This window comes from Vibrio rubrogenes, from assembly GCF_059641415.1.
The window spans coordinates 1-54,982 of sequence record NZ_JCARSY010000025.1 but is presented as its reverse complement, the minus strand read 5'-3'; the positions used below and the strand labels follow the sequence as shown (position 1 = coordinate 54,982).

Genomic DNA, 54,982 nt, shown 5'->3' with positions numbered 1-54,982 from the left:
TCGACAATGCTTTGATTGTCCTGTTGCTCACCGATTGGTGGGCAACATTGTTTATATCTCCTCCCTTTTTATTCTTATCCTCTCTTAGAATCCTGATTTCATTGCACTCAATAGGGTTGCGCTGCGATACCCGTCAGCATAGAAATATTTCTCTTCTGAACAGTCCCGTTCTCTCAATATTATGTCTTTGATTGATATATCGTTATGATTCACTTTTTATCATTGCTCTTTCGGTCACAAGATATTTTGCCGGTTCTCACCTAAGCTTTTATTGTCTCACTCGAATATAGTGAGTAATCAATGGATCAAGAGCTTTGTAAGCTGTTGTTGAAGATGGCAAATTTGGGGATTAACCAGTGAGCAGGGTGGAGCGATGATCGTGGTGTTGCGTCGAGGGTAAGGAGTCAATGATGAAAATACAATCTGCGTGCGTCGCTGTGACATTGATCATTGGCTTGATGACTGGATGTGCAATCCAACAACAGCAGCAGCCATCACCAATGATGGCGCAACTGTATGATGGCCGCCCGTTAACTAGCCTGCAAGTAACTGATGTGCCGAAAACGGAACAAGAAGCGATTGCACGTGGTGATGCCGCGATGCGTGCGCAGCATGAGGATTTAGCGCTGTTCGAATATATTCGCGCGCTGTCATTGCCATCGGAACAGCATCGGGATCAAACCCTTTATAAGATTGGGCGAATTCATCAGTTGCATCAACGTGAAGCGTTAGCAGACAAAGCCTATCAGATGGCATTGCGGGACAATCCCGATAACATCGATGTATTGCAACAACTGGGGGTGATTTACAGTAAAAAAGGGGCGTTTGATGTAGGAAAACGTTACTTTCTCCGGGCGATTGACGTTGATCAGGAGCGTTTGAATCACCCTGCCAACCTGAGCCAGACACGCAATCCTATCGAGTGGGTGGCGGCTTTAGAGCTTGATGAACACTCCCCGACGGATGCTTATATGGGACTGGGGATTATTTATGATATGGATTCTCAGCATGAGCTGGCTCAGGCGCTCTATAAAAAAGTGCTGCATATCCAGCCTCAATCGGGCAAATTACTGCTGAACATTGGTTATTCCTATTACATGAGTGGTGACTATCTTGAGGCAAAACGCGCTACGCTTGCTGCATTGGCACTCGAGCCGGATAACCGTAGAGCGCAGAACAATCTGGCGCTCATTTATCTTGGTCATGGTAAAATACAGCGAGCGCTGAATGTGTTGATGCAGCAGATGGAAAGTTATGAAGCGTTCAATCGTGTCGGCTATTTTCTTATGATTCAGGGCGACTCCGGTAAAGCCATTCCTTATCTGCAACAAGCAATTGATGAAAAACCGTCCTACTATCAAGCCGCCCATGAGAATCTTGAAAGAGCGGTCGCTGAAGTAAACGCTTTGGCTAATCAATAATTATCGAATGGCCGGCCAGTCACATCACGACTCAAGCCCTTTCTGAATCAAAAACTGATAAGGGATTTGCTCGATTTGCGCCGCTAACAGCTGATGATCCATAAACCGACAGAAACTGGGAATATCACGTGTTGTCGAGGGGTCATCTGCAATCACCAGTAACTTCTCACCGTCTTTCATCGAACGAATGGTTTTTCTGACCATCATGACAGGTTCGGGACACCGTAATCCTTCTGCCTCTAATATGTAGTCGGCTAATGATTTATCAATGGTCATGGCAGGTAGCTTTGTTAGTCATTTGGATGTCAAATAATACTGGCGAAGAAAAAATATTCAATAACCTCTTGGCAAATGAAACTTTTTGTTTTAATTTATTTAACATGTTTGCAACATTTATGTCGGGGAGCAAGGAATGCTGAACAATATCGACAGACTGACTATCTATGCTCTGATGGGATTTATCTCTTTTGGAGTATTGGTGATGAGTACATCGGCGTCGGAACAAGCCTCTCTCATGCCGGTATGGGGAGTTATTGCTGCAATGATAGGGCTTTGGCTGGAAATCTATCAATACGACACATCCAAGCATTGATTGAAAAGTAATTCTAAAAACAATGCAATATTTCCGACACTATCCCATTTTTCTTGGGCTTCCCCGCAGTAATGCGGGATTTTTTTCTTCAATTTTAAGATTTAATAGTCATGGACAATGGCATACAAACATTTCACTGGGAGATCATCGTGTCGGTTGTCAGTGTAGCCTCTACTCTATAGGTATAGGCAGAGAAAGTTAATCGCTGCCCGAACAGAGTTACATTTTGAACAACTGTATATATAATGATAACAATTATCATTAAGCTTTGTGCCGCCTTCGCTAACTAAGTGGTATTGACAAGGTTTCTGGAAGAGCAACTGTGTGAAAAGTATCTCAATTCAAAATGTGACTACATTTGAGCACCTTGAGCTGGACTCTGATACCCATAGTTGGGTGCGTTCTGTTAACCATTGCTTTGCCGAAGATACCGTTGTAGAAACGATGTACACTCCGGGGCTTTATATAACGGTGTTGGGCCAATGTCATTACAGTTCATTAAGCAATGATTCAGAGCAACCGGATAATTTCAATTATCATTACTCTGTGGCTTTAGCCGACCAGTCGTGCCTTAGCCGGGTTCTCTTTCCAGCCAACGCGATTTGGCAAACATTCTCAATCATGATTCCTTTCGATCAGCTTCCTGCATTTGGAATTACCGACCTGAATGAGCCGGCTACTCATTTTCGACCTGAAGCAAGGCTTTCCGTGTTAGGGGCCATATCGGGTGATATATTGCGCTGCTGTGAGTCTGTCTGGCAATGTGATCTGAAAGGTCTTGAAAGGCAGCTATTTATCAAAGCAAAAGCACTTGAGGTGTTGGCATTGTTTCTCCACAAGCGCAGAGAGTCTGGCCTGAATCCATTATCATCCCGACTCTCTATATTGAATGATGTACTTTGCCATATCGAGAATCATTTAGATCATGACTGGACGTTATCTTCGGTGGCGAGTTTAGCTCGAAGCAATCAAACCTATATCAAGCAGGATGTTAAAGATTTATTAGGTATGAGCTTTCGCAAATGGTTGAACAAAAAGAGACTGAATGCTGCTGTTGATTTGTTATCGAGTGATGTTCCTATCAGCCAAATTGCGACTGATATTGGCTATAAGAGTCAGGCACACTTCGCGACGCTGTTCAAAAATGAAATTGGCATGACACCGAGTGAATACCGTCAATCGTTACAACTCAGTAATAAAATTGGCGGTTTTTGAAAGGAATGTGACCTCATTCGAAAGCGCTCTACAGTACAACTATTATAAAATCCTCCCCATGCAAATGATATTACTTATGAAACTCATTCTCATTCGTTAGGTTGTATCATCGTCTAAAGTTATACATCAACAGCTTTGTAGTGAGTGTAGAGCTGTTGATGCAGTGGATGTCAGATTAAAAAAACAATGAAAAGCATAAAACGCCCGTGGATAATGCTAGCCAGCATTTACATTACTCAATATATCGGTATTGCATTCATACTTTCGGCTGCTGTGGCGATTTTACGGCAACAAGGGATTGAGTTAGACAAATTAGCACTTCTGAATCTTGTGGCTTTACCTATGGTTGGTAAAATTTTTTATGCTCCAATTATTGATAAGTACCGTCTCTTATTTCAGGGGAAATACCGAAGTTGGTTAATTTTCTCTAATGCCGGAATGGTTCTACTCTTGTTGATTATCGGAAATATGGATATTTCACAACAGTTTACCGGGATTTTGCTCATCATTGGGTTGTATGTTTTATTTATGAGCATACAAGATGTTTCCGTTGATGGATTATCCTGTAAACTGTTCTCCCCTGAAGAACGAAAGTTTGCCAGTAGTGTACAATTTTCTGGCAATCTGTTGGGGAATATTATTGGTGGTGGAATTTTACTTGTTTTTTATCCTTGGCTGGCATGGCAAGGTTCTTTCCTGGTTCTATCGGGGTTGACAATTATCGCTTTATTACAAGTCTGTTTATATCAGGAGTCAGAATATAAAAAAACAGAAGACGATATAAGTAATTATCAAAAAATTAATGGTCACCTTATTCAAGACATTCAACAGTTTTTTTTCAAGCATAAGTATTGGTTTATCATCTTAGCACTTTACCCATTATCATCAACTTGGGGTTTTGCGTTGCTCAATTCTATTCTTGTTGATAGTGATTGGCAGCTACCCGAGATAGGGTTCTCAATTAAAATTTTCGGTTCTCTTGTCGGGCTTGTTTCTGCGATCTTAGCAGCACCTTTGATCACGAAAGCCGGGAAAAAGAATGCGCTGATGATCGTGTTATGTTTACAAATTCTTGCTTTGTTTCTTATGGTGTTACCTGCACTTGGATATACCGATAAAATAACGGTATACCTCGTCATTACCGTCCATTTCGTCAGTTTTCCGGCGTTACTCGTCATTTCTGCAACTATTTTTATGGACAACGCATCTATAACATCACATAAGGCGACTTTCTTTACCTTACAGATCAGTGTTGCATCTTTAATTGGCTTTTTCTATTCATGGGCAAGTATGGCTATCGCAAAATATATTGGCTATGTTGCGACAATCATTATGGGCTCATTGATTGCTGTTTTCTTTATTAGTTTTATTTGGTTGTTGCTCTCTAAAATAAATATTGAATATTCGATCAAATTAAAAGAAAAACATGGTTGATTTTTAATATTTATTTTAATTCTGATTGCTGAGTTTGCTCAGTAAATTATGGTATTTTTTGAGTTATTAAACCTTATTTTTATTTGTATATAAAAATATATTAGGAAAGGAAGTCCCTCATCATGAATAAATATTGCAGTGATATTCGAACCCGTTCATCAAATCATAAATGCTTACTCGCTATTGGACTTGCCGGTATCGGTGGGGTTCCTTTTTCGTCAATAGCGAGTCCGGAAACAGACGTGATGGACGTGTATGTCGTAACGGGCGAGAAAATAGATAAAAATATTAAGAATGTCACGACGGGCGTCACCGTCATTTCAGAAGAACAGTTGGAATCGGGGCAATACAATAAAGCGAAAGAAACCGCTGTTCTTGCACCTAATGTTATTGCCAGCTCGTTCAGCAATATTTCGATACGAGGCATTTCCGGTGGCGGTGCTGCTACAGGCGGGCTTGCCTATTTAACCGGGGCTCGTGCTCGTGTTGTGACCGTAGTTGATGGGGTTACCCAAGACTATTCTGGGTATAACTTTAACCCGGTAACCCTTTGGGATGTTGAGCAATTAGAGGTGTTGAGAGGTCCTCAATCTACGGCTCAAGGCTCCAGTGCCATTGGTGGTGCTTTGGTAGTCAATACGAAAGATCCGACGTATTTCAGCGAAGCTGCGTTTCGTAGTGGGGTGGAGAACTATGAGAATGGCAACTTGAAATATAATCTAGGGGTGATGTCATCGGGAGCCATCGTCGAGGATCAAGTCGCTTACCGTGTAGTTATTGATGGCAGTCGCGGCAAAGGGTGGCTCAATTACGACACCAATGGTTTTGATACACCTAATTTAAGCAAATCTGATAGCCTCAACCTGAGAGGGAAATTACGCTGGGACCCTACGAATATCCCTGCTTTAACTGCTAAACTGACGCTCAATTACAGTGAAAATGATGGCGAACATGCGAACTTTGCGAGTAACACTGCTAATGGAATTGACTCTAAAACGTTTCGGTTAAATGGTAATAATGAAGTCCGGATTCAAGACTCTCATGCTGATTCGGTTGCCGCTGATATTGATTATCAAGTGAATGACGGATTAACAAACTCACTGCATCTCAGTCGTACAAGCTCAGATATACATGATGACGCGTATTCAACGGGTAATACGTACGACATTAATAATGAAAGTTATGCATTAGAAAATCGATTGCTGTTCAATGACCGTGACTCGAATCTGACCGGAGTTATTGGTCTGTTTGTTGCTAAGAAAGATGCGTCCCTCTCGACGTCTAATTTCAATATCTCAACAGAATATGAGACCACAACCAGTGCCATTTATGGCGAAGGGACTTACTCGTTGTCGGATAAGTTCAGAGTTGTTGCCGGGCTACGGATTGAGAATGAAGACTCTGATAAAACCAGTGCAACACGTTTTTCTGGTGGAAATAGTAAACAGAATGATAGCGAAACCTACTACTTACCCAAACTGAGTTTCATGCATGATGTCCTGGAATCAACGACCATTGCAGCGACCGTCAGCAGAGGGTATAGCCCGTCAGGCGTAGGCATTAGTTTCTTTGGTGACGAATATAGCTACAACAGCGAAACGGTATCGTCATATGAACTCAGCAGTAAAAGTATCATTGCCGGCGGAACATTATTAAACGTAAACCTTTTCTATAACGACTATAAGGATTACCAAGCAGGAACAAGTCTTTTCACTATCGAAAACGTAGCTAAGTCGCATACATATGGGCTAGAAATCGAGGGAGTGACCCGGATTGGCGATAACTTGGAACTGAGAAGCTCGGTTGGCTTGTTAGAGAGCCGCATTGATCATGACGGAGCGTATCAGGGTAATGAACTCACTGATGCGCCAAACACAAATATCAGCCTTGGTTTTACCCAATATCTGGGTGAGCGATGGGCCTTTGGTGCAGATGCTGTCTATGTTGGTGAATACTACTCTGACCTTGAAAATACGGATGACTCGACCGCTGGCGATTATACCCTGTTGAATGTGCGCGCCAGTTATACTGTCGGGGAACTCACGTTCAACGCTTATGTGACAAATCTAACTGACGAAGATGCGGTTTATTACCGTACAGGTGCGCTTGCTTCGATGACTCAATCTCGCACTGTGGGGATGAGTGCTACCTATCGCATGTAACACCGAATCAATGATTATTCGAGATAGCAGAGGCTCACGACCCGAGTCTCTGCTTCTAATATTCAACCAGCAGAAAAGCAAGTACATCACTATGAATTCTTATACACCGATAAGAGATGTGGACGATAAAATCGACATCATCGATCACGTCAATCAAGATCACACAGAAGAGTTACTGGCTATCGTCAGAAGCCATACCTTTGACCGGGAACTAGAATCGGCAAAGATTGTAGATATCTTTGAAGAAGGGATTCAAATTGAAGTGGACTTCAAAACGGAGGCTAAGCAAGTGGTCTTTGTGCCTTTTGAGATTGAAGGAAGCTTAGAAGATAAAATTCTCTATTTAGCCTATGCCAGTATCGTGAAACAGGGGAAGGATTTTTCAGGGACCGGTAAGAAATTTTTTGAAGTCATCAACAAGCATCATGTCACCGAAAATATTATTCGCTTAACGGTTAGTAGCGATATGCCGTTGCCTGAATATTATCCGGGGTACGCCTATGCTTTTGTTTTGAAAGTTATGCAAAAGAAGATGGCTGAAGAGACGAGCAAAAGCGAAAAAAAATCTTGGCTGAAAAACATCTTTGATCATCTGTTTATCTGGCTGATGAAAAATCTCTCGAAGAAGAATCGTGAGAAGTTGTTATATAACACGAACAAATATATTCGACTCTATACACTGAGAAAATCGTGGAAAAGTCATGATTCTGTGCCATTTTGTGACAGAGGCGAGATTGATATTTACACGCATGGTACAAGTCAGGGGAGTCTGTGGGCGAAACAGTTGCGTGTCGGTGATGTCATTATGTGTCGCTCAGAAACACCGGATAAGCACCCTCATCTCTCTTGTGGTCAGGCGCTGATGATTGCCGATGAGACGGCTTATCCGGCGTTAGCCGGGATACTTGAGTTTTGGCAGAACCCAACGCCTCCCATTGTGGTTGTGATCAGTGCCAAAGAAGCCGAGCAACACTATTTTACTGAGATATCCTTCCCGCAGGGGACGCAAGTACACCGAGTGGTTTGCACGGAAAGTCAGCAAGGTGAGGCTGTGCTGGCTATATTAAAGACATTAAAAAATATTGATGTGGTTTGGGCAGCTTTTGAATCTTCTGCGGCCAAAGCCGTTCGCCATTATCTTCGTAATGAGCGCAAGGTGAGCGGAAAGAATAATCATACCAAAGCATATTGGAACCTAAAGTCCAAACAAACAAGCGCATCAGAATTATAGCGTTTGTTGGCAATGCCTGATCAATCATGCCAGCCAATGAAATGGCTGGCATGACGAGGACGGAGTGCCGATGATTCCAGACTCTCAGGCTAAGACAAAAAGAACCGATAGGTTGGATTGTCGGTCTCGTCTTTGTACTGATAACCCAATTCAACAAGGTGGGCCGAAAAGCGGGTCAAATCATCATCATTGAGTTCAAATGCACAGAGAACACGCCCGTAGTCAGCACCATGATTACGATAGTTGAACAGGCTGATATTCCAGTGGGTACCGAGTGTACTGAGGAATTTCAGCAGCGCTCCGGGATATTCCGGAAACTCGAATGCGTATAACCGTTCTTTAAGTGGCTTAGACGGTTTACCGCCAATCATATAACGAATGTGCAGTTTGGCGATTTCGTCATCCGATAAATCGATAACCGGATAGCCGGCTTTACGCAGATCCTGAATGATGCTGTTGAGTTCTTCCGGGCCTCCGGCGAGACGAATCCCGACGAAAACATTGGCCAGTGAGTCATCATTGTAGCGATAGTTAAATTCCGTGACAGCCCGGCCGCCGATAATCTGGCAGAATTCGAAAAATGCACCTTTGCGCTCAGGGATGGTAACGGCAAGCAGACCTTCTCGTTTTTCACCCAGTTCACATCGCTCTGAAACATAGCGCAAGCCGTGGAAGTTCGTATTGGCACCGGAAAGCACCGAGCCTAACTGTTTGCCGGCCAGTTGGTATTGCTCTGTGTATTTTTTCAAACCGGCCAGCGCCAGCGCACCGGATGGTTCAGCAATTGCGCGGGTATCTTCAAAGATATCTTTCACAGCGGCACAGATTTCGTCACTGGACACGGAGATGTGACCGTCCAGATATTGCTGACACAAACGGAACGTTTCATCACCGATACGTTTGACCGCAACTCCGTCGGCAAACATGCTGACTTGATCAAGCACAACCGGTTCACCGGCATCGAGTGCGGCTTTTAAACAACCGGATTCTTCCGGCTCAACGGCGATCACTTTGATTTCTGGCATCAGTTGTTTGATCAGCACGGCGATTCCCGCAGCCAGCCCCCCGCCACCGACCGGGACGAAGATGTAATCCAAATGACCGTTTTGTTGCAGCATTTCCATGCCAATGGTGCCTTGCCCGGCAATGACAAGCGGGTGATCGAACGGTGGTACAAAGGTATAATGATGCACTGTGGCAAGTCGTTCGGCTTCGGTTTTGGCTTCATCGAAGTTATTGCCGAATAACACTACCTCTCCTCCAAATCCGCGTACCGCATCGACTTTAATGTCTGGCGTGGTTTTCGGCATCACAATCGTTGTTTTGACGCCAAGCTTACTCCCGGATAAAGCCAGTCCCTGAGCATGGTTCCCGGCGGATGCTGTAATGATTCCTGCTTGGCGCTGCTCTTCGCTCAGGTTCGTGATCATGTTGTAAGCACCGCGCAGTTTAAACGAATGGACCGGCTGGCGATCTTCTCGTTTGAGCTGAACCCGGTTATTGAGTCTGGCAGAGAGCCGCGGCATATCTTGGAGCGGTGTGACGATTGCAACGTCGTAGACCGGGGCTCGTAAAATTTGGCGCAGATAATCTGCGCCGGTTTGGCTGGTGAATGTCATCGACTAGTCTCCTAGCTTTGATTTATCTCTCACCGCACCTTTGTCAGCACTGGTTGCCATGCTGGCATAGGCTTTCAGCGCAAAAGAGACTTCGCGTTGACGGTTGGCCGGTTTCCAGCCGAGTTGATCTTGTTCTGCACGACGGCTTGCCAGCTCATCCGCTGACACAACCAGTTCAATGGTGCGTCCGGGAATATCAATATCAATGATGTCACCGTTTTTAATCAGCCCGATAGCGCCGCCATTGGCGGCTTCCGGAGAAGCGTGACCGATGGACAGACCGGATGTACCACCGGAGAAGCGGCCGTCGGTCAGCAGGGCACATGATTTACCCAGTCCCATCGATTTCAGATACGTTGTCGGATAGAGCATTTCTTGCATGCCGGGGCCGCCTTTCGGCCCTTCATAGCGGATAACGACCACTTCACCTGCCTTCACTTTACCGCCAAGAATGCCTTCAACAGCATCTTCCTGACTTTCAAACACAATGGCCGGGCCACGGAATTTCAGATTGCTTTCATCGACGCCCGCGGTTTTGACGATACAACCATCCAATGCGATGTTGCCGGTCAAGACGGCAAGACCACCATCCTGACTGAAAGCATGGGCTTTGGTGCGGATACAGCCGTCTTCACGGTCATCATCCAGCGTCTCCCAGTAACAATTCTGTGAGAAGGCTTGTGTGGTTCGGATCCCTGCGGGACCGGCACGGTAGAACGCTTTCACGTCGGCAGAGTCAGTCTGCATAATGTCATATTGCGCCAGCTGCTCTTGCAGGCTGAGGCCGAGTACCGTTCTGGTTTCGGTATTGAGCAGACCGGAGCGGTTGAGTTCGCCAAGGATCCCCATCACACCGCCAGCCCGGTGGACATCTTCCATATGGTACTTTTGCGTCGACGGGGCCACTTTACACAAGTGCGGAACCCGACGTGACATGCGGTCGATATCTTCCATGGTGAAGTCCACTTCACCTTCTTGTGCTGCCGCCAGCAGGTGCAGAACTGTATTGGTTGAACCGCCCATGGCGATATCCAGTGCCATCGCATTTTCAAATGCAGATTTGTTGGCAATGTTACGCGGCAAAGCCGAGGCATCATCCTGCTCGTAATAGCGTTTGGTCAGTTCGACGATACGCTGACCGGCTTTGAGGAATAATGCTTTACGATCCGCATGGGTGGCGAGCAGAGAGCCATTGCCCGGTTGTGACAGCCCCAAAGCTTCGGTCAGACAGTTCATTGAGTTGGCAGTAAACATACCGGAACACGAGCCGCATGTCGGACAAGCGGAACGTTCGACCTGTTCGCTCTGTTCGTCAGATACATTTGGATCTGCCCCTTGAATCATCGCATCAACGAGATCGAGTTTGATCAGTTGATCTGAGAGTTTGGTTTTTCCCGCTTCCATCGGACCACCGGAGACAAATATTACCGGGATATTCAGGCGCAGCGAGGCCATTAGCATTCCGGGGGTGATTTTGTCGCAGTTTGAGATACAGACCATGGCGTCGGCACAGTGAGCATTGACCATGTATTCAACGGAGTCGGCAATCAGCTCTCGTGAAGGCAGTGAGTAGAGCATTCCACCGTGGCCCATCGCGATACCGTCATCGACGGCAATAGTATTAAATTCTTTGGCAATACCACCGGCTTCTTCAATTTCACGAGCGACCATCTGACCTAAGTCTTTGAGGTGAACATGACCCGGTACAAATTGGGTGAATGAGTTGACAACGGCAATGATCGGCTTACCAAAATCATCTTCTTTGACACCGGTTGCACGCCATAAAGCGCGTGCCCCTGCCATATTACGACCATGTGTTGTTGTTGCTGAACGATACTTCGGCATTGTGTTGTCCTTTACTTAATTCTTTTGGGTTAGGCTTTGTCTTGAGGATTGACGTAATCTAACCAACCCCATTTATCTTCAGTGGTTCCGTTAAACAGTCCGAAAAAGGCATCCTGAATCACTTTGGTGATCGGGCCGCGTTTTCCTGAACCGACGCTAATACGATCAACACTACGTACCGGTACGATTTCCGCTGCGGTGCCGGTCATGAAAATTTCGTCTGCCAGATAAAGTGACTCGCGGGTGATATTGGCTTCGCGCACGGTATAGCCAAGATCTTTCGCCAGAATCATAATTGTATCCCGGGTGATCCCCGGAAGAATCGAGCTGGTGGTAGGTGGCGTGAGCAGTTCACCATCTTTGATGACAAAAATGTTCTCGCCGGCCCCTTCGGACAGATAGCCGTCCACACTCAGGGCAATCCCTTCGTCATAACCGTGACGACGGGCTTCACCACCAACCAGCAGTGAAGACAGGTAGTTACCACCCGCTTTTGCACCGGTCGGAACGGTATTGGGGGCTGCGCGGTTCCAACTGGAAATCATGGCATCAACGCCATTTTCCAATGCTTCTTCGCCAAGATATGCTCCCCATGGGAAAGCCGCGATAATCAAATCCAGTTCAGTACCATTCGGCGGACAGACGCCCAGACCGACGTTACCGACGAAAGCTAATGGACGGATATAAGCGGAAGTGAGTTTATTTGTGCGTAAGGTTTCTCGGGTTGCTTCCATAATTTCTTCAACAGAATACGGGATCGGGAAGCGATAGATTTTGGCAGAGTTGACTAAACGTTGTGCGTGTTCCTGATGGCGGAACACAATCGGGCCTTTGGGGGTGTCATAGCAGCGAACGCCTTCGAATACAGATGTCCCGTAGTGCATTGCGTGCGTCAGAACATGAACCTGAGCATTTGCCCATGGCATCATCTCCCCGTTGAACCATATAAAATCCGCAGTATTAGTAGCCATTATTTCTTCCTTATGCACAAATTTTTTGTTGTAAGTTGTTGTTTGGTAGTTCGTTATTACTGATTTGAATGACGTCAACGGTACGCACATCCCACAATTTTTCGATTTGATTGATGAGTGTCGTGATCGGCCGATCGCTATCGACGATAATTTCGACGCTGGCAACTTTACTCTCATGATTTTGGGTTGCTGCAACCTGTTTGATAATGAACCCACGGTGGCGGATGACACGCAGAACACGCTCTAACAGAACCGGCTTATCATCAGCTTTGATGTCGAGTAGATATCTTTCCATTTCTGGTGTCTCCTATGTATTTTCCAGCATGTCATTGTTTGATGCACCGGGTGGCACCAGTGGCCAGACATTTTCTTCTTCATCAATCGCCACATGCAGTAGGTAAGCAGTTTTGCTGGCCAGCATTTCTTGTAAAGCCGGTTCAACTTCTTCTTTCTTGGTAATTGTTTTGCCCGGGATATCGAAAGCGCGCGCCAGCATGATGAAATCCGGATTATCGTCCAGAATCGTTTCACTGTGGCGACCATCGAAAAACAGAGATTGCCATTGACGAACCATTCCCAGACGCTGGTTGTTCAACAAGACGATTTTGACCGGAATCTGGCGACGTTTTAAAGTGCCTAACTCCTGAATATTCATCATAAACGAACCATCACCGGTAATCAGGATCGATTGATCGTCGGGACGAGCCACGGCCGCCCCCATCGCGGCCGGTAAACCAAATCCCATGGTGCCGAGACCCGCTGATGAAATAAAGTTTTGCGGTGCTCTTGGCTGAATGTGCTGGGCCGCCCACATTTGATGTTGACCGACATCTGTGGAGACAATCGAGTTGTCAGGCATCATATCGGATAACTGTTTCAGCAGCAGCGGTGCATAAATCAGTTCACCGGGATGGTCATAACGCCATTTGAATCCACTGCGCAAGCTCTCACTATGGTGAACCCAGGCGCTAATGTCATGCGAAAGTTCCAGTTGCGGCAGAATCGTATTGATGTCGCCCCGCAGTGCTGCATTGGCACGTCGGAGTTTATTGAACTCTGCGGCATCGATATCAATATGAATCACTTTCGCATGAGGGGCGAAGGTATCGAGTTTTCCGGTCACCCGGTCATCAAAACGAGCCCCGACCGTAATCAGGAGATCACATTCCTGAACGACTAAATTGGCAGCTTTGGTGCCATGCATGCCCAACATGCCCAGATAGTGCGGGTCGTGTCGTTCAACCGAGCCCAATCCCTTGAGGGTACTGACAGAAGGCATGGGGTTGAGTCGTAAAAACTCTCGTACCGTTTCAGTTGCGTGAGCGAGCTGAACACCGCCACCGACATAAAAAACCGGGCGTTGGCTTTCATTGAGCATCGCTTGTGCTTTAGTGAGTTCGTCCGAGTCGACTTGAGGCATGGCAGGGGGAGTAAATGGGGTGAGCGTTGTGACCGGGGATTGGGCCAGCTGAACGTCTTTTGCAATATCAACGATCACTGGCCCGGGGCGTCCCGTTTTGGCAACTTCAAAGGCCTCCGCCAAGGTCGGTGCCAGCTCATTGATGTCGGTCACCAGATAACTGTGTTTGGTACAAGACAGCGACATGCCGATGACATCCATCTCCTGAAATGCATCGGTGCCGATGTGAGAACTGGCGACTTGTCCGGTAATGGCGACCAGCGGAACCGAATCAAGGAAAGCATCTGCCAGGCCTGTGACGAGGTTTGTGGCTCCCGGGCCTGATGTCGCCATGCATACGGCAACTTCTTGTGTTGATCTTGCCATCCCGATGGCTGCCATGGCCGCGCCTTGTTCGTGACGACATAAAATATGTTCGACACCACCGTCATACAGAGCATCGTAGATGGGCATGATTGCACCGCCCGGATAACCAAATATGGTCTTGATGCCTTGTTGTTTCAGGGCTGCTACAACGAGTTGAGCTCCGGTCATCGTGACCCTCCCGTACATTCATTGTTCTTGTTGCTTCGTGTTGTGTTGTGTGAGCACTTCATGTGCGACTCCCGTTATACCGCTTTATCGACTGGGTCGGTGCGCGTTTTATTATTGTACAGACTAAAAAAAAACCCCCGGACTTTTCAGTGCGGGGGTTTTTTTCATCTTGCTGCTATCTTTCGTCCAGTAGCCCCCGCGCGGAATCAATAATGACCACGACTAGAATTAGGCTAATTAGAGAATGTAAACGGACGATTAGATGCATCATGAATAGAAATCTTATTTTTAGTTAATGTTCCAAGATTGATGAAAATCTCGACATACCTAGTGTGTAACATACAATTCTGTTACATGACAAGGAAAATATCATTCTTTTTTCATATTCTTTTATTTTCCGCTTACGTTATACCTACCCCAGTACATTCAGCGTATCACTGATTGATACCATGAATATTTATAAATCAATCACAAGGGAATTATATGGGGTTAGCAATTATTCATAGTCGGGCGAGTGTCGGTGTCGAAGCACCATTGGTGACCGTGGAAGTTCATATTAGTAATGGGATGCCGGGATTTACACTGGTGGGCTTACCGGAAACCACCGTCAAAGAATCACGGGATCGGGTTCGGAGTGCGATTATCCACTCCCGGTTTGAATTTCCTCCCAAACGTATCACTGTGCTATGAAAGATAAACAGGAATAATTACAACTAAAGATGCGTTACTAAGTCTCAATTTGATATACTGCTGGGCTGATTTATGTAATACTGTTTTTATATACAGGTCCAGATGGTTGAAGTTTATGAAAGTGCCCCATGTCATTCCGTATCAAGGAAGTAAAAGAAAACTTGCAGATGCTATTCTCCAACATGTAGAGGGAATAGATATTGATACGCTTTACGAACCATTTTCTGGATCTGGTGCGATAACGTTAGCCGCTGCTGCGAAAGGGGTTGCTAATCAGTATGTGCTAAATGATAAGTATGCTCCAATAATGGATTTATGGGATCTAATCATTAACTCACCAGAGTTGGCGGCTGATAGATATGAAGCTGTTTGGGAGGGGCAAATACCAAGTAGCGGTGATGTAGAGCCAATATCTTATTCTTACGAGCATTTTATGGAGATAAGAGCACAATTTAACAGAGATAATGACCCTGTTAAGTTTCTATATCTTTTAGCTCGTTGTGTAAAAAATGCCATTAGATTTAATTCCAATGGTGATTTTAATCAATCACCGGATAAAAGAAGAAAGGGCACAGCACCAGACAAAATGAGAGCCAACATTTTTGGAGCATCTAAAGTATTGCAAGGCAAAAGTAGTATCTTTAGTGAAGACTTTAAAACCGTTACTTCCAAGGCAACACGTAATGATCTGATTTATATGGATCCACCTTGGCAAGGAACAAGTACAAAAAAAGACACAAGATATGCATTTATCCTACAAATTGATGAGTTGATAGGTGAGCTTGAAGAGCTGAACAAGCGAGATGTGCCTTATTTATTATCTTTTGACGGTGTTTGCGGTGATAAATCATATGGTAAAGATCTTCCACAGCATCTAAATCTTAGAAAGACGATGTTAGACGCAGGAAGATCTTCACAAGCAATACTATTAGGAAGAGAAGATAAAACTTTGGAATCTTTATATCTATCTCCTGCATTAGTAGAAAAAGTTAAAGCTACTAACCTTTTAGTCGCTGTATAATTAAATCTTGAATAGTTGTTCCAGTTCTCTTACTTTCTTCGTTTAAGTGGTCGTAGATAGCTGCATCTTGACCACTAAAGCCAAGGTTCAAGACTCTAATCGCTCTTGTAGCTGCGTGAGTATAGTTTTCTGGATATGCCCAATAACAAGAGCCACAAACAGACTGATCTTTTAATCCTCTGAGGTTTGGGCATTGTTCACACTCCCAGGATTTTTGTCTTTGAGCTGCTCCGCTTAAAAGCATAAATCGGTCTGGTGAGTTTTCCTCAGCGACATCATCCCCTGCAACTTCGTAAGGAATACGATGATCTATCTGTAAATATCTGCCCTCAAATGCAATCCCTGATACTGCACATCTTTCTCCGTACATTTCAATCAGTTTGTTTTTTAAACCTTTAGAGAAAGTTTGTCTTCCTGCTAACTTGTGCCCCTCTATTTTGCTCGGATCACCAAAGCGATATGCTCCGATTTTTCTACCTTGTTTATCTAATACTTTGAATGTTTCAAGAGGTATTCCGTTTTCTCTTACATCTCGGGCTGCTCTGGGTGGATGATCATAGCCATAAATATCTTTTAGCTCCTCTGTAGAGATAGAACCGTGAGCAATTATATGGTCAATTACGGTTTTGGCACGTTTAGCTGTGACTTTTTGAGCTAATGCCAAGATTTTTGGATCTATTTTTGTCATATGCAACATCCTCAAAAAGGATGTAGCCTATCAGACTTTGGTCATAATTTGGACCAAAAATAAACAATGAAAATGATAATCAAAATCATCAATCAAAGTTGGAAAAATCAAGACTTTGGATCAACTCTTTTGTCTTTATATCACCAACTTTTATTTTGAAGATTTTCCTTACTTTATCGTATCCCATTACAGTTAAAAATCCGTGTCGTTCTAATGTTTCTAAAGCTGTTTTTATAGCTTTATGCTTTAATTTATTGCTCTTTTCATCAATGTTTAATATTTTTGAAATGTGAGAAATATGAAGATAATTTGCATAACGACCCATACTTAGAATATATATTGCGATTTTTTGAGAGTTTATCTTTAATCCTTTTAGTAAAGAAACGTTTAAGAAAAATGTATCATCATTTTTGTCATATATATCAGTTCTAATATTATAAATTAACAACTCTTTTTCTTTGTCTAAATGATATTTATCGAAAATATCATTATGCATTTCATTAAGAAAAATCATTAAGTCATATTTAGACTCTCCTCTAATATTTTTGTATTTTTTTTGAAGCTCTTTTATTTCTATATTTATTTCTTGTTTCTCCGTTATTTTTGTTATCTCATTGTTTAATAATATTGAAAATAAGTAAAAATCTCTCGGTTTATCAAATAACTTTAAGAAATCTACATTTCTTATTGCTTTTTGATTTAGTAATATAATTAGCTTGTCCTTACTAATTTTTGGTAATTTAGGAAGCTCTGTATATTTTATCATAATATCCTCTTTGCACAGTTGAGTTATTTATTTACCATAAAAACTTTAAAAGTAAATACTTGTGTTTTAAATATTTCGCACTTCGTGCGTTTTTCAGAGATGGCACGAAGTGCCATTATGTTTTGGTAAAATAAGAAATTATTTTAAATAAATATTTAATAATATATTAGAGAGATTGTTTTTTTTGCTTTTTTGCTTTAGTTAACTGCTTATTTGTTGTTGTTTTTAATATGAGGTGACAGTTGTGGAATATTATTGGCACACTTAAGTGACAATATAGGAACAGTAATGGAATTATAAAGGAACAATTGTGTGAAAACGTGGTTTTGGTAAAAAGTACTATCTGTTGACAATATTATAATGTGTGTTTAACTATGATTAGTTAACAAGTATATACAAAATGGTTTTTGTATACTCACTATACAAACTTTGTTTGTGTTCGCCCTGCGGGAATGAAAAATAAAAGATTTTATAATAAAAAATAAGGACATTAAAAATGGAATTAAAAACAATATTAAGATTTGAGAAAATAAAAAGCTTTAACAATTTAAACTTGTCAAATGCTCACGTGTATAGATACTTAGAAACACCTAATGCTAATCAAAAAATAACGAATAAAACATTAATTGGCTCTGGTAATATCGTTAAAGACGTAAGACAAAAGTTTGAAAAAAGCAATATAAAGCCAAGAAAAAACGCAGTTATTTGTATTGAGGCTTTATTAAGTCTATCACCTGATTTTTTTCAAAGTAATGCAAATATTAAAGATTTTGCTCTAAGTGCTCGTAAATGGCTAATGAGTGAGTTTGGCGATAACCTTGTATCTGCTGTGTTGCATCTTGACGAAAAGACTCCACATATACATGCTCATATTGTCCCAATGACTAATGATGGTAGATTGTCAGCTCGTGAACTTTTTAATAAAAGAACATTACCTGATTATCAAAAATCTTACTTGAATAAAATGAAAATGATTGAACCTAAATTAAAATACAATCAGGGTTCTAAGGCAGAACATACGAAAATTAAAGATTATTATTCAATGATTAACAAGGAAATAGAAAATAACAAAGAATTGAAAAGCAAAATTTTAAAATTAGAAAATGAACTCGAAGAAAGAGATGATAAAATATTCTCTATGGTTAATAGGGCAAAAAAGTTAGAAAAGTCAATAAAAGAACAAGATAATGAAATGTTTAAGCTGAAAAGGGTTATTGAACAACTAAAAGACAAAATTAAAGAACTCTCTAATCCAACTAAACCTGATAATGAAATTGAAAGTGAGTATGAATATCAACACCTTTTTCCGGAATTAAATCCAAATAATTTCCCTGATGAGATAAATAAAAGAAAAGATAAAAAAAGAAATAGATTAAGGAGATAGATTTCTTAATCTATTTCTTATTTTTTATTCAAGAGAGTAATCTTTTTCCGATGTGTCAACGCCCCAAAAATTAGCAGCCCTTAATATTTCTATAAATCTTCCATCCATCTTACCACTTTTATATGCATTAATTATTTCTTCTTTTAACTCAAAGAACTCTTCAAAACCGTCGACAGGGTTTATGCTTTCTTTCTTTTCAATTTTACTGTTTTGGAGAAGGAAATGAACAACCTGTCCATTTAAATATAAAGCAGTGCACGATTTTGAATCACTTGAAATAACAAATCCAGCAAAATTTTCATTAACAAATCTTTTTCCTTTTATTATTGAAATAGGGTCTGTCTTGTCAAAATGGTTTAATTTATTATCACTTGAAAGTCTTGCTATGTTAGCTTTAAAATCTGCAACTCTGGTATCATTGAGCCTGATCTTTTTACGTTGTTTGGAACTCTCTTTTAGATATGTTTCATAATCTAAACTACCATTGTCGTTCATATTCTCTAAGGTGTTTATATTTTTTTCAATTTCTCTTGTTTTAGAGGATATATCACTTATTTGTTGTTTTATTTTTTTTATTTCTTCACTATTGTCTTTCTTTGTTTTAGTTATCATTCCAAACATATTTGGAGTAGAAGAAAGAAAATCATCATATTTTATAGATTTACTCTTACAGCCTAAGATACGCCGTCCTTGACACTTTAACATATAGTATAAAGTGCGCCCTTTTTTTGTAATCTTATCATCAGTCTCGAAATAATATTTTTGCCCGCAACCAGAACAGAATATTTTCCCAGTAAATATATTAATAGATTTTCTACCAGAATATTTGGTGGTTTTTTTTGTTGTTGTCATTGATTGAACAACATCCCAATCATCAATAGATATAATTTGAGGATAGTAGTTTTTAAATACTTCACCGGTCTTCTTTATATGAAGATCTCCGAGGACACAGCGATTTTTGAGGAGGTGATTAATTTTGGCAGAGCTCCAAGAGTTGGTAAAATTCTTATGTCGCCTCTTTGCTACCTGTTCAATGCCTTTGTCATTGAATATTCTCGCAATATCACCCATTGAAGTTCCTGCAATATACATTTTAAAAACACGTTGAACAATTTTTGCCTTATCATTAACAACAAAATCTTTTTTTTGTTTTGTTCCTTTATTATCTATCCATCCAGGAAGTATACCTACATACTGTATAGGCTCGCCATTATTTAACTTGTCAATTCTCCTATCAAAGCTCTTCAAAATACGTTCTGACTTTACTGCACTTTCTTTATTCGCTTGTACCATTAGCATAGAAGAATAGAGAACACTCATTAAGTCATTAAGGCTTTCCTTTGTGTAGATCATCTTATCCATCAATGTAATTACATTAATGTTTGCTCTTAGAATAGTTCTCAACACATCGGAAGCATCATCTAAGCTCTGGCGAGATAGTCTATCAATCTGCTCAACACACAAATACGCTGAACCATCAGTCTCTATAACCCCAGAGTCTATAGCGTCAAAAAAATCCCCTAACGAGCCCTTTTTGATATGGTCAGCTTTGTATGCCGATAGCCCTAAATCCCTCAGTTCAAGGCTATCATTTACTGTATAACCGTTCTCCTTTGCATACTTCAAGATATCGCCAAGCTGTCGATGATATGAGCTACCGCCAGATTGTTGCTCACTACTGAATCGGACGTAGGGATATAGTATTTTCTGCATTGTTTCATTCCTTAGATTAGGCAAATCTTAATATCATTTATTCCTGTTAATCATACACTAAACCACGGTCAATCTGGCGCCGGCCGATTTACCGAAAGAAGGCGGGCGGTTTGACCTGCCTATCGCTTTGGGCATTCTGGCGGCATCAGATCAAATCATCTCGGACCATCTGGCCAACTATGAGTTTTTAGGGGAGTTGGCTTTATCCGGTCAGTTGCGAACAGTGAAAGGGGTATTACCCGCAGCCTTGGCTGCCGGGCTGGCTGACCGTGCTTTGGTTGTGCCGCATGAAAATGGCGATCAGGCAGCTTTGGTCGGGCAAAATCAGCATTATTCTGCCGGGAGTTTGCAAGAAGTATGTCAGGCTTTGTGTGGCGATTTGTCACTGGGGTTGTATCAGTCTCAGCCCGAGATTAAGCAACCGACGCCTTCGCGGGATTTGCAGGATATTATTGGCCAGCAACAGGGCAAGCGTGCTTTAGAAATTGCAGCGGCCGGTCATCATAATTTACTGTTTCTCGGGCCTCCGGGGACGGGGAAAACGATGCTTGCCTCCCGGCTGTGTGACTTACTGCCTGAGATGAGCAATGAAGAAGCGATGGAAACGGCAGCGGTTGCATCGCTGACTCAGCAGGATATTCATCAGTACAACTGGAAACAGCGGCCATTTCGTGCTCCGCATCATTCCAGTTCGATGGCCGCTTTGGTCGGGGGCGGTTCGATTCCGCGTCCCGTGACAATTACATCGTAAAAGTGTACTAATAACCTCAAATATCGATATTTCAACAATGTATTTGTGTTCTGAGTAACATCAATATTGTGTAATGGATTGAACTATACATCATTAGCGAGGAATGGTTTTTCTCATGTCTGTGCGTCAAATTCCTAAGAATTATCGAAATGTTACTGGGAGAGCTTCATCTCAAAAAACTAAGGCGGGATTTTTCGAATCTACCTTAGAAAGAGATCTGTTAACTCTCTTTGAATTTGATAAGAACGTGATTTCCTTTGATGTTCAGCCAGTGTCTATTCAGTGGATTGATTCTGAGAGGAAGCATCGAACCTATATACCGGACGTCCTAGTCCAGTATAGAAGTGGCTTTTGTCCGTTTTCACCGCGGGATACTATTCTTTGTGAAGTGAAATACCGGGATGATATCAGGAAAAATTGGGAGGTTCTGAAACCTAAATTTCGGGCGGCTATCCGGTATGCGAATAAAATGGGGTGGCGCTTTAAACTGATGACTGAAAGAGAGATCAGAACCATTTATATGGAAAATGCCCGTTTTTTACTGCCCTACCTACACCGAGAATCCGATGAACAGTATGCAGAGTTGCTGGTTAAGCATTTAAGAAGTATGTCCTTCTGTACGATTGAAGAACTGATTAAAGCAATATTCTTTGATAAATGGTCTCAGGCCGAGTTGATCCCCACGCTATGGAATATGATTGCAGCAGGAGAAATACGGACAGATCTGAACATTCCGCTTACTATGTCAGCAAGTATTTGGTTAGAGGGATAAAAGATAGCAATGGGACGTCGTTCAAATCTTAATAATGCACCAACTCTGAGTAGAGGTAGTTCAGTTTTTTATGGAGGATACCAATTCTTCATATTACAAATCATAGATTTGGGTCATGTGCTTGCAGAGAAGGCAGAATCCGGAGAAATAAAAAAGATTAGGATTTCTGAGTTGCATTTTGAGCCCGATTCAAAAAGGGGGAAGAGCCCAGCGATTGATGCGATGCCAGATAAGGATTGGCAGATTGCCCAAAGTCGTTTGGAGATCATCCAGCCATTGATCGGTAAGTTTGACAGGACGAAAGCTGACGTTGAAAGCGTTGCAGAGCAACATGGGTTCCATATAAATACGTTGTATAAATGGCTTCGGCTTTATGAAGCGGACAATCTTCTCACAAGTCTTACACCTAATCGACGTTCCGATCGCGGAACTACGAAATTGACCCCTGAAGTTGAAGCGATTATCTCTTCCTGTATAGAAGAGGAATACCTGACTAAACAGAAAAAATCTGTTGTTACTGTTTATACTGAGGTTGAACGGTTATGTCGAAATGCAGATTTACCAGCCCCTCATATTAATACCGTGCGTAAGCGTATTGACAGTATCTCGAGAAAACTCCGGATTAGTCGACGGTTTGGTGCTCAGAAAGCTCATCGTGAGCTACACATGAACGAAGGTGAATTTCCTCATGCGGATTTTCCCTTGTCTGTTGTCCAGATAGATCACACCCCTCTGGACATTATTATTGTTGATGATGAGTACCGTCTGCCTTTGGACCGACCATGGATAACAATGGCTATTGATGTCTATAGCCGTATGGTTATGGGTTTTTATATATCTTTTGATTCCCCATCAGCTACCAATGTCGGTTCTTGTCTAGCTCATGCAATTTTGACTAAAGATACCTGGCTTGCTGAGCATGACATAGATGCTGAGTGGCCTTGTTGGGGGCTGCCAAGGACTGTCCATGCTGACAATGCCAAAGAGTTTCGTGGAAAAATGCTCCAAAAAGCATGTGACTTGTACAATATTAATCTGGAGTGGCGTCCGGTTGCCCGTCCCCATTTTGGCGGGCATATAGAACGGTTACTGGGCACATTCGCTAAAAAAATTCATGCACTGCCGGGAACAACATTTTCAAACCCTCAGGAAAGAGGAGAATATGATTCAAGTAAAGAATCTATCTTCACTCTGAAAGAGTTTGAGTTCTGGTTCGCGAACCAGATCCAGATTTACCATCATGATTTCCATTCAAATATTGGTTGTAGTCCGATCTCAAAATATGAAGAAGGTATATTGGGCAGCAAAACAACTAAAGGGGTGGGTTTGCCTGCAAGAGTTAAGGATGAACATGCATTACGCCTGAACTTTTTGCCATATGTTGAGAGAACAATTCAGTCTTACGGCATACAAATCGACAAGATTAACTATTACCACGATGTTTTACGTGTTTGGGTTAACGCAACTGTTGATGGAAAAAGTAAGTTGAAGCGTACTTTCATTTTTCGAAGGGATCCCCGGGATGTCAGTGTTGTCTGGTTTTTTGATCCCCAGTTAGAAACATACTTTCCTATCCCATACAGAAACAACTCTTTTCCTGCCGCCAGTCTCTGGGAAGTCCGTGCAGCTAATAAGAAACTTAAAGATGATGGGATGCAGACAATAAACGAAGATGTCATTTTCGAGTCGATTGAAAAAATGCGTGAAATTGAAAAATCAGCTGCTGAAAAAACGAAGAAAGCCAGAAAATCACATCAACGTAGGAAGACACACGAACAAAGAGCTTTGACTGGTCAAATCAAATTGAGTGGAGTGGTTCCTCCAACATCGGATCCCTGCTTGGTGGATGATGAGCTTATTCTTCCCTTTGATGATATTGATGAGGTGATAGGCCATGAGTGATACAGGAATAAATGAATATGCTCATTTGGGTTCCGTAGCAAAAGAATATGTTCAATGCAGTGTAAAACAGAGAATTAACTATATACGTTCTCCACATTGGATTGGATATCCAAAGGCAAAGGATGTTCTGGCAAAATTAGATGATTTGCTGACCTATCCCAAGCGTCACCGGATGCCAAACCTTTTAATTGTTGGAGAAAGTAATTCGGGAAAGACAATGATTGCGGAGCGTTTTGTCAAGATGCACCCAGCATATGAGAGGGAAGATAACGAAGGAATTGTTATTCCGGTATTGGCGATACAAGCACCGCCTGTACCAAGTGAATCCAGACTCTATAGTAACATTCTGGATAAGATGTTTGCACCTTATCGTCCTTCTGATTCTACAGAGAAGAAACAATTTCAGGTGATTCGACTCATTCAGGCATGTAATGTTCAGATGCTGATTATTGATGAGATTCACTCCATTCTTGCAGGGAATCTGGAAAAACAGAGAGTTTTTCTGAGTGTATTGCGTAACTTAGGGAATGAACTAAAGATACCTATTGTTGGATTAGGTATTAAAGACGCTCTTCGGGCAATGAAGACCGATCCTCAGTTAGATAACCGCTTTAAACCCATTTTGTTACCTCGGTGGGAGTATACAACTGATTACCGACGGTTATTGGCCAGTTTTGAAAGCGTTTTACCCTTGAAAAGGGCATCTAACTTATCGAAGAAAACTATTGCACTCAAGTTGCTCAGTATGAGTGAGGGCCTGCTAGGTGAGCTCTCTGAGATTATTTCTGAAGCGGCAATTAAGGCAATAGAAACAGAAAAAGAGTGTATTGATTTGGATATTCTGAACTCTCTTGAGTGGTTATCACCGACTTTAAGGCGAAGTGTATAGATGAATATCTGGCCAGTTCACCCAAGCCCAATGCCAGATGAAATCTTTTCCTCATGGCTGACTCGTGTTGCTATGGGGAATGGACAGAAACTATCTACAATCATTCGGTTGGTTTCAGGGTGTTCTATGCCATATAAATATCTGGACAGTTCTTTTCCATCAACAGAATTAAATGGGCTCAGTGAGAAGCTGAATGTTCCAGAGGATACTATCTATAGGACAACATTGGCTAGTTACGCAGGTTTCCTATACGAGCGATCATCATACAGATCTCGAAGACAGAGTTGTATTCTTAACGCCGGTGAAACCAGAAATCATTTGTACTACCAACAATATTGTCCTCTCTGTTTAAGAAATAACATCCCATATTATCGGAAGAGCTGGCGTGTTTCGTTTGTGACGGTTTGCCCGACTCACAGTACGAAACTTCTTGATAGGTGTTGTCAGTGTGCTTCACCCATTATGGTCACTGGTAATGATATCAAGGAGAAATATTTGCAATATAGAGGGAATTTTACAGATTGTCATGTGTGTGGATATGATTTAAGAACGTTCCCTTCTGATCCCGCGGATATTCATGTTATTCATGAAACTAATTGGTACTTATCAATTTTAAAAAATGGCTTTGTTCAATTACAAAAAGATAAAGATTTTTGGATTTATTCATTCTCATTTTTTAGTCTTCTAAGATTAATGATGAAGATGACCATTAATGAGTGGAGTAAAAAAGGAAATATTAAATGTGAGTCAGTTGATCCTGATTCCTTTCCCATAGAGATTAGATATAGAGCGGTTCAATTTTTGGTTGGAATGTTTCAAGATTGGCCATATAGATTTGTGGAATACTGCAGGTCTTGGGGGATCCAGTATCACAAAATTAAGACTATCGAAAAAATATGTAGGAGGGTCCCCTTTTGGATTGAATCAGATGTTCAACCAAGACTATATGCTCCTAATGTGGAGCCTAGTGAGGAGAGTGTTTTGGCTGCCATAGATTTAATGAAAATTAAAAAGCAAAGAGTGAATATCTCTAGTGTGAATAAATTTATGGGATATGTCGATGCTATTACAGTGCGTAGAATTGTAAAAACAATGAGTCTATAGAGAAGATTAATTATTTCATTAAACAGGAATTTTATATGTATCCATATGAACCATACGAAGGTGATGACCAAGATGACATTGATATCACTTTTGATGATATTTTAGGTATGAGCTTGGAGGGTGTTAGTTTTCTGGAAAGAGATGAGTTACAGATACTTGCGCAGAAATTTGTGGCGCTTGAGATGAAAGTTGGTAATTTACCAACACGATTAGACCATTCTGATCGATGTGATCTGAATGATTATCTCCAGTTAGGGCTGAACAACGAGACTAAATATTCAAGTTTGTTAAAGGAAATTGACTATTTATTGTATGTTGCTAAAATTTTTGTTGCTTTGATAAGAACAGAGAAAAAAGCGATGAAAGCCCTTGCTCTTGATGATCCTGGTGCTTATGCAAAGATGTTATCTTATCGTAGGAAATATACAAGTCCTTATTATTCTTTTGGTCAATATAATAAAAATGATCTATCTACTTTCTTGACTGAAAATAAAGAGAGTAATAGAGACCATTCTCACTGGTTCCATATTTGTGAATCACGGGTACTAGAAAATAACTATTCTAGAGTGAGTGTTCACTTGGAACAGATGTCTATTGATGAAAATATTTTTAAGTAGTCTTTACTTAGTCCATTTTTGTGTTGGGAATTTAAGTACCAGTACACATTATCTTCGGCTCTTGTTAAAGCAACATAACCTAAGCAAAGAGCTTCATTGTGCTGGGCATTATCATATGTTGTAGGCATATCGGTCCATAGATAAATAGCATTCTTTAGGGGGTTCCAGTTATCGTAATATATATCACCTAATAAGAAAATTGATTTTGACTGAAGCCCTTTGCTTACATGAATAGTCATCGGCTGGATAACTTCATTTTTTTTCAGATTATTATACAAAATATCCCATTTTGGGCATCCAGTATTGTTAAGAAGTTTATGATATCTAGAAATTATATATATAGGCTTTTCTTTTGATGCATTGATTCTATTTACTTCTTCATGAAGTTTTTCTGCAAGGTGTTCATAATTTATTTTTGTCTCATAAGTGCCAGTTTTTATTTCTTCTATGATCATGAATTTTGAATTTTTTGATTCTTCATCTTTACGCGCTGATTTGAATATTTTATCACAATTTAATCTTTTTAAATATATACGAGATATTTCTATAATATTATTTAGGCTGCGATAGTTTATATATAGCCGGACTATGCTGAATTTTCCATATATAGGAAAATATAAATCAGGATTCATGATAAAATGACGGGATCCTCCTCGCCATGAATATATAGATTGATTTTCGTCACCCACAAACATGATTGTTCCTTTTGCCATTTTTTTCGTATATATTTTTTTTATATTATTTATAAAGTTGATAATGTTAGGGGAAATGTCTTGGAATTCATCTATTAGTAAATGCTCTGACCATTTTAAATTTATTTCTGGATTACATTGACTTAGGTCACAATGCTTAGATGAACTGAAATTGTGAAATATTTGTTCAAAGGTAATGAGGTTTTTACTTTCTAAGTGTTCTTCTAACTTCTTATTGAAAATTATGGCTGCTTCTAAAAAAGTTATATCATTCTCTAATAACTCTGAAAAATAATTTTGTTCACATATGGTTTCTATACTATATTTTGTTATTTTTTTTCCAAGAGAGTATATAAAGCTTGATAAGCTATAGAAGTGCTCATATACAGGTTTAAAGTTCTTATCTCCAGGATTTTTATTGATGGATTCCCCAATATTTGCATATGTGAAGTATGGAGCTGAAGGGATTCCATTCATTGTATTGTTTCTATCAATTAGATCTTGAAGATCCTGTTGAGAGTGTACCCATAAATAATCTGGTCTAGCTATGGATAGAATAAAATATCTACGATAATTCATTCGGTTGTATATAGAGTATCTTTTCATTTTATCTGATTTTAAGTATTGATCTCTATAGTTATTAATATCTTTGCTTATAAATATTTTTAAATTTAGATTAGGTAGATTAATATGGTATTTTAGATTTGTTCCCCCAACTTTTATATAACCTTTTTCTTCATGGCAAATTAAATTATTCATATAAAAGTTTCTATTTTCTTCAATCCAATCATTAAATGAAGTATCAGACAGTTCATTTTCGAAGATATCATAATATTTATTGTCTGAATCTTTCTTTACTGATTTTCTCCAGAAAGAATATACATAAAGTTTATCAATTGTTTTTTTAAATTTATCATCTTCTAAATATAAATTATTATATACCTTATTCATTTCTTCAGATAATTTGGGAATAGAGTCGTCGCATTCATAAGATTGCTTTATTTCGTCCTCAGACATCATTGTAAAGTCATCAATATCTAATAATTCACCATTATCTAATTCTAACTTGGGAGTAAAGTTGCCGTGTATCAATTTTCGTCCATCTCCAAATTTTTTATGGAGCATATAGGCCAATGAATGAAATGTTTTTACAACAGAGCGGCCTACCTGTTCATCTATTGGATTATATTTTGGAGGTAATGCATTGATAATGTGGACTAATTTCTCTATAAACTCTTTTCTGGATGCTCGTGTAAATGTTGTTACTGTAATCTTATTGAGTGGTATATCGAGAGCTTTGTATAAGAAAGCTACGCGACAAGCAAGAACAGTTGATTTGCCAGATCCCGCTCCCGCTTGGACACACGTCGCTGGGTTTTCACTGAAGAGCATTTGAATTTGTTCTTCATTTGGTGTTATTCCTATTCTGTGTAATTCAGATAGGAAATTCGATTTCTGAGTTGATGAAAAATTGTATCTTTTCTTCTGAACAATAGGTTCGATGGACGGTTCTTCTTTATATGGTGAGGGAATATTGTAACTAGAGCAATGTTTTTCTATGTTTTCTCGTTCTTGGATATTGGTTTGTTTAAGGTTCTTAATATCATTACTTGCTTTTTCATGTTTAGCTAGAAGGTCGTTAAAAGCATACTTATAGGACTCAAGTTTCTTCCTATATAGAGCGTGAATGTTTGAAATTTCGCTTTGATGAGTGGACTCTTTTTGGGAGAGTTTTCTATTATTTCCCTGCTCTGCTGTATCTAACAAATCGAGACTTAGCTCTTTCAATAAGTCATAGTCTTTTTTCTTTACTCTCCCAAACCATCCTATTTTTATGCTTGGTAGTCGCTCTAATAGTTTTTTCTTATATGTTTTCTGGGATTCGTTTATGGAAGACATATCAGCTAAATTTAAATCCTATATATTTTTCAATAATGGCTATCTGTCGCTCAACATATTGCCCGTTTTCTACTGAAAGATTAGAAGAATGTTTGAGAGAATAGCTCTCCGCATACGGTTCTATCATCTCATGCTTCCAAGTTCCTCTATTCTCTGCACAGTTTTCAATGAGAGATGATAACAGAGATCTAGAAAGAGTATTAGAACCATGGCATATAGCCAAAAATAATGAAGCAGAATCTAACTCTATCCATCCTTCCTCAACTGAGGCCGTTCGACGCTCTATATCTATAAGATAAATTGTTGAGTTACTTGAAATGGTTAAATTTGCAATGATGGCCCTGCGATGTTTTTTCTGCTCAGCAAGGTTGAATCCTTTGATGTAATTAATGTACTGCCATGTGGATTTTCTTCTTGTATCAGTCCACGTGTCTGGAAAATACGAGTAGACAGAAGAGGGGGCACCCAAACCTGAAAAAACCTGAATGAACTCGGAATGAGTTATGTATGGTGAACTTTTTAGGACTGACAATAATTTTAGGAATAGTTCTAGCCGACATATCCGATTCTTAAAAATGTGTCTGTTTTCGTATTCACTTGGAGGTAAGCAAAAATCAACCGGAGGGATAGCACCATTTGATGAACCATCACCAGTATTTCCTGCTCCGACATTTTTTTCGTTGGGAGGTCCGGAAGCGTTATTTTTATGGTTTTTGTGTGGGTCTTGTCTCTGTTTCTCCACATTTTTTGTCACTAAGTCAGAAAATTCTGTTCCCCTGCGTTTTTCAAGTAAAAGCTCTTCCATTTTATTGGTTGGCTCTTCCTGAGGCTGTAGCTCCAATTGGTTATCTTTTTTTACACGAGGTTTTGGTTTCCCACTTTTTGATTGACCTTCCACGGGCCTGGTTCCAGGGGAATAGGGATCCTTGTCTCCAGGATTGTCCCTAAAATGCTTTAGATTTGTGAATGGGTAGGCCGCAGAACAACCAAGTATGTCATATACGATAAATGTTTTATTCTGAGCTTTTTCTGGATGGCACCATTTACCATACACATTTAGGTTGGTTGTTTGGTTCTCAAAAGGAAAACCAGCTTTAGGGCGTATAGGTTGTCCTGTGTTCTTTTGTATGGACATATTGGGACTAATGTTGCTAATGACAGTGCTTGCCTTCTTATCAAAAGCTAAACGTGCAACCTGAGACGCTGCACTATCATGTGTTTTAGCCTTCAGCATGATAAAAGCCTCACCAGAGTCATTAATATATGATTTTGCTGGGTCATAAATAGAATCGAGTTGAAGTCCGAATTTAAATATCTGTTGAAAGACATATTGAGACTCGGAAAAGTATGCCTGTAGAATGACATAGTGTGGAATTGCAATCCTGTTTCCATCCGGCAGGTTTATGATTTCGCAATATGTATGGGTCGCAGGTTTGTGATAAGGGTGATAAGCGAATGGGATTATATGGTTCCCTTTTGTATCCTTGGCTCCTGACTGGAGAGTTGCTGTAGTTTGGATATCTATGGTTGTTGATTGAAAGCACTCTCTCATTTCCATTGAATGCTTCAACTTCAGCCTTCTCCCTTTATGCCAAACATCACCTAGTCGTACGATCATAAGATAGCTAATAGGTATACATACTCTGTTTGGCTGAGAAAAATTTGTTGATGTTTTGTAATTGAGACTGGAGCTATTCGGCTTTGACTTGAAAGCTGATAGATATACATCTACAAGTGGCTCACTAAAACGTTGACCGTATTGGTTGAAGTAGTGCAAGTATCCAAACCAGTCAACCCGCCAGTAGTTATTATCATGATTAGTTAACTCATTTATATTAAAGTCAGTAGGTGTTGTCACGGTAACTCTCTTAACTACAGATAGAAAGTAGAGGCACAGCACTATACTGTGCCTGTTAGATTTAACTGTTTGGTAATGAACGCCAATGAGAGCAGACACTTTCCCACTTGCCGTATCGGAATCTGGGGTAGCTGACCACATGGACGACTTTGGGTTTGTTGGACTTATCCATACAATCCTCCTAATCAGAGATTATGGAGGGACCTCTATTGTAATCAGAGCTGACACACGCTAATATCTTTAGAAGTAATCTTGATATAGCGGTAGGCTGAGACCTCCGGCATAAACCTGAAAGTAAAAATTGTGGTGATTTTTACTTTTCAACTCTGAAATAGACTTTTGTTAGTAGCGAAAGTCTATTTTTCCTTCCTGACTCCTTTAAATGGTGTTTTGTCGGATGTTTTCACATCCATGAATCTGCCAGTGTTTGTATCTCTTTTCACCCAATGTCCACTAGGTGTCTGGGTTTGAGAGCGTTCTCTTACTGCTCCGTTTCTATGGTTATCTCCGGTTTTTCCGTTTGTTGCCATGGATCTTTCCTCTTTTGTGATGTAAGTTACTACTTAACGTATAGGTTGTGTTAACCTATACGGCACAGGTTAGATTTTTCTATACGACCTGTCAATATATATCTAACAAAAAGTTTGCTTTATATGTGTAGTTTGTATATATATACAGTAATTCTGTTTGATATATACATACGATTTGGTTTGGTATAACATGCCGCCAATTTTTTTATGGAGATTTACACATGACCTTAGCTGAGAGATTGACGGAGTTACGAGTGAGTAAGAAAGCGTCTCTACAAGCTGTCGCAGACGCTGTCGGTGTATCGAAACCTCATATTTGGGAACTCGAAAAAGGTAAGACTAAGAATCCATCATTGGAATTATTGAAAAAACTTGCACTATACTATGGCATCACTCTTGATTCGTTAGTAGGACTTGATTCTGGAGAGAATACTAGTGCTCACGTTTTATTTCGAGATTTTAAGTTGGATATAGATAATTTATCGGAAGAAGATAGACAGACCATTAAAAATGCTTTAGAAATGGCAGAGGCTCTAATTAAGCAAAGAAAAAGTACATAAAACTAATGATTAATATAGATCGACTAGCATTGGCTGATTTTTTTACTCCTGAAGAACTTGTAAATGAAATATTCCGTCAGTGCCCCGATCTACGTATTCCTATTCCTGTCAAAGATATAGCTAAGGCATGTGGTATTATTGATATAGTGGAACTGGGTTTGTCAGAGAATTCTCGTCTTGAAGGGATGTTAGTATCTGATTCTGTTAAAGAATATGGTATAATTTTTCATAAGAAGCATACTGATATCAGTGGGCGAGAACGATTTTCTATAGCTCATGAACTTGGGCATCATCTTTTACAACATCATAGTCCAAATAACTTTTGTATTGATAATTTTACCAGTTATTATCAGAAAGAATTTGAAGTAGAAGCTAATGCATTTTCTGAATTATTATTGATGCCAGAGTCAATAGTGTTGTCCGATTTAAATTCTAAAGATGTTTCTTTGAACCTATTTAATGAAATCTCCTCAAGATTGGATGTTAGTTTTTCTGCAATGGCTAATCGGTGCTGTAAATTACTTAGTTTACCAATGGCTATAGTCCATGCAAAGGATAATGTGTGTTCGTACTGTTGGGCTAATTGGGATGCTTTAGCTTCTTGGAAACTGAAGTATTTGAAAGAGCAGGCTCTTCCTCTGGAAAGCTTAATTGTAAATGAACGTACACTTCAAAATGAGATCACGGATAAACAGGTTGTATCTTCAAACGCCTGGTTTGAAGAATCTGAAGGGTATTCCTTGCCAGAAAGAGTATTAGAGCAAACGTATTACCAAGACAATGGTTATAGTGTTACATTGGTTTTGGTATGCTCTTGATGTTATTTAATTAATCTTTGATATTCTTTTCTGAGTATAATCGTGGATTTAGTATGTGAGTTCCAGTCTCAGGACATAAGAAGATTAGAGATGTTCGTCTATGAAACCTGTTTTCAACCACTCCTGGCTTATAAATGAAGCCGAAGCCTTAAAACTACAACAGGCACTATCAGCCAAAGTAATCAAGGTAGATAGATTCAATCATATTGAGCTAATTGCCGGAACTGATGTGGCCTATCAGAAGGAAAGCAACAAGTTAGTCGCAGCTGTTGTTGTTCTCGATGCGAACACTTTGGATATTGTAGAAACCGTCATCGTAGAGGATACAGAGCAGTTCCCTTATATCCCGGGACTGTTCTCTTTTCGGGAACTCCCACCACTAGTTAAAGCTTTTGCTCAGTTAAAAAATACACCTGATCTGGTTGTCTGTGATGGGCAAGGTTATGCTCATCCTCGCCGATTTGGATTAGCCTGTCATTTGGGCGTTATTTTCGATATACCAACCATTGGGTGTGGTAAGACTAGATTGCTTGGGGAACATGAGGAACTACATGAAAAAAGAGGAGCAATGGCTCCTCTGATGAATAACAATGAAATTATTGGTAATGTCTTGCGGACACAGGATGGTATCAATCCTGTTTATATCTCTGTAGGCCACCGAATCTCTTTAGAAACTGCTTGTGACTGGATTTTAAAACTTTCCCCTAAATACCGGCTGCCCGAAACAACAAGGCAGGCCGATCAATTAGTGAAAGCAAGTTTAAAAAAATAATCACCAATCTGCGTACATTTCTCGATGTCGTTTTAGAAGATTTGCCTGCACGGATTCAGGATCTAACTCTCTGGATTCAACCAAATCACCACTTTCATTCCACTCTTGGTAACCGAGCTCGATTCCAAGCTCATATTCAGCTTTGATTTTTATACAGCCATTATCAAACCAGGTTGTACTTTCACCATGTCGAAGTCCTCTTTTGCAAGAAAACTCTTCTTTAATCTGCCCTGAAGGATACCAGCGCTTCGTTGTACCAGTAGCAAAGCCATTTTTATACTCAGCTTCGCTTAAAAGTTTACCTTCAGCTCCAGGTTCATAACTCACTCCAGTAAAGGGATGGCCTTCATATAGACAAAGATCACCATCTAGCTCTAGTTCATCATCATCAATTCTAATCATGGCTTCACAATACTCTTTTTGGTGTAATGCATAACTTCTGGAAAATACTGTGTTCCATTTGTCAAGAAATCACAATGTGGACAACGGGGAACAGGAAGTCCTCTTAATGGAACTGGTGCTTTTTTAGCAGAGATTGTATATATCATAAAATCATCCAGCGCTGCACCTTCTCTGGCTAACATCGCTTGATTTAGAGCATACACTTCAGCATGCGTTCCAGCTCCAAGAGTCTTTTCGTAACCATTCAGAATATCTGATGGCATGTCCTTCAAGCGATTTGCCAATAGTGGGTCCAGTTTTGAAGGAATTGATTCGTGGTTTATATCAAAGAAAAACTGTCCTGTTTTTGTATCAAATACACCCGCGACAACAGGCCCCATTTCATTTTTAGACATTCCCGTCCTAAGCAATCGATTGTATTCTTCAGTCGTTGCTCCCCGTAAGTTAATACGTTGGTTGATCTGTTCTGATGTCAACGTACCATATTTTGCTCGTAGCTCTTCCAGCCGCCCCTTCTGTAACACTTTCTGACCAGCACAAAGCCCTTTACGCATCATCAGTCCCAGCGGGTCAATCCACCCGATCGGGTTTGGGGCATACTGGTAGTTGTTCAGCCCGCCCGCTAAACCTATGGGGTCAACGGTGATAAAGCGTCCGGTGTTCGGGCTATAGTAACGGTGCCGGTTGTAATGTAAACCCGTTTCTTCATCATAATACTGCCCCTGAAAACGCAGCGGGCTGGTAATTTCTGCTTTGCGCTGGTAGGCAACATTACCGTAACTGTGATAATCCACCGACCATGCCACTTGCCCGGTTGCATCGGTGATTTCCAGCGGCGTCCCAATCTGGTCGAGGTGATAAAAGTACGGTGTCGCGTTAGCTGCACCTTCGCCGATAATCAGTGCCAGCGGTTTAAAACTACCGTATTCGTATAGATAGGTCTGATAATGACTGTCGCCTGATTCTGCCAGCAGCTTGTCGCCCTGCCACAGGAATTCGGTGGTTCTCTGGTGTCCGGTTTTGTCCGTGACCGCTTTTTGAATCCGTCTGCCGAAAGCATCGTATTGGTATTGCGCAATAGTGCCGTCGTGCTTTTCAACCCGGGTCAGGCGGTGCTGACCGTCGTATTCATAGCGGGTGATAAGCGACTGATTCGTGCCTCGGGCTTCCTGAACGAGATTACCGAACTCATCATACTGATAGTGACAGTCACCCTGAAACAGCAGCCTGTTGCCTTCTACATTACTCAGCCGGTCCTGTATCAGGTTGCCTGCCGGGTCATGGGCAAACGTCTCGCTGACACTGCCGCGCACCGACGTCAGACGGTCCAGCGGGTCATACTGATATTGAGTCAGGCCGCGCAGGTTATCTTCCACCTGTGTCAGGTTACCCGAGCGGTTATACTGATAACGGCGGAACAAGGTCTGTTGCTGCGCCTGACTGACCCGGTGCTCGCTCAGGCGGCCCATATCGTCATACTGGAAGTGACAGGTCAGCGCGCCCTGTGTCCGGCTGCTTTCCAGACCACTCACCTGATACTGGTGTTGGGTCAGGCAATGCCCGTTCAGGCTGACCTGATGCAGACGCCCATGCTGAAACTCATAGTCAATCTGCTGGCCGTCCGGCAACAGGTGCGCTGTCAGATGCCCCATCGCATCATAGCGGTAACCGGCACTCGCCCAGCCCTGATGTTCGACCATCAACCGGCCCAGCACATCATATTCATACGCCAGCGGCCACTGGCCGTCATCAACACCGGTGAGGTTACCCAGCAAATCGTAGCTGTAACTGATTGTTGATTCATCCGGCAGGATTTTCTCTATCAGTTTGCCCTGCTCGTTATACGCATAACGGGTAATCAGCTCAGTGCCTTCACTACCGATTTCAGTCTTCGCGGTCAGTTGGGTATGGCTGTCATATTCATACACGAACTGACGACCATCGAATGTCACTTCCCGCTGCACATGACCGGTCGGCATGTAGTCAATCTGATAGCGTTCGCCACGCTCGTTGATAATCTCACTGACAAAATGGAACGGGTTGTCATAACGGTACTGAACCGTACTGCCGTCCGGATTGGTCTTCTTCGTCACCAGATGGAGCGGGAACTCATAGTCATAGGTCGTGACTCTGCCCTGCTCATCGGTAAACTTGGTCACCTTGTTGTAAGCGTTGTATTCGTAGAAACGGGTCTGTCCGCCGGGAAGTACCTGTTTGGTCAGGCGTCCGCTGCGGTCATAAGACAGTTCTGTAACCCCCTGACTGTCATGGCGCAGGCGCAGTCGCCCCAGAATATCGTAGCGGTAGCGAATCACTTCACCCTGCGGTGTGGTTTCATCCACCAGATGACCGTTGCGGTTCCAGGTCAGTTTGTGCTCACCACCGTCCGGATAGATGATTTTCTCAATCAGGCCGTGGTCATTGTAGTCATAATTTGTAGTGTGACCGAGCGGGTCGGTCTGCTCTGTGATATGGCCCAGATGGTCATGTCGGTACTGCCATATCGCTTTATCCTGCTGCACTTTGCTCAGCAGGCCATTACGATAAGAAAAATGGGTGATTAAGCCATTGGGCTCGATTTTAGCAACCAGCTCTCCGGCATCGTTATACACCAATTCGGTGACATTGCCGAGCGCATCGGTTTCTTTGGTCAGACGGCCTTTATCATCGTATTCCTTGAGGTATTCACCGCCGCTGCCGTCTACTTCTTTCACCAGCCGGGCGTTTTCATCATGCTGATACACCTGCTGCGTGCCGTCGCTGTTGGTCAGCGTCACCGTGCCCGCATCTTCATCCCATTCATAACGGGTATCCACCTGAGTCAGGTTACTGTACTGGCGGGTTGCCCGGACCTGCTTGCCTTCGCCCTGCCATTCCCAGCGGAATACTGCGCCACCGGCCAGCTCACGCGACTGAATCACATGCTGTTCATCGTAGGTATACTGCTCGGTTTCACCACTGGCATTGGTTGCGCTAATCAGTTGTGACAGACCGTTATAGCCATAGCTCACCTGCGTCTGGACAAACTGCCATTCTTCCTGCTCAGCCAGATAAGCATACAAATCCACCCGGCTAATCAGGTCATGTTCATAAACCAGTTCAAACTTCAGGTTGGTCTCGGTGGCAACCCGGACCGGACGATGCTGACGGTCATAAGCGATGCTCAGCGTATGGTCGTAAACATCCTTGATAGTGGTCAGTCTGCCGCTGGCACCACTCATTTTAAAGGAATAAAAATGCCCCCCGGCAGCAATCACAATCTGCTCATCACTGCCAAGAAAAGCAGCCGAGCCTGCCATCCGGTTGGTAATGGCCGGAAGCTGCTTTGTCGGTCTGGGGAAACGGGTCAGTTTACCTTCACCGTCCCGCCAGATGATTTCATCCCCATCAAGGGTCAGTTGATGAGAAAGCGAGTGCGACCAGCCATAACCCAGCCCGACATTGGTTTCTACAGCACCGGTCCGGTAGAGTCGTTGCCACTCAAACGGCAGCAGACCAATTAGGTGACCTTCGGTCAGCTCAAGCAGCTCCTCACCGGTTGCCATGGAAATGGGGTCATTGTCACAGACAGTTGTCTTGTTACCTTGTGTTGAAAGGCCGGATTCGTTTTTTGCCACCTTGCTGCTATCCAGCAGATCGTCTCTGTCCATGTGAAGTTTACTGGTAGGTCGGTTACTGGCTTCAAACTCAAGTTTGCCATTGCGATAGACACTTTTGCCGCCCTTGTTCATGGCGATACGCTTGAATTTCTCACAGGCCTTGTTAATCAGTTTCTTGGCAAAGGCAAAGATTTCCTCAATCACTTTCAGCAGCGGTTCGATAACTTTTTTAATCGCCACCCCGGCAGTTTTTACCGCTCGGTAAACCGCATAAGCCACGCCAGAAGCCGGTGTGGCAATAAAGGTGACAATTACGCCACCAAGCAGCCCCAGCAGCACACCAGCCAGTGCATTACCCCCCATTTCAGCCAGCTTATTCAGCATTCCCGTCAGCGGCACCATCGAGATATAAGCCATCATCGCCCGTACAAACAGATATAACGCCGCTTCATCTGAGGCAAACAATAATGCTTTTCCCAGCATATCCGGGGCACTACTGGCAGCATTTTTAATGGCATTAATAATATCCGCTGCACCATCAACCATATCTTTCAGAGCTTTCTTCGGGTCTTTGAGCATGTCATAAATTTCGCCAATCCCGTCCCACAGCTCTTTCAGTGCCTTCCAGATACCATCAGCAAAATGGCTAATCACCGATAAAACCGACTGGGCAGCACTATTGGAAAAATAACTATCCCACTCTGGTTTGAATGAATTCCATTTGCCGGTCAGCCAGTCAACCAAATCTTCGCTGAGCTCATCATAATGAGCAAACAAGCTATCCATCTCCGCCGGAGTCGGTTTATTGTTAATCACCACTTCATAATATTTGCCCGGCGTCAGCCCGGTTACGGTAGCTTTTCCTTGTGCATCAAGGGTAACAGTCTGGGTTTCACTCCCGTCTTCGGCTTTGATAATCGCATCAATACCGCCCAGCGGAACATTATAGATAGACTGGAACATACTCTCGATTTCCAGCTTGCCGCTAAGCGGGCAGCTCACTTTAGTGGCATAGTTACCGTCATCTTTACCGACCGTCGTACTCTCGCCACTGACTTTGAGCTTCTTGTCCATTGAAAAGAGCGAAGGCAAATCCAACGCAGCACTGCCCTTATCCGCAACCTGAAAATACCATTTCTTCGTATGTTCCCGATATTCGGTCAACAGACCGGGAAAGGCTTCCAACTGATGATTGATATAGTTATAAAATTCCTGTTTTTCGTTCATGAAAGCATCCCCAACCGTTGTTGTTCTTGTTCTATATATTCAATGAAAGCCGAAAGATAACCGTCTTTTTCACCCTGATAGCGGGCGACAAAGCGTTCTATCTTTTGAAGCAGGACCGATTCGGGATAGGCCTCATAAAGTGACTGCTGATATTCGCTCAGCCCCTGAAGCCGGTTGTTGACCAGGACGCTTGGGTCTTCGCTCAGCGCATCCACCACCGTCTGTGGCACATTCCACCACGGGAACTCCCGCTCCCTGAAATCCTCGGCCGCAGTGGGGCTGGGGTTGTCGATTCGGGTAGTGGCGCTCAGCCAGCAACAGGTTGGCCCCATCAGGGCAGCGCGCTGCTCGTCGTCGCAGAAGCTGGCAACGTCCAGGCCGAACCTTGGGTCATAGAAGCGGAAAAACACATGCTCGCCAGACGGCATCCACACCTGCGTCAGGCTGCGAAAATGGGCCTGAACCACCTCAAACGAGGCTTCGGAGCCAACCAGCATGCCCCAGTCGTCGCTCGACTCGTTTTCAATCCACTCGATAAACGGATGTACCGGGGAAACCGGGCCGATTTGTGGCATCACTTCGCGCCACTCGGCATAGGGGGTACCCAGCCAGATGCTCTGGGCATTCTCGCCGCCGTTCATGTAAAACCAGTGCTCCGGCTGGCCGTCGCTGGTGCCGTTTAAAATCACGTACCAGTTTAAATCTTGGGTGAGTTGCTTGTTTAGATAAGACATTAGGTAACTCCTTTCAACATGCTTATCTGCTTCAGTTGTTGTCTTATTGGGAGGGCAACCGACATCCAAGCCCAACCCTGGAATATCAAACTTCGCATATAGCCATACCTGTGTTGTTAGTTTTTCTTTTTATAGTGACGGGGGGATTTCCCAGCTTGATCTCTAATACTATTATCTCTCAGCCAAGTAAGGAAAATAAGCTCAAGATTATATGAAATTGATTTAACCTGATTCATTAGGTTTGTGCTGTTTTCAGGGGGGGAACATATTTTTTGGAATGGGGTTATCACTACTGACATTTGCATTATAGAAAGATACAGCATCTGATGCTGCATCTATCTAACTGATCAATGAATTAGGGAAATAGGAGGGATTTAGATAACTAGAAACCGAGGTCAATCAGCTGGTTGGTTATTTGCCTTGTATGTCGGTTAACAAGAAAATCTAACTGGTGGTTACTTTGTGTCAGTCTTGTAAAGTCTTCCAAGAATGTGGTTGGACGAACCAACGAAAGTGTCTGGTTATTTTTGAATACGAAATCAGCCTGGGGGCTACCATCACTATCTTTGGATTCAATTAGGTAAGTCGCTGGGGAGTGAAAATTCAACTTTTGTCCAAGTTTCTCAGAAAGAGCAGTATACAGACCTTTACATGCTTGCTTGGCCTTCTGGGTTTGTTGGTAATTAAAAAGGTGGTTGCTGTCAAAGGAGACCTGGAAACAATGGTCATCACTCCTATCCATGAGTATATCCATCTGAACCTGGTGCGGGTAACGCTGCTCAATCCATGAACCCACAGCCTCTTCAATTTTGCTTAGGACATAGTGAGAGGCAGAATACAGACTCCCATAGACCATTTGTCCATTCATGAATAACCGAATCCATGCGTCGTTGAATGTGCAGGAATACCCAGCAGGAATTTCACGATGAAAATGAGGGATATTCATTGAAATACGTAAACGGTTTTCCTCCTCTGGATCTGGACTATCCCATGACTCGATACAATGCTTCTGGTATTCCCAGTGAGGGATGTCGTAGCAGAGTAAATCAGGAAAGTTACAGATATCTGTGTCTGCTCTGCCAGATTCAAACATGGAAAGAAAATCTTTTCCTTTCCCCCGCAGTTTCTGCAATGCCATATTGGTTTGGTAAACTGTCTGAGGAGAAGATTCGAACCAATATTGGTCAGCTTCTTCTTCCGACAGATGGGTGATCCCTGGCATATAATGTTCAAGGATTAATGTTTCCTGATTTCGAAAATTCATATGGCGGACTCGTATTGTCAATTAAGCTTTATTGCTGCTCCATATCATGACAGATGATGAGTGATTGGGGTGATGTGTTCTTGTGAACTTTCTCGTAAATTTTATAACATCAGGAAGGTATTAACAGGAGGGGAAATAATTACTCTGATGAAGTATCAATATCTTTAATCAACGTCAGCAATTGTTGTTTCTTCTCGTCAGATAGTTTTGCAATTTCCACAGCAAGTTCAGCAGATAGTTGATCCTCACAGAAGAAATAATTTAATGGTACGTCAAGGGCTTCAGCCATTTTTTTCAATGTGCTGATATCCGGAGTATGTCTTCCCTTTTCGTAATGATTCATCCGCCCACTGGCCGAGCTTTCGTCCATACCGATCATCACTCCAAGATTTTTTTGAGTGATGCCAGCACGCTGACGCGCTTCCTTGAGCCGAATGGGAATTGGATTCTGCACTTACACATTTCTTACAAACCTGTCGATAACTTAGATTGTCTAAGTTTTACTGATTTTTGTATACTTAGCAATCCTAAGTTTTTCTATATCTATGTTTAATCATGAATCAATCTGTAAATCTCAACAAACATATGTTTAACCTGTTGATCGAAAAAAAGATAGACAACTTTTCTGTGACCGAAGCAAGAGATAGTCTAATGTCACAGACAAATGAGTTTTCCAAAACTGAAGCCCGGAAATTTGTGTACCGCCAGTTAACCTATCTGGAAAAAAAAGGTTGGCTCAGTAGTGCTGGAAGTGGCAGAGAAAAGTATTATACCCAGACCAAGACTTTCAAAGATATGTCCTTCAACCCCAGAGCGTTTCAGACAGGGCGGAGACCTGATAAGCTGCCAGACACAGCCTCTTTTTCCACCCTGACAAAGGAAAAAAATGAGTACGAAGGTGAGCTGGCGATTGTTCTGGGGGAAATCGATGAGTATCGCTCCCTACTTGAGCGTTTCCCAGACAGAGAAAGCTTGTTTCATCCATTGTTTGAGGAAGCCAGAGAACGTTCTGCCCGGTTGCTTGGCCGAATTAATGCACTGTCGGCGGTACTGAAAGCGGCGGGTTCATCGGTGACACCATGTTGAGACAATGGCAGAAAATCTGTATTCGCTCAGTACTTGAGAAATACCATTCAGAGCAGAAGCACTTTCTGTGTCAGGCGACCCCCGGGGCAGGAAAAACTCTCATGGCCGCACGAGTAGCCAAATCCCTGCTCGAATCCGATGAAATTGATCTGGTGCTATGCTTTTCTCCTTCCCTGACAGTTACTGATGGTATAAGAAATACTTTCTCATGGCAGTTGGAGTGTCCGTTTGACGGAGGTCTTGGTGCCGTGGGAGCTTCATATACCTATCAGAGCCTCAAGTTTCTTGGAGACCTTTTCTGGAAAACCATCAGTAAGTACCGGGTGCTTGCCATATTTGATGAAATTCATCATTGCTCTGGTGACGGAACTGGCCGTTCGAATGTTTGGGGAGAGCAAATTCTGGCAAGGATTCAGGGGATGGCTCGATATACTCTGGCTCTATCGGGAACGCCATGGCGTTCAGATTCAGTACCTATTGTGATGGCTGAGTATACCGACCCGGAAGGGCATATTATTTGTGACTATCAATATGGATTGAAACAAGCCATTGATGATGGTGTCTGTAGGGCTCCCAAGATTGTACTGGTAGATAACGAACATCTAACGATTTCTGAAGGTGCTGAAACCAAGTCATTTTCGTCCATTATTGAGCTTTTACGTCAGACAAAAACGTCCTACCAAAGTGTGCTCCACAATAACGAGGCAATGCAGTACCTCCTTGGTCTTGGCTGTGCAAAGCTGGCAGAGATCAGGCAGGAGAATCCATCAGCAGGGGGACTGGTCGTAGCATCATCGGTTAAGCATGCCAGAAAAATACAGGAACTTCTGACAGAGCAGTTTCACCAGACTGCTACACTGGTGACCTACCATCACGATATGCCACTGAAGACCATTGATGAATTCAGAAACAGTGAGTCTCAGTGGATTGTTAGTGTTGGGATGATTAGTGAAGGGACAGATATACCTCGGTTGCAGGTGTGCTGCCACCTGAGTTCGGTAAAAACAGAGCTGTATTTCCGTCAGGTTCTGGGACGAATTTTGAGAGTTAACAATTCCCAAAATCAACAGGCCTGGCTTTATACCTTCGCTGAGGAAAACCTGATTGGATTTGCCGAGCGGATTGAACAAGATATCCCTGACACCTGTTTATTTACCAAACAATTCGAAGGCAGTGACTTTTATGGGGGTGACGATCTCAAAAACTCATCACCTCAAAATGATTCCAGTTTACTGTTTCCGGGGAGAGTTGAGGATATCGCATGGAGTAATTCCCTGACCGAATCTCCGGTAGATGCAATAGGAAACAATCCCCCAATATTCGATGAATTACGTCTGGGACGTTTTAGACAACAGGTAATTTCTGCCTTTTCCTAGTTGTTTAAACACATGGTAGTACATGAAAAACACACAACAAGAGACGTCTTTTGAGGGAGATAGAGCAAACAATCTGTATATCAATGGTTGGTAAATTGCATTTCAGAGGAAAAGTTCGAATACTGAATATATGAAACTAATCTAAATCAGTCATGGATAGCAAATCATGAAATGGATAGCTCTTGCAATACTCTTTTCCCCTATTGTGGTACAGGCAGTATCATATCCAACAAGCTTTGAGAACGCCAAAGCCAAAGCGGAAAAAGAAGTTTACTTCGACCATTTAACCACTTTCTATTGTCAATGCGATTTTGTGTTCGATGATGTAACTGATCTTGATGGAGATGGTAACACTCACGAAACGATGATCAAACCGCAGTCATGCGGTTATCGACCAAGAAAACCAGTAACAAGTAGTGGCAAGCCAAACGAACGTACTTCAAGGATTGAGTGGGAACACATTATGCCTGCTCATGCCTTTGGGGGACAACTAGACGAGTGGGTCAATAGAAAGTCTTTTCCTGAGTGTAGAAAAAGCAACGGTAAGATCTTGAGTGGACGGGAATGTGCCTACAAACTCAACCCAGCTTTTAAGAAAGCTCATGATGACTTAAATAATCTGGCCCCTGCTGTAGGTGAATTGAACGCTGACCGTTCTGATTATAGATTTGCTAACCTTGTTGGAGAACTAAGGGAATATGGGCAGTGCGATTTTGAGGTCAATTTTGAGCAGGACTTGGTTGAACCGGCCGATGATATCAAAGGAGATATTGCCAGAACTTATCTATATATGGTTGAAACTCATAGCGCTGTAATTAGCAGTGATATGTTAACCATGATGCTTCACTGGAACTTGCTTGATCCAGTAAGTGATTGGGAGTGCGAACGAAATCGGCGAATAGAAAAAGCACAGGGTAAGGGAAATCATTATGTATCAGATCTTTGTGCTAGTAGATAGTAACAGTTCATCTGGCCCCCCATTGTGCGTTGTCTGAGAACTATTCACATTTCGAACCATTTGAACAAAAACTTGCAATCATCGCCATTTTTGACGATGATTAGTAATAAACGTGAGATAAAGTGAATTATGTACCCAGGCGGCAAAGGCAAGACATTTCATCATCTAATCAATTTGATGCCTCCTCATCATTGCTATATTGAGCCATTCCTTGGCTCAGGGGTTATCCTAAGAAAAAAGCTTCCAGCTGCCGAAAATATAGGAAATGATTTGGATGCTCGCTGTACTCAAGGGTTTGAAGATATCTCAAATGCGACTTTTTACAACGAAGACGCTTTAAGTTTACTTGATCGGCTTCCCCTAGATACAAACACCCTTGTTTATTGCGATCCGCCTTACGTTACATCTACAAGAAAAAAGAAAAATTTATACAAATATGAATACACTGATGAGCAACACGAACAGCTTTTACAATTCCTGACCCGTCAAAACTGCATGACTATGATTTCAGGATATGAATGCGAGTTGTATCGAAATTACTTAGCTCATTGGAACAAAGTTAGCTTTAATAGTCAGACGCAAAGTGGAGTTCGAGAGGAAACGGTTTGGTTTAATTTTCAACTACCAAGCCAACTTCATGATAGTCGGTACTTAGGGCGCAATTTTAGAGAACGGCAGGTCATCAAAAGAAGGCAACAGCGGCTAAAACAAAAATTTCAGAACATGGATCCGATAGAACGTGCAGTGTTTTTCGAGTGGTTAAAATCTGAATACCCTCAATATGGTGAACGAATATGAACATACAAACTGCATACTTAACACTAGGCCAGAGTCAAATAAACCTAGATATACCAAGTCAAGATCAAGATGTTATACCAGGCGTAAAATGGGGGAAGGTAGATAGCTTTCCAACAGTTGCCTACTGGCTTTATTGTATTCTCGCAAAACGCCTTGAAGGTAAGCAAGTTCAATACAAACTAGGAAGAACATTGCATGAAGAAGTAGGAGCATGCTTACTTGGTGGCCATGGAATCCCAGCAGCTGTAGGTCTGGCTGCCTATGAGCAACTCAAAAAAAAGGGAGCTTTCGACGGGACAATTCACTCTGAAGAACGCCTTTACAATTGGCTATCAGCCCCAATTTCAATGCCAGAAAAGCAAGTGAAATATCGATTTGCCAAACAAAAAGCATGTTACTTATATCATGCATTGAAGCACCTTGGCTCAGAAGAGGCGCCATTGGACTCTGGGGTAAATCTAAGGGATTGGCTAACTGAAATTAAAGGGGTCGGCTTAAAGACCGCTTCTTGGGTAGCAAGAAATTGGTTGGAAGCAGATGACGTTGCAATTCTTGATATCCACATTTATAGAGCAGGGCTACTTGGCGGTTTCTTCAAAGACGAAATGACTGTAGAAAGGCATTATAAAACCTTAGAAAAAATTTTTGTTAATGTTGCTAAGGGGATGGGAGTTAGGACCTCAGAGTTAGACGCTGTTATGTGGTTCGAAATGCAACAGAACCCTTATATATTTGATTTACTAGAACATAGAGACCAAGTACGAAAAGGGCTACTCGACAAAAACGCTGTCATCCGGATTTCGCCCAAAAAGGCTCGTCCCCACACCAAGCAACTCTCTCTTATCTGACAACTGACTTGCCTCTTCGATACCGCAAATACCCAGTTGACAAAAATTCAGCCCCATAGCTTGCGCTACTAGCGCAAGCGTCGCTGATAGGCCACCACTGTGTCGAAGTGCTGACACTTCTGGGTTATAGTATTTACTTCTCAACAACGTCATATCGGCTACAAACCAAATTAAAGACGCAGAGTTTCGAGAACTCAGAAAACTATGGCATCGTTCATACAGTTTTTGACGGCTATCAGAAACTTCTAATTGCTTAAGAATGTGTCTAACAGGATCATATATAAACCAGTTTCCATCGCATGTACATACTAGGACTAAAATGGAATTGAGTGCTCCCGGAGAACCCACATTAGTGTAAAAAATCTGTTCTCCATAATTATTAATGTCAGCGGATTTTACTCTACAGGTGTGATACAAAAGCTCACCAATATCTTCAATACTCGGCGGTAAGAAGCGCCTCTTTGAACGCCTTCCTTCCAATACACGAATAAATTCAGAGTCCAACTTAGTCGGTGGAGGTAATTTTACCTCATTTATATATTTTACAGTAAAAGACTCTGACTGCTCAGGCGCTTCTCGCTTGATCGATTCGGATATCATGCTGGATCTAATTTACCAAGTTTGCTTAGTGTTAATTGGTGCTTATTGCATCCTCTGCATTCATAGCATGGAATATTAGCTTTATGGCAAGAATAAGTTTGAAGTAGAAGTTGCTCAGATATGCCACTAATTTCTATCAATTCTTCTGTCATATAGTTCAGGGCTGGAGCCGTTATGGATAAACAGCCTTCTTGATATGACGTTAGTGCATTAATCTTTTCTACAAACTCTTGAGTGCCATCTAAGTGTTCTCTATCCGAAGCAACAGTACCAATCATTAGCTCTTTACATCCGTATACCAGAGCTTTTGTCGCCGCTATAGTGAGAATAAGCTGATTTCTATACGGCCACCAATCTGATTTACTACCCACTTGCAGCGCATCCTTGCCGGCGAGGTCACCACTTCCTAAAGAAGAACAATCAACGTCTATTTCAATTAAGGGAATACCAAGACTGTCAGCAATTTTCCTGGCAGCCTTGCGTTCTGCTCTGGCTGATAACTGACCATAATTGATGTTAAACGCAACGTCTGGTTGCTGCCAACATGCTAATGATGAAGAATCCATTCCTCCAGATAATAGAATACCTCTCATATATTCCTCTACAGCCAAGCAAGTTTATAAATAGATGTCGCAAAGTCCCTCTCGACCACACAACCTGTTCCAGAGTACATCTTCAGATGCTCATCTGTACTATTTTCGGCATAAACAACAACTTTCTTACCTGCTTTAATTGCATAACCAATCTCAAAAAGAGTGCCGGGATCATGCCCATCAAACAATGCATAGAGCAAGTCACAACTATCTATGGCTTTAATATCCTCTGGAGCGACAGCATCAGCCTCACCAATACCAAGTTCGTGGTAAGGACTAAACACTTCAAAGCCAAAGTTTTCCAAAGCATACCTACATTGATTGATAAGCCACATTTGGCCGACATTAAAAAATGGTCCGGCTAGATATACTTTTTTTTTGACTCTTGGTTTGTTTGCCTCAAAAAATTTAACTGACTGAGCAAATTTATCTAAGTTACTCTCACTAACCATCATACCTTTTTCAACATAAAAGGCCGTAGCGATAGAGGCTTTCTGAGCTGAGTCAATTATTGAAAGTTGCCTTACAAAATAGAAGTGGCTGAAAGCTGCTACAAAGGCGTCACCAGAGCCAATAGGACTAACCTTTGCGGTACAGCATGCCGAAATCCATTCTTCTCTGTCATCTGTACAAACGAAGGCTCCCAAAGATCCACATTTTACAATGATAGCTTTTGCATCCTCATGTTCGAGTAACCAACGAGCTTGCTCAGAAAGTGGATCAGTTTTATCACGTCCTGCTTGCTTATAAAAATATCCAAGTTCCGCTTTATTTAGTACATAGAGCAGTTCATTAGCCACGCTCCCGTCTTGTCTGAATAATCTAGGTAAATAGACATTCTGTGGGTCATAAATAACAGAGTTACAACTAACTACAGGTATGCGTTCATACATACCAAAAACAACGGCATTTTGCGCTTTGGTTTCTTTTACTTCCAACTTAGGCAAATTAGAAAATTGAATATGCCTAGGATAAGTCTGCGGGACAGCCAAAGGGTGATCATAGGAAAACTGAACAGTAAAGTCTGAAGCGAAATTTTCGATACTGTAATTTCGATTAATAAACTGACTATTAAGCTCGCCAATGTCTTCTGAGTGAATAGAAGTATATAAGGAGACATTGGTTTTCTTTTCAAGCTGCATAAGTATAAGAGCCGCCCTGCCTGCGGAGCCAAGCACCTGCCAACGCTCGGGCCATGCACAACTTTCTTTATACACACCACCCACAACAGAAATATTCATGGTTATACGGCCCTTACGAATACAGTGACAATTCCACTATTAATGTTACGAACTTCTGCTTCAAAGTCTTGCCCCTTTTCAAGACACGATTTCAACTTATGGCCGTTACGTGTAAAGCCTCCTACTTTTTGTCCTTTCCAGAACAATACTGGTGCCATCGTCCCATTTTCGGCAGCTAGCGAGACATCAAGTACATCGCCAGCTGTCAATTGGTCCGTTATATCATCGTCAATATTTGCTATCTCTGATTCAAACATCAATTTTGAGCATGCATCATCCGGAACATCCCCTCCAGTTCCTCTAACAGGTATATAGCTATCGCTTCCCGACATAATACGACTCCAATTTATTTCAATATTCATTCTAAATTGCCACTGATAGCATCAAATTAAAACTAATTGCATATCGGGTCAATAGAAAGTGAGGATTGCGGTGTGTATTCGTTACGTCAAAAGATGGATTCTTTAGGGAAGGGGTAATTATGATAACCCTACCCTAAAATGCTTAGTCTGAGTGAATTCTGATCACACTAGATCAATGGTATTACACAATAGCTATGTATATTTTGATTTATCAATGTAATTGTCATCCCGGTGAAATCTCTCTGGCTCATAACGGATTACTCTTTCTTGACGAGATGCCGGAGTTTGAACGTCGGGTGCTCGATTCATTGCGTGAACCGTTGGAATCCGGAGAGATTATCATTTCCCGGGCGCAGGGGAAGACGCGTTTTCCGGCACGCTTTCAGTTAGTCGGGGCATTAAATCCAAGCCCGACGGGATATTATGAAGGTCAGGAAAGCCGGATTAATCCACAACATATTCTCCGTTATCTGAGTCGATTATCCGGGCCGTTATTAGATCGGTTTGACCTGTCTATTGAAATTCCTGCTTTACCGAAAGGAATGCTTGCTGAAGGCGGTGGTCGGGGAGAGACCACACAGGCGGTTCGTGAGCGAGTGCTTCGGGCTCGTGAGTTAATGCTGCGTTTGCGGGGAAAAGCGAACTCTCTGTTGACCAGCCGGGAAATCGAGACGTTTTGTCCATTGGCAAAATCTGATGCCGACTTTCTGGAGAATGCATTGCACAGCCTCGGTCTTTCTATTCGCGCTTATCACCGCATTATCAAAGTTGCCCGCACTATTGCTGATTTGGCGGAAGAGGAACATATACAGCGGGCACATCTGGCCGAAGCACTGGGATATCGTGCGATGGACCGATTATTGAAACAACTGACGATACAAGCGGTTTAAAGCGATAAGTTTTTTTAAAAAACGGTATCTCTCGTTGAAAAACAGATCATTAATTCAGATCCAACTTGTTTGAACTATCAAGCGACGTGGAACGGTGTTTGGGCGCAATAGGGATGACGAAGAGAAGCATGTTATTCAGTGACTAAATTTGTATAATCACACGCTATTTTATTTTTCGTGCGGAAATGACGTTTATCTTATGCTGGCTTACGTTTTATTGGTTGTAAATGCCTGTTTGGTGTTAGTGAATACTGGTTTTTGTTCTGTTGCGATCTGTGTGGCGGCTTTGATGAAATTGTTGCTGCCGACACCTGCTTTGAAAGCTCATGCGACGCGGCTTGCCAACTGGTTTATGTGGTTGTGGGCAACGGTAAATATGCGGATTCTGCATTTGTCCAATCCTGTCAAATGGGACATTCAGGGCGTCGATGACTTAAATCGGCAGGGATGGTATCTGATGATTAGTAATCATATGAGTTGGACGGATATCGTCGTGCTGTGCAGTGTGTTTAAAGATCGGATTCCGATGCCAAAGTTTTTCTTAAAACAACAGTTACTTTATGTGCCGTTTATCGGGATGAGTTGCTGGGCTTTGGATATGCCGTTTATGCGCCGTTATTCAAGAGAATATCTGCTGCGCCATCCGGAAAAACGCGGACAGGATCTGGCGACGACACGTCGCTCATGTGCAAAATTCAAGCATACACCGACCACGGTGGTCAATTATGTTGAAGGTACGCGTTTTACGCCGGAGAAACAACGTGCAACCAAATCGACCTATCGGCATTTATTACAGCCAAAATCCGGTGGCATCGCTTATACGCTGGCAGCCATGGGCGAGCAGTTTGAGAACATTATCGATGTCACGTTGGCTTATCCGGATAATCAGGCAATGCCATTTAAAGATATGTTGATGGGCAGAATGCAGCGCATTGTGGTTCGGGTTCGGGTTTTGCCGATTGATGAACGGGTTTCCGGTGATTACTTCAATGACAAACCTTACAAGCGGCAGTTTCAGAAGTGGCTGGGGGATGTCTGGGAACACAAAGATGTGTTATTAGATGATATCTATCAATAATGTTTGATGAGCCATGCGATAGACGAATCAGGGAGCCTAAGGCTCCCTGATTGTTTTGAGTCGTCTCGTTTAGGTTGCTACCTAAATCGATTATTTTTTCAGCAAATAGTTCACTAACTCAAAATATTGTTCGGTTTTGATATCGCGCGGTGGCTGAACAAGATACTTATTGTTGACGATAATCGCAGGAACCCCGGTCAGGCCACTTTCTTCAAATGTCTTATCGAAACGGCGCACCATTGAATCAACGGCAAAGCTGTTAAATGCATTATCGAATGATTTGGCATCGATACCTTCATCGGTAAAGATTTGCTTCAAAGCTTCATCGTTCTGCGGTGGGCGTTGTTTGTTATGGATACGATCAAACATTACCGGCACCATTTTGTCTTCAACATTCAAAGAGACCATCGTTGCGTAAGCTTTACTCATCGAATGCGCCATATTGCCGCCCATGAATGAAACATGAATACGCTGAAATTCTGTTCCTGCCGGGAGCTGTGCCGCCAGTTTTTCAACGATTGGCTCAAAGGCATTACAGTGTGGGCAGTAGAACGAGAAAAACTCCATGACTTTCGGGTTCTCGGAATGCGGCCGATCAAGCACTTTGTAGTATTCGCCTTCTTTAAACTGAGCTGCGTGAATAGACAGACTGACAAGTAAAGTTGTTAATAAAGCAAAAAGCTTTTTCATGATGAACTCCATATGATTCAATTATTGTATTACACCCACCTAACTTCAAATCACTCCCTACTGCACACATTCAATGCTGGTGAAACATTCTCTTGCAAAGTCACAGCAATGAGTTTTATTGAAACGATCCTTCGAGGTTGGTTGGGTATCGGGGCTACCATTGAGGCATAAAAGAAAGTGGCGTTTCTTCCAGTGCTGAAATTTGTTCTTTCAGTGCGAGCACTTGTCCCTCCCAATATTTGGGGTCATTAAACCAAGGGAAAGCGACCGGAAATGCAGGGTCTTGCCATCTCTTTGCCAACCATGCCATGTAATGTACCATGCGTAGACCACGCAACGGTTCAATTAGTTTCAATTCAGAAGGGTTAAAATCGCAAAATTCTTGGTAACCTTCAAGAATTGTATCGAGTTGTGCAAGTCGATCGGCGCGATCACCGTGCAGCAGCATCCATAAATCCTGAATTGCCGGGCCGTTACGCGCATCGTCCAGATCAACAAATATCGGGCCGTCGCGCCAGAGAATATTGCCCGGATGGCAGTCGCCATGCAGACGAATATTGTGAGTTTGTTCCGGCCAGAGTTGTTCTATGACATGAATCAGCAAAGAGAGATCGGAGAAAAACGCCTTTTCGATATGGGATGGAATAAAGGTTGAATTTTCCAGTAGTCGCTGGGGGTGATAGAGGTATTCGTCTAGTGTGATCGTCGGACGATGTATAAACGGCTGTTTTGCACCGACTTGATGAATGCGTCCCATGAACCGTCCGACCCATTCAAGCTGTTCAGTATTATCAATTTCGAACTGCCGTCCTCCCTCACTGCGAAACAATGCCAATCGATAACCCTGATAATGGTGTAGTGTCTTGTCCATTAAGCGAAGCGGTGCGGAAATCGGTACTTCTGATTCAGAGAGTTCTTGAGCAAAGCGGTGTTCTTCTTCGATCTGTTCAGTCGTCCATCGCTCCGGGCGATAAAATTTCACCACATAGCGCTGACGAGATTCATCGGTAAATTGGTAAACTCGGTTTTCGTAGCTATTCAACGGCAAGAATCCGGATTCGGCTCGGATACCGATGCTCTCTAGTGCATACCACATGAGGTCTGGGGTCAGAGCATCGAAGTGAAAGGTTGCTTGTGTCATGATGAAAGCTTGGCTTATCGGTCTGTGATGTGTGACAAGAGACTAACATTGATTCACGATATCCCCAAACCAGCTCAATCCCAATCCCACCGGGGAATATTAAGAAGGCCTAGCAAAGGCGGCCTTCTTGAGGGGAAAGGGATTCCCTCGCGAGTTGAGCAATGGTTCATGATAAGCGGAATGCATTGACCGACTGCGACAGATCTGCGGCTATTCCCGTGAGTTTGCGGGTTTTATCCGCATTGTCATCCGAGGTTTCCGCAGTTGCTTTAGCCAAATCATTGATCTCAACAATACTGGCATTGATTTCCGCGGAAACGTGGGTTTGTTGTTCTGCTGCTGTCGCGATCTGGCTATTCATATCCTGAATCACAACGACGGATTGCCGGATCGCTTCTAATGCGTTGGTTGCGTGTAATGAACGTTCTTCGGCATGTTTCGCTCCTTCTGTGTTCGATGCGATGAGCTGAACCGTTTTCTTGGTTTCTCCTTGTAGTCGTTCGATGACCGTCTGAATTTGTCCGGTGCTTTCCCGGGTTCGACTGGCAAGCCCTCTGACTTCGTCTGCCACAACGGCAAACCCACGGCCATTTTCACCAGCCCGCGCTGCTTCAATGGCGGCATTTAAGGCCAGTAAGTTGGTCTGTTCCGAGATGGCATTGATCACATCAAGAATGCCGCCGATATCAACGGTTTCTTTCTCCAGTTGAGCCGTGGTTGCAACAACTTGCTCCATACCTTGAGCCAACATCCGAATGTCTTGACTCATTTCTTTGACAATGTCTAACCCTTGTCGCGATTTCTCAGCCGCTTCCTCCGCTGCCGAAGATGCGTTCAGAGCATTCTGAGCAACTTCGTCGACAGTCACGGTCATTTCATTCATTGCTGTTGAGGTTTGCTCCAACTGGCTCATTTGGGACTGAGAGCTTTGATTTACATACTGAGCTGAAGAAGAAAGTGTCTGAGAAACTTGATCGATATTAGCAGCTGCGCCATTGATATTGGTGACAATATGACGAAGATTGGTCACCATATGGAGAACGGATCGGTAGATTCCCGTCGCATGTTTTTGTTCGACTGGCTGATGGGATAGATCGCCATGAGCAATTTGTTCTACGATATCAGAGATCTGTTGCGGCTCGCCGCCAACCGGTTTGTACATCAGTTGAATGACCAACCAATAGACGATGCCTAAAGATAAACAAAGTAAGGCAATGGCTAATACGGTGGTCAAATATAAATTATGTCTTGACGGCTGAAGAATATTATCCCAAGTATCCCACGACCAAACCATCCAATGAAGGGAGTCAATCGTTATTTCTGTGACATAATATTCTTGACCATTATGTGTATAAGAGTGAGCACTCTTCTCTTTATTTTTATAGGCAGCGTAGGATGGTCTTATTTCAAATAAATTTTTGCCGATATCGTCTAGATTTTTAGATGAAAAAATAAAACCATCCGTTCGACTGACAAAGACTTGCTTATTCTCTGAAATTTTATCTACGAAAGCATTCACTGTATTGATGGAAAAGTTTACTGATAATACGCCAATTACTTTTCCTTGTCGGTATATTGGATTCGCGAGTGCGATAACATATCTTCCTGCCGTACTTTTGAATGGCGTAGTAACAATATTTTTATCTCCTTTCATACCACGAATAAACCATTCTCGCTGTTGTTGTCCGGCATTGAAATTGGGAATGAAACCGTTTGAACTGGTGGAGAATGTTGCGCCAGAAGGTAACGCGACATAAGCGTTGAGGAGGTCAATCTTGCTGGAAAGGTCCTTGAGTATCGAGAGCATCTTTTTCTCGTCGGTCACCCGACCATCATGAATCGGAAGGGTGTCTCCGACAATATCAAGAATATTGAATATTCTCGTGGTTTCAAGCTCGATCACCTGAGATATTAAAGTGGATTGATTGGTTAGTTTTTCCGTGTAATTTTCGCTAGATGACGAGCGAAAATTATAAAAACATACAATTGAGATTATTGTTACAATGATTATAAATAATCCCCCAATATAGGATGTTAATTTAGCCTTCGCACTCACTGATATTCCTCATGTTAAAATATAAGTCGTTTGTGCGTAGAGCATACCATTGCTGGTTGGTTATTTGTTGGTCAAATTTACTGGTTGGAGATGATGTTTTTCGATAGACAACCCTATAGAAGTTGTGCTTATGCAGGAATTATTATTTAATTTAATATTTAAATTAAAT

44 protein-coding genes and 4 pseudogenes are annotated in these 54,982 nt (G+C 42.2%); 26 read left to right on the top strand and 22 right to left on the bottom strand.

The annotated features are described in order from the left end of the window. Positions 1 to 407 precede the first annotated feature (407 nt). Positions 408 to 1,421: a tetratricopeptide repeat protein gene (locus AC55NX_RS15590; RefSeq protein WP_496996559.1), complete on the top strand. Its 1,014-nt coding sequence runs from the start codon at positions 408 to 410 to the stop codon at positions 1,419 to 1,421. Between the two features lie 24 nt (positions 1,422 to 1,445). Here AC55NX_RS15590 and tusA read toward each other — a convergent pair whose 3' ends face one another. Next, positions 1,446 to 1,697, bottom strand: coding sequence for a sulfurtransferase TusA (gene tusA, locus AC55NX_RS15585; protein ID WP_059123187.1), 252 nt, complete (start codon positions 1,695 to 1,697; stop codon positions 1,446 to 1,448). Positions 1,698 to 1,833: 136 nt separating this feature from the next. Between tusA and AC55NX_RS15580 the strand changes: the two genes are divergently transcribed. The 5 genes from AC55NX_RS15580 (at position 1,834) to AC55NX_RS15560 (ending at position 8,055) form a co-directional block, all read left to right on the top strand. After that, entirely contained in the window at positions 1,834 to 2,013 is a 180-nt protein-coding gene (locus tag AC55NX_RS15580; protein ID WP_496996558.1) for a hypothetical protein, read from the top strand. Positions 2,014 to 2,337: 324 nt separating this feature from the next. Next, on the top strand, positions 2,338 to 3,228 hold the full coding sequence (locus AC55NX_RS15575; protein ID WP_496996557.1) for a helix-turn-helix transcriptional regulator: 891 nt from the start codon (positions 2,338 to 2,340) through the stop codon (positions 3,226 to 3,228). Between the two features lie 186 nt (positions 3,229 to 3,414). Continuing rightward, positions 3,415 to 4,662 carry an MFS transporter gene (locus AC55NX_RS15570; protein ID WP_496996556.1) on the top strand — a complete coding sequence of 416 codons (1,248 nt, stop codon included), beginning with the start codon at positions 3,415 to 3,417 and terminating at the stop codon, positions 4,660 to 4,662. A 122-nt stretch (positions 4,663 to 4,784) separates the two neighbouring features. After that, positions 4,785 to 6,824, top strand: a complete 2,040-nt coding sequence (locus AC55NX_RS15565; RefSeq protein WP_496996555.1) for a TonB-dependent receptor — start codon at positions 4,785 to 4,787, stop codon at positions 6,822 to 6,824. A 91-nt stretch (positions 6,825 to 6,915) separates the two neighbouring features. Further along, positions 6,916 to 8,055, top strand: a complete 1,140-nt coding sequence (locus tag AC55NX_RS15560) for a siderophore-interacting protein (protein ID WP_496996554.1) — start codon at positions 6,916 to 6,918, stop codon at positions 8,053 to 8,055. A gap of 89 nt (positions 8,056 to 8,144) precedes the next feature. Here the strand turns inward: AC55NX_RS15560 and ilvA are convergent, their stop codons facing one another. From ilvA to ilvG, 5 genes are read right to left on the bottom strand one after another with little or no spacing between them, the layout of a single operon-like run. Then, positions 8,145 to 9,674 carry a threonine ammonia-lyase, biosynthetic gene (ilvA, locus tag AC55NX_RS15555; protein WP_496996553.1) on the bottom strand — a complete coding sequence of 510 codons (1,530 nt, stop codon included), beginning with the start codon at positions 9,672 to 9,674 and terminating at the stop codon, positions 8,145 to 8,147. A gap of 3 nt (positions 9,675 to 9,677) precedes the next feature. Then, a complete protein-coding gene (gene ilvD, locus AC55NX_RS15550; protein ID WP_496996552.1) occupies positions 9,678 to 11,519 on the bottom strand; it encodes a dihydroxy-acid dehydratase in 1,842 nt (613 codons plus the stop codon). A 29-nt stretch (positions 11,520 to 11,548) separates the two neighbouring features. Next, a complete protein-coding gene (locus AC55NX_RS15545; protein WP_496996551.1) occupies positions 11,549 to 12,490 on the bottom strand; it encodes a branched-chain amino acid transaminase in 942 nt (313 codons plus the stop codon). A 10-nt stretch (positions 12,491 to 12,500) separates the two neighbouring features. Beyond that, entirely contained in the window at positions 12,501 to 12,785 is a 285-nt protein-coding gene (ilvM, locus tag AC55NX_RS15540) for an acetolactate synthase 2 small subunit (RefSeq protein WP_059123192.1), read from the bottom strand. Between the two features lie 12 nt (positions 12,786 to 12,797). Continuing rightward, on the bottom strand, positions 12,798 to 14,444 hold the full coding sequence (gene ilvG, locus AC55NX_RS15535; RefSeq protein WP_496996550.1) for an acetolactate synthase 2 catalytic subunit: 1,647 nt from the start codon (positions 14,442 to 14,444) through the stop codon (positions 12,798 to 12,800). 483 nt (positions 14,445 to 14,927) lie between these two features. On the opposite strand from ilvG, the pseudogene AC55NX_RS15530 reads away from it, so the two are divergent. Both AC55NX_RS15530 and AC55NX_RS15525 read left to right on the top strand, forming a co-directional pair. Further along, positions 14,928 to 15,128: pseudogene (locus tag AC55NX_RS15530) on the top strand (magnesium chelatase domain-containing protein); the annotation flags it as partial. A 121-nt stretch (positions 15,129 to 15,249) separates the two neighbouring features. After that, positions 15,250 to 16,155 (top strand): DNA adenine methylase, encoded by a 906-nt coding sequence (locus AC55NX_RS15525; protein WP_496996549.1) that lies wholly within the window; start codon positions 15,250 to 15,252, stop codon positions 16,153 to 16,155. Here the strand turns inward: AC55NX_RS15525 and AC55NX_RS15520 are convergent. Beyond that, a complete protein-coding gene (locus AC55NX_RS15520; RefSeq protein ID WP_496996548.1) occupies positions 16,133 to 16,843 on the bottom strand; it encodes a hypothetical protein in 711 nt (236 codons plus the stop codon). The genes AC55NX_RS15525 and AC55NX_RS15520 overlap by 23 nt on opposite strands. 88 nt (positions 16,844 to 16,931) lie before the next feature. Further along, the gene (locus tag AC55NX_RS15515) at positions 16,932 to 17,609 is read right to left on the bottom strand and encodes a hypothetical protein (protein WP_496996547.1); all 678 of its coding nucleotides are present in this window, start codon (positions 17,607 to 17,609) and stop codon (positions 16,932 to 16,934) included. Positions 17,610 to 18,105: 496 nt separating this feature from the next. On the opposite strand from AC55NX_RS15515, the gene mobV reads away from it, so the two are divergent. Next, positions 18,106 to 18,993, top strand: a complete 888-nt coding sequence (gene mobV, locus AC55NX_RS15510) for a MobV family relaxase (protein ID WP_496996546.1) — start codon at positions 18,106 to 18,108, stop codon at positions 18,991 to 18,993. 24 nt (positions 18,994 to 19,017) lie between these two features. Here the strand turns inward: mobV and AC55NX_RS15505 are convergent, their stop codons facing one another. Continuing rightward, the gene (locus AC55NX_RS15505; protein ID WP_496996545.1) at positions 19,018 to 20,706 is read right to left on the bottom strand and encodes a recombinase family protein; all 1,689 of its coding nucleotides are present in this window, start codon (positions 20,704 to 20,706) and stop codon (positions 19,018 to 19,020) included. A gap of 64 nt (positions 20,707 to 20,770) precedes the next feature. Here AC55NX_RS15505 and AC55NX_RS15500 point away from each other — a divergent pair. The 7 genes and pseudogenes from AC55NX_RS15500 to AC55NX_RS15470 form a co-directional block, all read left to right on the top strand. Beyond that, positions 20,771 to 21,451 (top strand): annotated as a pseudogene (locus AC55NX_RS15500) (ATP-binding protein); the annotation flags it as partial. 121 nt (positions 21,452 to 21,572) lie between these two features. Beyond that, the gene (locus tag AC55NX_RS15495) at positions 21,573 to 22,229 is read left to right on the top strand and encodes a TnsA endonuclease N-terminal domain-containing protein (RefSeq protein ID WP_496996544.1); all 657 of its coding nucleotides are present in this window, start codon (positions 21,573 to 21,575) and stop codon (positions 22,227 to 22,229) included. Between the two features lie 9 nt (positions 22,230 to 22,238). Beyond that, positions 22,239 to 24,131: a transposase gene (locus AC55NX_RS15490; RefSeq protein WP_496996543.1), complete on the top strand. Its 1,893-nt coding sequence runs from the start codon at positions 22,239 to 22,241 to the stop codon at positions 24,129 to 24,131. Next, the gene (locus tag AC55NX_RS15485) at positions 24,124 to 25,020 is read left to right on the top strand and encodes a TniB family NTP-binding protein (protein ID WP_496996542.1); all 897 of its coding nucleotides are present in this window, start codon (positions 24,124 to 24,126) and stop codon (positions 25,018 to 25,020) included. Before AC55NX_RS15490 ends, AC55NX_RS15485 begins: the two co-directional genes overlap by 8 nt. Then, a pseudogene (locus tag AC55NX_RS15480) lies at positions 25,021 to 25,437 on the top strand (TniQ family protein); the annotation flags it as partial. 78 nt (positions 25,438 to 25,515) lie between these two features. Beyond that, positions 25,516 to 26,124 carry a hypothetical protein gene (locus AC55NX_RS15475; protein ID WP_496996560.1) on the top strand — a complete coding sequence of 203 codons (609 nt, stop codon included), beginning with the start codon at positions 25,516 to 25,518 and terminating at the stop codon, positions 26,122 to 26,124. 35 nt (positions 26,125 to 26,159) lie between these two features. Continuing rightward, entirely contained in the window at positions 26,160 to 26,741 is a 582-nt protein-coding gene (locus AC55NX_RS15470) for a hypothetical protein (protein ID WP_496996541.1), read from the top strand. Here the strand turns inward: AC55NX_RS15470 and AC55NX_RS15465 are convergent. Continuing rightward, on the bottom strand, positions 26,699 to 29,332 hold the full coding sequence (locus AC55NX_RS15465; protein WP_496996540.1) for a UvrD-helicase domain-containing protein: 2,634 nt from the start codon (positions 29,330 to 29,332) through the stop codon (positions 26,699 to 26,701). The two genes, AC55NX_RS15470 and AC55NX_RS15465, sit on opposite strands and share 43 nt — an antisense overlap. 1 nt (position 29,333) lies before the next feature. Further along, positions 29,334 to 31,190 (bottom strand): hypothetical protein, encoded by a 1,857-nt coding sequence (locus AC55NX_RS15460; RefSeq protein ID WP_496996539.1) that lies wholly within the window; start codon positions 31,188 to 31,190, stop codon positions 29,334 to 29,336. Positions 31,191 to 31,941: 751 nt separating this feature from the next. On the opposite strand from AC55NX_RS15460, the gene AC55NX_RS15455 reads away from it, so the two are divergent. The 3 genes from AC55NX_RS15455 to nfi all read left to right on the top strand — a co-directional run bounded on the left by AC55NX_RS15455 (position 31,942) and on the right by nfi (position 33,870). Continuing rightward, on the top strand, positions 31,942 to 32,280 hold the full coding sequence (locus tag AC55NX_RS15455) for a helix-turn-helix domain-containing protein (protein ID WP_087482778.1): 339 nt from the start codon (positions 31,942 to 31,944) through the stop codon (positions 32,278 to 32,280). A 5-nt stretch (positions 32,281 to 32,285) separates the two neighbouring features. Then, on the top strand, positions 32,286 to 33,098 hold the full coding sequence (locus AC55NX_RS15450; RefSeq protein WP_496996538.1) for an ImmA/IrrE family metallo-endopeptidase: 813 nt from the start codon (positions 32,286 to 32,288) through the stop codon (positions 33,096 to 33,098). Between the two features lie 100 nt (positions 33,099 to 33,198). Further along, positions 33,199 to 33,870 (top strand): deoxyribonuclease V, encoded by a 672-nt coding sequence (gene nfi / locus AC55NX_RS15445; RefSeq protein ID WP_496996537.1) that lies wholly within the window; start codon positions 33,199 to 33,201, stop codon positions 33,868 to 33,870. On the opposite strand, the gene AC55NX_RS15440 is transcribed toward nfi, so the two are convergent. From AC55NX_RS15440 to AC55NX_RS15420, 5 genes are all read right to left on the bottom strand, one after another. Next, positions 33,871 to 34,272: a toxin-antitoxin system YwqK family antitoxin gene (locus AC55NX_RS15440; protein WP_496996536.1), complete on the bottom strand. Its 402-nt coding sequence runs from the start codon at positions 34,270 to 34,272 to the stop codon at positions 33,871 to 33,873. Continuing rightward, positions 34,269 to 39,098 (bottom strand): RHS repeat-associated core domain-containing protein, encoded by a 4,830-nt coding sequence (locus AC55NX_RS15435; protein WP_496996535.1) that lies wholly within the window; start codon positions 39,096 to 39,098, stop codon positions 34,269 to 34,271. Before AC55NX_RS15435 ends, AC55NX_RS15440 begins: the two co-directional genes overlap by 4 nt. Continuing rightward, a complete protein-coding gene (locus AC55NX_RS15430; protein WP_496996534.1) occupies positions 39,095 to 39,832 on the bottom strand; it encodes a DUF4123 domain-containing protein in 738 nt (245 codons plus the stop codon). The genes AC55NX_RS15435 and AC55NX_RS15430 overlap by 4 nt, the downstream gene beginning before the upstream one ends. A 382-nt stretch (positions 39,833 to 40,214) precedes the next feature. Further along, positions 40,215 to 41,096, bottom strand: a complete 882-nt coding sequence (locus tag AC55NX_RS15425) for a hypothetical protein (protein ID WP_496996533.1) — start codon at positions 41,094 to 41,096, stop codon at positions 40,215 to 40,217. A 139-nt stretch (positions 41,097 to 41,235) separates the two neighbouring features. After that, positions 41,236 to 41,550 carry a helix-turn-helix transcriptional regulator gene (locus tag AC55NX_RS15420; RefSeq protein WP_496996532.1) on the bottom strand — a complete coding sequence of 105 codons (315 nt, stop codon included), beginning with the start codon at positions 41,548 to 41,550 and terminating at the stop codon, positions 41,236 to 41,238. Positions 41,551 to 41,651: 101 nt separating this feature from the next. Here AC55NX_RS15420 and AC55NX_RS15415 point away from each other — a divergent pair, with 101 nt between their 5' ends. The 5 genes from AC55NX_RS15415 (at position 41,652) to AC55NX_RS15395 (ending at position 46,162) form a co-directional block, all read left to right on the top strand. Continuing rightward, positions 41,652 to 42,182 (top strand): VspR family transcription factor, encoded by a 531-nt coding sequence (locus tag AC55NX_RS15415; protein ID WP_496996531.1) that lies wholly within the window; start codon positions 41,652 to 41,654, stop codon positions 42,180 to 42,182. Beyond that, positions 42,176 to 43,558, top strand: a complete 1,383-nt coding sequence (locus AC55NX_RS15410; RefSeq protein ID WP_496996530.1) for a DEAD/DEAH box helicase — start codon at positions 42,176 to 42,178, stop codon at positions 43,556 to 43,558. The genes AC55NX_RS15415 and AC55NX_RS15410 overlap by 7 nt, the downstream gene beginning before the upstream one ends. A gap of 166 nt (positions 43,559 to 43,724) precedes the next feature. Continuing rightward, positions 43,725 to 44,516 carry an endonuclease gene (locus AC55NX_RS15405; protein ID WP_496996529.1) on the top strand — a complete coding sequence of 264 codons (792 nt, stop codon included), beginning with the start codon at positions 43,725 to 43,727 and terminating at the stop codon, positions 44,514 to 44,516. Between the two features lie 129 nt (positions 44,517 to 44,645). Continuing rightward, positions 44,646 to 45,314, top strand: coding sequence for a DNA adenine methylase (locus AC55NX_RS15400; protein WP_496996528.1), 669 nt, complete (start codon positions 44,646 to 44,648; stop codon positions 45,312 to 45,314). Beyond that, positions 45,311 to 46,162, top strand: coding sequence for an 8-oxoguanine DNA glycosylase (locus AC55NX_RS15395; protein ID WP_496996527.1), 852 nt, complete (start codon positions 45,311 to 45,313; stop codon positions 46,160 to 46,162). The genes AC55NX_RS15400 and AC55NX_RS15395 overlap by 4 nt, the downstream gene beginning before the upstream one ends. Positions 46,163 to 46,758: 596 nt before the next feature. On the opposite strand, the gene AC55NX_RS15390 is transcribed toward AC55NX_RS15395, so the two are convergent. From AC55NX_RS15390 to AC55NX_RS15380, 3 genes are read right to left on the bottom strand one after another with little or no spacing between them, the layout of a single operon-like run. Next, positions 46,759 to 47,355 carry a 7-cyano-7-deazaguanine synthase gene (locus tag AC55NX_RS15390; protein ID WP_496996526.1) on the bottom strand — a complete coding sequence of 199 codons (597 nt, stop codon included), beginning with the start codon at positions 47,353 to 47,355 and terminating at the stop codon, positions 46,759 to 46,761. Between the two features lie 8 nt (positions 47,356 to 47,363). Next, complete coding sequence (locus AC55NX_RS15385) at positions 47,364 to 48,596, bottom strand: PfkB family carbohydrate kinase (protein WP_496996525.1); 1,233 nt, start codon at positions 48,594 to 48,596, stop codon at positions 47,364 to 47,366. A 2-nt stretch (positions 48,597 to 48,598) separates the two neighbouring features. Beyond that, positions 48,599 to 48,958 carry a hypothetical protein gene (locus tag AC55NX_RS15380; protein ID WP_496996524.1) on the bottom strand — a complete coding sequence of 120 codons (360 nt, stop codon included), beginning with the start codon at positions 48,956 to 48,958 and terminating at the stop codon, positions 48,599 to 48,601. 227 nt (positions 48,959 to 49,185) lie between these two features. On the opposite strand from AC55NX_RS15380, the pseudogene AC55NX_RS15375 reads away from it, so the two are divergent. Both AC55NX_RS15375 and yihG read left to right on the top strand, forming a co-directional pair. Beyond that, positions 49,186 to 49,848, top strand: a pseudogene (locus AC55NX_RS15375) (ATP-binding protein); the annotation flags it as partial. 199 nt (positions 49,849 to 50,047) lie between these two features. Further along, positions 50,048 to 50,926 (top strand): 1-acylglycerol-3-phosphate O-acyltransferase, YihG family, encoded by an 879-nt coding sequence (gene yihG, locus AC55NX_RS15370; protein WP_496996523.1) that lies wholly within the window; start codon positions 50,048 to 50,050, stop codon positions 50,924 to 50,926. Between the two features lie 90 nt (positions 50,927 to 51,016). On the opposite strand, the gene AC55NX_RS15365 is transcribed toward yihG, so the two are convergent. From AC55NX_RS15365 to AC55NX_RS15355, 3 genes are all read right to left on the bottom strand, one after another. Then, positions 51,017 to 51,616: a thiol:disulfide interchange protein DsbA/DsbL gene (locus tag AC55NX_RS15365; RefSeq protein ID WP_496996522.1), complete on the bottom strand. Its 600-nt coding sequence runs from the start codon at positions 51,614 to 51,616 to the stop codon at positions 51,017 to 51,019. A 154-nt stretch (positions 51,617 to 51,770) separates the two neighbouring features. Continuing rightward, the gene (locus AC55NX_RS15360; protein ID WP_059123197.1) at positions 51,771 to 52,757 is read right to left on the bottom strand and encodes a serine/threonine protein kinase; all 987 of its coding nucleotides are present in this window, start codon (positions 52,755 to 52,757) and stop codon (positions 51,771 to 51,773) included. Positions 52,758 to 52,923: 166 nt separating this feature from the next. Further along, positions 52,924 to 54,813, bottom strand: a complete 1,890-nt coding sequence (locus tag AC55NX_RS15355; protein ID WP_496996521.1) for a methyl-accepting chemotaxis protein — start codon at positions 54,811 to 54,813, stop codon at positions 52,924 to 52,926. Between the last annotated feature and the right edge of the window lie 169 nt (positions 54,814 to 54,982).

Bases quoted from the DNA above. Each gene is read 5' to 3' on its own strand.
- AC55NX_RS15590 (WP_496996559.1), top strand. From the start codon at position 408: ATGATGAAAATACAATCTGCGTGCGTCGCTGTGACATTGATCATTGGC.
- tusA (WP_059123187.1), bottom strand. From the start codon at position 1,697: ATGACCATTGATAAATCATTAGCCGACTACATATTAGAGGCAGAAGGA.
- AC55NX_RS15580 (WP_496996558.1), top strand. From the start codon at position 1,834: ATGCTGAACAATATCGACAGACTGACTATCTATGCTCTGATGGGATTT.
- AC55NX_RS15570 (WP_496996556.1), top strand. From the start codon at position 3,415: ATGAAAAGCATAAAACGCCCGTGGATAATGCTAGCCAGCATTTACATT.
- AC55NX_RS15565 (WP_496996555.1), top strand. From the start codon at position 4,785: ATGAATAAATATTGCAGTGATATTCGAACCCGTTCATCAAATCATAAA.
- AC55NX_RS15560 (WP_496996554.1), top strand. From the start codon at position 6,916: ATGAATTCTTATACACCGATAAGAGATGTGGACGATAAAATCGACATC.
- ilvA (WP_496996553.1), bottom strand. From the start codon at position 9,674: ATGACATTCACCAGCCAAACCGGCGCAGATTATCTGCGCCAAATTTTA.
- ilvD (WP_496996552.1), bottom strand. From the start codon at position 11,519: ATGCCGAAGTATCGTTCAGCAACAACAACACATGGTCGTAATATGGCA.
- AC55NX_RS15545 (WP_496996551.1), bottom strand. From the start codon at position 12,490: ATGGCTACTAATACTGCGGATTTTATATGGTTCAACGGGGAGATGATG.
- ilvM (WP_059123192.1), bottom strand. From the start codon at position 12,785: ATGGAAAGATATCTACTCGACATCAAAGCTGATGATAAGCCGGTTCTG.
- ilvG (WP_496996550.1), bottom strand. From the start codon at position 14,444: ATGACCGGAGCTCAACTCGTTGTAGCAGCCCTGAAACAACAAGGCATC.
- AC55NX_RS15525 (WP_496996549.1), top strand. From the start codon at position 15,250: ATGAAAGTGCCCCATGTCATTCCGTATCAAGGAAGTAAAAGAAAACTT.
- AC55NX_RS15520 (WP_496996548.1), bottom strand. From the start codon at position 16,843: ATGACAAAAATAGATCCAAAAATCTTGGCATTAGCTCAAAAAGTCACA.
- AC55NX_RS15515 (WP_496996547.1), bottom strand. From the start codon at position 17,609: ATGATAAAATATACAGAGCTTCCTAAATTACCAAAAATTAGTAAGGAC.
- mobV (WP_496996546.1), top strand. From the start codon at position 18,106: ATGGAATTAAAAACAATATTAAGATTTGAGAAAATAAAAAGCTTTAAC.
- AC55NX_RS15505 (WP_496996545.1), bottom strand. From the start codon at position 20,706: ATGCAGAAAATACTATATCCCTACGTCCGATTCAGTAGTGAGCAACAA.
- AC55NX_RS15495 (WP_496996544.1), top strand. From the start codon at position 21,573: ATGTCTGTGCGTCAAATTCCTAAGAATTATCGAAATGTTACTGGGAGA.
- AC55NX_RS15490 (WP_496996543.1), top strand. From the start codon at position 22,239: ATGGGACGTCGTTCAAATCTTAATAATGCACCAACTCTGAGTAGAGGT.
- AC55NX_RS15485 (WP_496996542.1), top strand. From the start codon at position 24,124: ATGAGTGATACAGGAATAAATGAATATGCTCATTTGGGTTCCGTAGCA.
- AC55NX_RS15470 (WP_496996541.1), top strand. From the start codon at position 26,160: ATGTATCCATATGAACCATACGAAGGTGATGACCAAGATGACATTGAT.
- AC55NX_RS15465 (WP_496996540.1), bottom strand. From the start codon at position 29,332: ATGTCTTCCATAAACGAATCCCAGAAAACATATAAGAAAAAACTATTA.
- AC55NX_RS15455 (WP_087482778.1), top strand. From the start codon at position 31,942: ATGACCTTAGCTGAGAGATTGACGGAGTTACGAGTGAGTAAGAAAGCG.
- AC55NX_RS15450 (WP_496996538.1), top strand. From the start codon at position 32,286: ATGATTAATATAGATCGACTAGCATTGGCTGATTTTTTTACTCCTGAA.
- nfi (WP_496996537.1), top strand. From the start codon at position 33,199: ATGAAACCTGTTTTCAACCACTCCTGGCTTATAAATGAAGCCGAAGCC.
- AC55NX_RS15440 (WP_496996536.1), bottom strand. From the start codon at position 34,272: ATGATTAGAATTGATGATGATGAACTAGAGCTAGATGGTGATCTTTGT.
- AC55NX_RS15435 (WP_496996535.1), bottom strand. From the start codon at position 39,098: ATGAACGAAAAACAGGAATTTTATAACTATATCAATCATCAGTTGGAA.
- AC55NX_RS15430 (WP_496996534.1), bottom strand. From the start codon at position 39,832: ATGTCTTATCTAAACAAGCAACTCACCCAAGATTTAAACTGGTACGTG.
- AC55NX_RS15425 (WP_496996533.1), bottom strand. From the start codon at position 41,096: ATGAATTTTCGAAATCAGGAAACATTAATCCTTGAACATTATATGCCA.
- AC55NX_RS15415 (WP_496996531.1), top strand. From the start codon at position 41,652: ATGAATCAATCTGTAAATCTCAACAAACATATGTTTAACCTGTTGATC.
- AC55NX_RS15410 (WP_496996530.1), top strand. From the start codon at position 42,176: ATGTTGAGACAATGGCAGAAAATCTGTATTCGCTCAGTACTTGAGAAA.
- AC55NX_RS15405 (WP_496996529.1), top strand. From the start codon at position 43,725: ATGAAATGGATAGCTCTTGCAATACTCTTTTCCCCTATTGTGGTACAG.
- AC55NX_RS15400 (WP_496996528.1), top strand. From the start codon at position 44,646: ATGTACCCAGGCGGCAAAGGCAAGACATTTCATCATCTAATCAATTTG.
- AC55NX_RS15395 (WP_496996527.1), top strand. From the start codon at position 45,311: ATGAACATACAAACTGCATACTTAACACTAGGCCAGAGTCAAATAAAC.
- AC55NX_RS15390 (WP_496996526.1), bottom strand. From the start codon at position 47,355: ATGAGAGGTATTCTATTATCTGGAGGAATGGATTCTTCATCATTAGCA.
- AC55NX_RS15385 (WP_496996525.1), bottom strand. From the start codon at position 48,596: ATGAATATTTCTGTTGTGGGTGGTGTGTATAAAGAAAGTTGTGCATGG.
- AC55NX_RS15380 (WP_496996524.1), bottom strand. From the start codon at position 48,958: ATGAATATTGAAATAAATTGGAGTCGTATTATGTCGGGAAGCGATAGC.
- yihG (WP_496996523.1), top strand. From the start codon at position 50,048: ATGCTGGCTTACGTTTTATTGGTTGTAAATGCCTGTTTGGTGTTAGTG.
- AC55NX_RS15365 (WP_496996522.1), bottom strand. From the start codon at position 51,616: ATGAAAAAGCTTTTTGCTTTATTAACAACTTTACTTGTCAGTCTGTCT.
- AC55NX_RS15360 (WP_059123197.1), bottom strand. From the start codon at position 52,757: ATGACACAAGCAACCTTTCACTTCGATGCTCTGACCCCAGACCTCATG.